Source organism: Citrobacter sp. Cpo032, assembly GCF_030332975.1.
GTDB lineage: Bacteria > Pseudomonadota > Gammaproteobacteria > Enterobacterales > Enterobacteriaceae > Citrobacter > Citrobacter portucalensis.
In genome coordinates this window covers 283,924-340,297 of sequence record NZ_JAOWGU010000045.1, presented here as the reverse complement: position 1 = coordinate 340,297, position 56,374 = coordinate 283,924, and the positions used below count along the sequence as shown (strand labels likewise).

At 52.7% G+C, this 56,374-nt stretch carries 58 protein-coding genes (2 of these 58 running past the window's edge); 33 read left to right on the top strand and 25 right to left on the bottom strand.

The window, feature by feature from the left end; all coding sequences use genetic code 11:
- Both aaeB and OGY33_RS15170 read left to right on the top strand, forming a co-directional pair.
- Positions 1 to 289: the final stretch of a p-hydroxybenzoic acid efflux pump subunit AaeB gene (aaeB, locus tag OGY33_RS15175; protein WP_048225741.1), read on the top strand. 1,679 nt of this gene lie to the left of the window's left edge; 289 of the gene's 1,968 nt are visible here — the last part of the coding sequence; its start codon lies beyond the left edge, outside the window; its stop codon occupies positions 287 to 289.
- A gap of 119 nt (positions 290 to 408) precedes the next feature.
- A complete protein-coding gene (locus OGY33_RS15170; protein WP_003025168.1) occupies positions 409 to 687 on the top strand; it encodes a barstar family protein in 279 nt (92 codons plus the stop codon).
- 57 nt (positions 688 to 744) lie between these two features.
- Here OGY33_RS15170 and yhcN read toward each other — a convergent pair whose 3' ends face one another.
- Complete coding sequence (yhcN, locus tag OGY33_RS15165; RefSeq protein ID WP_003828812.1) at positions 745 to 1,011, bottom strand: peroxide/acid stress response protein YhcN; 267 nt, start codon at positions 1,009 to 1,011, stop codon at positions 745 to 747.
- Positions 1,012 to 1,388: 377 nt separating this feature from the next.
- Positions 1,389 to 1,859: a transcriptional regulator ArgR gene (argR, locus tag OGY33_RS15160; RefSeq protein WP_003025162.1), complete on the bottom strand. Its 471-nt coding sequence runs from the start codon at positions 1,857 to 1,859 to the stop codon at positions 1,389 to 1,391.
- Positions 1,860 to 2,295: 436 nt separating this feature from the next.
- Between argR and mdh the strand changes: the two genes are divergently transcribed.
- On the top strand, positions 2,296 to 3,231 hold the full coding sequence (mdh, locus tag OGY33_RS15155; protein WP_008785953.1) for a malate dehydrogenase: 936 nt from the start codon (positions 2,296 to 2,298) through the stop codon (positions 3,229 to 3,231).
- 146 nt (positions 3,232 to 3,377) lie between these two features.
- Here mdh and degS read toward each other — a convergent pair whose 3' ends face one another.
- The 3 genes from degS to zapG all read right to left on the bottom strand — a co-directional run bounded on the left by degS (position 3,378) and on the right by zapG (position 6,469).
- Positions 3,378 to 4,445, bottom strand: a complete 1,068-nt coding sequence (gene degS / locus OGY33_RS15150) for an outer membrane-stress sensor serine endopeptidase DegS (protein ID WP_032945146.1) — start codon at positions 4,443 to 4,445, stop codon at positions 3,378 to 3,380.
- An 89-nt stretch (positions 4,446 to 4,534) separates the two neighbouring features.
- Positions 4,535 to 5,902 carry a serine endoprotease DegQ gene (degQ, locus tag OGY33_RS15145; RefSeq protein WP_191238079.1) on the bottom strand — a complete coding sequence of 456 codons (1,368 nt, stop codon included), beginning with the start codon at positions 5,900 to 5,902 and terminating at the stop codon, positions 4,535 to 4,537.
- A 168-nt stretch (positions 5,903 to 6,070) separates the two neighbouring features.
- Complete coding sequence (zapG, locus tag OGY33_RS15140) at positions 6,071 to 6,469, bottom strand: Z-ring associated protein ZapG (RefSeq protein ID WP_003025147.1); 399 nt, start codon at positions 6,467 to 6,469, stop codon at positions 6,071 to 6,073.
- Between the two features lie 192 nt (positions 6,470 to 6,661).
- Between zapG and zapE the strand changes: the two genes are divergently transcribed.
- The 5 genes from zapE to sspB all read left to right on the top strand — a co-directional run bounded on the left by zapE (position 6,662) and on the right by sspB (position 10,308).
- Positions 6,662 to 7,789: a cell division protein ZapE gene (gene zapE / locus OGY33_RS15135; protein ID WP_149607298.1), complete on the top strand. Its 1,128-nt coding sequence runs from the start codon at positions 6,662 to 6,664 to the stop codon at positions 7,787 to 7,789.
- A gap of 218 nt (positions 7,790 to 8,007) precedes the next feature.
- Positions 8,008 to 8,436: a 50S ribosomal protein L13 gene (rplM, locus tag OGY33_RS15130; protein WP_003025141.1), complete on the top strand. Its 429-nt coding sequence runs from the start codon at positions 8,008 to 8,010 to the stop codon at positions 8,434 to 8,436.
- A gap of 15 nt (positions 8,437 to 8,451) precedes the next feature.
- Positions 8,452 to 8,844, top strand: a complete 393-nt coding sequence (gene rpsI, locus OGY33_RS15125; RefSeq protein WP_003025138.1) for a 30S ribosomal protein S9 — start codon at positions 8,452 to 8,454, stop codon at positions 8,842 to 8,844.
- Positions 8,845 to 9,160: 316 nt separating this feature from the next.
- Positions 9,161 to 9,799, top strand: coding sequence for a stringent starvation protein SspA (sspA, locus tag OGY33_RS15120; protein ID WP_003025132.1), 639 nt, complete (start codon positions 9,161 to 9,163; stop codon positions 9,797 to 9,799).
- A gap of 5 nt (positions 9,800 to 9,804) precedes the next feature.
- The gene (gene sspB / locus OGY33_RS15115; RefSeq protein WP_003025130.1) at positions 9,805 to 10,308 is read left to right on the top strand and encodes a ClpXP protease specificity-enhancing factor; all 504 of its coding nucleotides are present in this window, start codon (positions 9,805 to 9,807) and stop codon (positions 10,306 to 10,308) included.
- 56 nt (positions 10,309 to 10,364) lie between these two features.
- Here sspB and dcuC read toward each other — a convergent pair whose 3' ends face one another.
- On the bottom strand, positions 10,365 to 11,732 hold the full coding sequence (dcuC, locus tag OGY33_RS15110) for an anaerobic C4-dicarboxylate transporter DcuC (protein WP_167820734.1): 1,368 nt from the start codon (positions 11,730 to 11,732) through the stop codon (positions 10,365 to 10,367).
- Between the two features lie 359 nt (positions 11,733 to 12,091).
- On the opposite strand from dcuC, the gene nanR reads away from it, so the two are divergent.
- The 5 genes from nanR (at position 12,092) to nanQ (ending at position 17,072) form a co-directional block, all read left to right on the top strand.
- Complete coding sequence (gene nanR, locus OGY33_RS15105) at positions 12,092 to 12,883, top strand: transcriptional regulator NanR (protein ID WP_103014941.1); 792 nt, start codon at positions 12,092 to 12,094, stop codon at positions 12,881 to 12,883.
- A gap of 259 nt (positions 12,884 to 13,142) precedes the next feature.
- Positions 13,143 to 14,036 carry an N-acetylneuraminate lyase gene (gene nanA, locus OGY33_RS15100; protein ID WP_048215450.1) on the top strand — a complete coding sequence of 298 codons (894 nt, stop codon included), beginning with the start codon at positions 13,143 to 13,145 and terminating at the stop codon, positions 14,034 to 14,036.
- A gap of 109 nt (positions 14,037 to 14,145) precedes the next feature.
- Positions 14,146 to 15,636, top strand: a complete 1,491-nt coding sequence (nanT, locus tag OGY33_RS15095) for a sialic acid transporter NanT (protein ID WP_003828791.1) — start codon at positions 14,146 to 14,148, stop codon at positions 15,634 to 15,636.
- Between the two features lie 96 nt (positions 15,637 to 15,732).
- The gene (gene nanK, locus OGY33_RS15090; protein ID WP_149607301.1) at positions 15,733 to 16,602 is read left to right on the top strand and encodes an N-acetylmannosamine kinase; all 870 of its coding nucleotides are present in this window, start codon (positions 15,733 to 15,735) and stop codon (positions 16,600 to 16,602) included.
- A gap of 2 nt (positions 16,603 to 16,604) precedes the next feature.
- Entirely contained in the window at positions 16,605 to 17,072 is a 468-nt protein-coding gene (nanQ, locus tag OGY33_RS15085) for an N-acetylneuraminate anomerase (protein ID WP_048216381.1), read from the top strand.
- Positions 17,073 to 17,130: 58 nt separating this feature from the next.
- On the opposite strand, the gene OGY33_RS15080 is transcribed toward nanQ, so the two are convergent.
- The 4 genes from OGY33_RS15080 to gltB form a co-directional block, all read right to left on the bottom strand.
- On the bottom strand, positions 17,131 to 18,411 hold the full coding sequence (locus tag OGY33_RS15080; RefSeq protein WP_008785942.1) for a cytosine deaminase: 1,281 nt from the start codon (positions 18,409 to 18,411) through the stop codon (positions 17,131 to 17,133).
- Entirely contained in the window at positions 18,401 to 19,651 is a 1,251-nt protein-coding gene (gene codB, locus OGY33_RS15075; protein WP_048225726.1) for a cytosine permease, read from the bottom strand. Before codB ends, OGY33_RS15080 begins: the two co-directional genes overlap by 11 nt.
- A gap of 247 nt (positions 19,652 to 19,898) precedes the next feature.
- Positions 19,899 to 21,317: a glutamate synthase small subunit gene (locus OGY33_RS15070; protein ID WP_008785940.1), complete on the bottom strand. Its 1,419-nt coding sequence runs from the start codon at positions 21,315 to 21,317 to the stop codon at positions 19,899 to 19,901.
- A 12-nt stretch (positions 21,318 to 21,329) separates the two neighbouring features.
- Positions 21,330 to 25,790, bottom strand: a complete 4,461-nt coding sequence (gene gltB / locus OGY33_RS15065; protein ID WP_123969743.1) for a glutamate synthase large subunit — start codon at positions 25,788 to 25,790, stop codon at positions 21,330 to 21,332.
- Between the two features lie 684 nt (positions 25,791 to 26,474).
- Between gltB and mnmL the strand changes: the two genes are divergently transcribed.
- The 4 genes from mnmL to mtgA all read left to right on the top strand — a co-directional run bounded on the left by mnmL (position 26,475) and on the right by mtgA (position 31,535).
- Entirely contained in the window at positions 26,475 to 27,404 is a 930-nt protein-coding gene (gene mnmL / locus OGY33_RS15060) for a tRNA modification radical SAM protein MnmL/YtqA (protein ID WP_156174804.1), read from the top strand.
- A gap of 195 nt (positions 27,405 to 27,599) precedes the next feature.
- Positions 27,600 to 29,936, top strand: coding sequence for an aerobic respiration two-component sensor histidine kinase ArcB (arcB, locus tag OGY33_RS15055; RefSeq protein WP_020996355.1), 2,337 nt, complete (start codon positions 27,600 to 27,602; stop codon positions 29,934 to 29,936).
- Between the two features lie 229 nt (positions 29,937 to 30,165).
- Positions 30,166 to 30,819, top strand: a complete 654-nt coding sequence (gene elbB / locus OGY33_RS15050; protein WP_003828774.1) for an isoprenoid biosynthesis glyoxalase ElbB — start codon at positions 30,166 to 30,168, stop codon at positions 30,817 to 30,819.
- Positions 30,816 to 31,535, top strand: coding sequence for a monofunctional biosynthetic peptidoglycan transglycosylase (gene mtgA, locus OGY33_RS15045; RefSeq protein ID WP_003828772.1), 720 nt, complete (start codon positions 30,816 to 30,818; stop codon positions 31,533 to 31,535). The genes elbB and mtgA overlap by 4 nt, the downstream gene beginning before the upstream one ends.
- A 66-nt stretch (positions 31,536 to 31,601) precedes the next feature.
- Here the strand turns inward: mtgA and npr are convergent, their stop codons facing one another.
- From npr to OGY33_RS14990, 11 genes are all read right to left on the bottom strand, one after another.
- Positions 31,602 to 31,874, bottom strand: a complete 273-nt coding sequence (gene npr / locus OGY33_RS15040) for a PTS phosphocarrier protein NPr (RefSeq protein ID WP_003828770.1) — start codon at positions 31,872 to 31,874, stop codon at positions 31,602 to 31,604.
- Complete coding sequence (gene rapZ, locus OGY33_RS15035; protein WP_003025085.1) at positions 31,871 to 32,725, bottom strand: RNase adapter RapZ; 855 nt, start codon at positions 32,723 to 32,725, stop codon at positions 31,871 to 31,873. The genes npr and rapZ overlap by 4 nt, the downstream gene beginning before the upstream one ends.
- A gap of 45 nt (positions 32,726 to 32,770) precedes the next feature.
- Positions 32,771 to 33,262: a PTS IIA-like nitrogen regulatory protein PtsN gene (gene ptsN / locus OGY33_RS15030; protein WP_032945121.1), complete on the bottom strand. Its 492-nt coding sequence runs from the start codon at positions 33,260 to 33,262 to the stop codon at positions 32,771 to 32,773.
- An 83-nt stretch (positions 33,263 to 33,345) separates the two neighbouring features.
- On the bottom strand, positions 33,346 to 33,633 hold the full coding sequence (hpf, locus tag OGY33_RS15025; RefSeq protein WP_003025078.1) for a ribosome hibernation promoting factor: 288 nt from the start codon (positions 33,631 to 33,633) through the stop codon (positions 33,346 to 33,348).
- Between the two features lie 22 nt (positions 33,634 to 33,655).
- On the bottom strand, positions 33,656 to 35,089 hold the full coding sequence (gene rpoN, locus OGY33_RS15020; protein ID WP_032945120.1) for an RNA polymerase factor sigma-54: 1,434 nt from the start codon (positions 35,087 to 35,089) through the stop codon (positions 33,656 to 33,658).
- A gap of 46 nt (positions 35,090 to 35,135) precedes the next feature.
- Positions 35,136 to 35,861 (bottom strand): LPS export ABC transporter ATP-binding protein, encoded by a 726-nt coding sequence (gene lptB / locus OGY33_RS15015; protein ID WP_003828761.1) that lies wholly within the window; start codon positions 35,859 to 35,861, stop codon positions 35,136 to 35,138.
- Between the two features lie 6 nt (positions 35,862 to 35,867).
- A complete protein-coding gene (lptA, locus tag OGY33_RS15010) occupies positions 35,868 to 36,416 on the bottom strand; it encodes a lipopolysaccharide ABC transporter substrate-binding protein LptA (RefSeq protein WP_042311295.1) in 549 nt (182 codons plus the stop codon).
- A complete protein-coding gene (gene lptC, locus OGY33_RS15005; protein WP_003828757.1) occupies positions 36,385 to 36,960 on the bottom strand; it encodes an LPS export ABC transporter periplasmic protein LptC in 576 nt (191 codons plus the stop codon). Before lptC ends, lptA begins: the two co-directional genes overlap by 32 nt.
- Positions 36,957 to 37,523 carry a 3-deoxy-manno-octulosonate-8-phosphatase KdsC gene (gene kdsC / locus OGY33_RS15000; RefSeq protein WP_032945113.1) on the bottom strand — a complete coding sequence of 189 codons (567 nt, stop codon included), beginning with the start codon at positions 37,521 to 37,523 and terminating at the stop codon, positions 36,957 to 36,959. The genes lptC and kdsC overlap by 4 nt, the downstream gene beginning before the upstream one ends.
- A 20-nt stretch (positions 37,524 to 37,543) precedes the next feature.
- Positions 37,544 to 38,530, bottom strand: coding sequence for an arabinose-5-phosphate isomerase KdsD (kdsD, locus tag OGY33_RS14995; protein WP_048215459.1), 987 nt, complete (start codon positions 38,528 to 38,530; stop codon positions 37,544 to 37,546).
- Positions 38,531 to 38,543: 13 nt separating this feature from the next.
- Positions 38,544 to 39,521, bottom strand: a complete 978-nt coding sequence (locus OGY33_RS14990) for a calcium/sodium antiporter (RefSeq protein WP_048215460.1) — start codon at positions 39,519 to 39,521, stop codon at positions 38,544 to 38,546.
- Positions 39,522 to 39,736: 215 nt separating this feature from the next.
- Between OGY33_RS14990 and mlaF the strand changes: the two genes are divergently transcribed.
- From mlaF to murA, 7 genes are all read left to right on the top strand, one after another.
- Positions 39,737 to 40,549 carry a phospholipid ABC transporter ATP-binding protein MlaF gene (gene mlaF / locus OGY33_RS14985; protein ID WP_003828749.1) on the top strand — a complete coding sequence of 271 codons (813 nt, stop codon included), beginning with the start codon at positions 39,737 to 39,739 and terminating at the stop codon, positions 40,547 to 40,549.
- A 7-nt stretch (positions 40,550 to 40,556) separates the two neighbouring features.
- Positions 40,557 to 41,339, top strand: a complete 783-nt coding sequence (gene mlaE, locus OGY33_RS14980) for a lipid asymmetry maintenance ABC transporter permease subunit MlaE (protein ID WP_003025053.1) — start codon at positions 40,557 to 40,559, stop codon at positions 41,337 to 41,339.
- A 4-nt stretch (positions 41,340 to 41,343) separates the two neighbouring features.
- Positions 41,344 to 41,901, top strand: a complete 558-nt coding sequence (gene mlaD, locus OGY33_RS14975) for an outer membrane lipid asymmetry maintenance protein MlaD (protein ID WP_003828747.1) — start codon at positions 41,344 to 41,346, stop codon at positions 41,899 to 41,901.
- Positions 41,902 to 41,919: 18 nt separating this feature from the next.
- On the top strand, positions 41,920 to 42,555 hold the full coding sequence (gene mlaC, locus OGY33_RS14970) for a phospholipid-binding protein MlaC (protein ID WP_008785928.1): 636 nt from the start codon (positions 41,920 to 41,922) through the stop codon (positions 42,553 to 42,555).
- Positions 42,555 to 42,848, top strand: a complete 294-nt coding sequence (gene mlaB / locus OGY33_RS14965) for a lipid asymmetry maintenance protein MlaB (protein ID WP_003025045.1) — start codon at positions 42,555 to 42,557, stop codon at positions 42,846 to 42,848. The genes mlaC and mlaB overlap by 1 nt, the downstream gene beginning before the upstream one ends.
- A gap of 169 nt (positions 42,849 to 43,017) precedes the next feature.
- Entirely contained in the window at positions 43,018 to 43,272 is a 255-nt protein-coding gene (gene ibaG / locus OGY33_RS14960; RefSeq protein ID WP_003025040.1) for a BolA family iron metabolism protein IbaG, read from the top strand.
- Positions 43,273 to 43,325: 53 nt separating this feature from the next.
- The gene (murA, locus tag OGY33_RS14955) at positions 43,326 to 44,585 is read left to right on the top strand and encodes a UDP-N-acetylglucosamine 1-carboxyvinyltransferase (RefSeq protein WP_003839949.1); all 1,260 of its coding nucleotides are present in this window, start codon (positions 43,326 to 43,328) and stop codon (positions 44,583 to 44,585) included.
- A 56-nt stretch (positions 44,586 to 44,641) separates the two neighbouring features.
- On the opposite strand, the gene sfsB is transcribed toward murA, so the two are convergent.
- Both sfsB and ispB read right to left on the bottom strand, forming a co-directional pair.
- Positions 44,642 to 44,926 (bottom strand): DNA-binding transcriptional regulator SfsB, encoded by a 285-nt coding sequence (sfsB, locus tag OGY33_RS14950; protein WP_003025035.1) that lies wholly within the window; start codon positions 44,924 to 44,926, stop codon positions 44,642 to 44,644.
- A gap of 220 nt (positions 44,927 to 45,146) precedes the next feature.
- Positions 45,147 to 46,118 (bottom strand): octaprenyl diphosphate synthase, encoded by a 972-nt coding sequence (gene ispB / locus OGY33_RS14945; RefSeq protein WP_191238080.1) that lies wholly within the window; start codon positions 46,116 to 46,118, stop codon positions 45,147 to 45,149.
- Positions 46,119 to 46,376: 258 nt separating this feature from the next.
- Here ispB and rplU point away from each other — a divergent pair, with 258 nt between their 5' ends.
- The 4 genes from rplU to cgtA all read left to right on the top strand — a co-directional run bounded on the left by rplU (position 46,377) and on the right by cgtA (position 49,246).
- Positions 46,377 to 46,688 (top strand): 50S ribosomal protein L21, encoded by a 312-nt coding sequence (gene rplU / locus OGY33_RS14940; RefSeq protein ID WP_003025032.1) that lies wholly within the window; start codon positions 46,377 to 46,379, stop codon positions 46,686 to 46,688.
- A 19-nt stretch (positions 46,689 to 46,707) separates the two neighbouring features.
- Positions 46,708 to 46,965, top strand: a complete 258-nt coding sequence (gene rpmA, locus OGY33_RS14935) for a 50S ribosomal protein L27 (protein ID WP_003025030.1) — start codon at positions 46,708 to 46,710, stop codon at positions 46,963 to 46,965.
- 127 nt (positions 46,966 to 47,092) lie between these two features.
- Positions 47,093 to 48,058, top strand: coding sequence for a DMT family transporter (locus tag OGY33_RS14930; protein WP_008785922.1), 966 nt, complete (start codon positions 47,093 to 47,095; stop codon positions 48,056 to 48,058).
- A gap of 15 nt (positions 48,059 to 48,073) precedes the next feature.
- On the top strand, positions 48,074 to 49,246 hold the full coding sequence (gene cgtA / locus OGY33_RS14925; protein ID WP_003828732.1) for an Obg family GTPase CgtA: 1,173 nt from the start codon (positions 48,074 to 48,076) through the stop codon (positions 49,244 to 49,246).
- A gap of 105 nt (positions 49,247 to 49,351) precedes the next feature.
- Here cgtA and dacB read toward each other — a convergent pair whose 3' ends face one another.
- A complete protein-coding gene (gene dacB, locus OGY33_RS14920) occupies positions 49,352 to 50,785 on the bottom strand; it encodes a serine-type D-Ala-D-Ala carboxypeptidase (RefSeq protein ID WP_032945109.1) in 1,434 nt (477 codons plus the stop codon).
- Between the two features lie 248 nt (positions 50,786 to 51,033).
- Between dacB and greA the strand changes: the two genes are divergently transcribed.
- Positions 51,034 to 51,510: a transcription elongation factor GreA gene (gene greA / locus OGY33_RS14915; protein WP_003025019.1), complete on the top strand. Its 477-nt coding sequence runs from the start codon at positions 51,034 to 51,036 to the stop codon at positions 51,508 to 51,510.
- Positions 51,511 to 51,663: 153 nt separating this feature from the next.
- Here greA and yhbY read toward each other — a convergent pair whose 3' ends face one another.
- A complete protein-coding gene (gene yhbY, locus OGY33_RS14910) occupies positions 51,664 to 51,957 on the bottom strand; it encodes a ribosome assembly RNA-binding protein YhbY (protein WP_003025016.1) in 294 nt (97 codons plus the stop codon).
- A gap of 125 nt (positions 51,958 to 52,082) precedes the next feature.
- Between yhbY and rlmE the strand changes: the two genes are divergently transcribed.
- From rlmE to glmM, 4 genes are all read left to right on the top strand, one after another.
- A complete protein-coding gene (rlmE, locus tag OGY33_RS14905) occupies positions 52,083 to 52,712 on the top strand; it encodes a 23S rRNA (uridine(2552)-2'-O)-methyltransferase RlmE (protein WP_003025015.1) in 630 nt (209 codons plus the stop codon).
- A 99-nt stretch (positions 52,713 to 52,811) separates the two neighbouring features.
- Positions 52,812 to 54,746, top strand: coding sequence for an ATP-dependent zinc metalloprotease FtsH (ftsH, locus tag OGY33_RS14900; RefSeq protein WP_003025013.1), 1,935 nt, complete (start codon positions 52,812 to 52,814; stop codon positions 54,744 to 54,746).
- Between the two features lie 98 nt (positions 54,747 to 54,844).
- Positions 54,845 to 55,693 (top strand): dihydropteroate synthase, encoded by an 849-nt coding sequence (folP, locus tag OGY33_RS14895; protein ID WP_048225717.1) that lies wholly within the window; start codon positions 54,845 to 54,847, stop codon positions 55,691 to 55,693.
- Positions 55,686 to 56,374, top strand: the 5' portion of a protein-coding gene (glmM, locus tag OGY33_RS14890) for a phosphoglucosamine mutase (RefSeq protein ID WP_008785919.1). 649 nt of this gene lie beyond the right edge of the window; 689 of the gene's 1,338 nt are visible here — the first part of the coding sequence; the start codon lies at positions 55,686 to 55,688; its stop codon lies off the right edge, out of view. Before folP ends, glmM begins: the two co-directional genes overlap by 8 nt.

Sequence of the window (56,374 nt, the reverse complement as noted above, 5' to 3'; positions counted from 1 at the left end):
TCGCCTGGCGCTGACGATGATTATCGCGCATCAGCGCCTGCGTGATGCACCGGTACCGGTAAACGAGGATCTATCCGCATTCCATCGTCAGCTTCGTCGTACTGCCGATCACGTAATTTCAGCAGGAAATGACGACAAGCGCCGACGCTACTTTAGCCAGTTACTGGAGGAGCTCGAGGTCTACCAGGAGAAATTAATCATCTGGCAAGCACCGCCGCAGGTGACCGAGCCGGTAAAACGACTCAGTGGGATGCTGCACAAATACCAGCATGCGCTGGTCAGTAATTAAGAGTTGAAAACCGACGCTAAAAGCGTCGGTTTTTTTATGGCTATACTTACCTGAAAATGCGAGAGACCCCTGGATATTGGCGGTCTGTAGAGTAGCTGGCGTCGGGATGGTGGCTATAGATGAACATCTATACATTTGATTTTGACGAGATAGAAGATCAGGGCGATTTCTACCGCGAGTTCACGCGCACATTCGGTCTGGCCCGGGAAAAGGTGGTTGATTTGGATTCTCTGTGGGAGGTGGTGATCGGGGAAGTCTTGCCGCTGCCGCTGGAGATTGAATTTGTCCATTTACCGGACAAGCTGCGCAGGCGATACGGCGCGTTGATTTTACTGTTCGATGAAGCGGAAGAAGAGCTGGAAGGGCAGTTGCGTTTTAACGTTCGTCACTCAATGTAAGACATAAAAAAGCCCCCGGCAGGCGGGGGCAAGTCGTCGGACTTAGACGACGAGGGTTTATTTGTAGAGTTCTGCAGTAGCGTGCCAGTGAGCACCTTCACGGAGTTCGGTGACGCGATAGCTGCTGGCGCCTGCTTTTTCAGCTTTAGCGGCGATGGCCTGACGCATGTCCATTGGTGAACTACCGATCTGAGAGACGGAGACGCTACCGATGGATTGCAGATTCTGTGCTTCTTGTGAGTTCACCTGAGTAACCGCGGCGCTTGCACCGAAGGAGAGAACAGAAAGAAGGCTTAAGGTTGCAATAGTAGTTTTGATTTTCATGATATTTACCTCGTCGAATTCTTTTATTGGGGGTCTGTGTTTCGTGACCCTCATCACAAAATCAAGTATACACTAATCACTCAATAAATTAATACCACGCTAATTGTTTCACTGGGTTTTGAGTGTTAAGAAAATGATTTTTTATAACTCAATGGAATTAAAAAGAGCATTTCAAACAGCTTATACAAAATAAATTTAATTAAATCATGTAGATGCTTTGTTTTGCAAAATGTGCGTTTTTAAGGCTGCATATTCACCATGTGAATGTGTTTTGATGGTTAAACGCACCATTTGTTAAATCAATAGCAGTGGAAAAGAGAAGGAGGGGGATGAAAAGAGAGTGTTTTCCCCCGCCGCGAGGCGACGGGGAGGCGGTATTACAGTTCTTGTTCGAACAGTTCCAGAATGGCTTCGTACAGATCTTTTACCGTAAAACCCTTAGCTGGGGTGGTGAAGATGGTATCGTCACCTGCAATCGTACCCAGGATACCTTCCGCTTTCCCCAATGAGTCCAGCAGACGTGCAATCAACTGAGCAGCGCCAGGGCTGGTATGAATAACCACGACCGCATCGTTATAGTCGATATCCAACACCAGATTTTTCAGCGGGCTGGAGGTCGTGGGTACGCCCAGCTCCGCCGGAAGACAGTACACCATTTCCATTTTCGCATTGCGGGTACGCACGGCGCCAAATTTGGTCAGCATGCGTGAAACCTTGGACTGATTGATATTATCAAAGCCCTGATCCTGCAACGCGAGGACGATTTCGCCTTGAGAGCTGAACTTTTCTTCTTTAAGCAGCGCTTTAAACGCCTTTACTAATTCTTCTTGTTTTGCCGAGCTTCGCATAAGTCACCCGTAATATGGCGGTAGAAACAACATTATTGTGCATACAGATGAATTTTTATGCAAACAGTCTGCCTTGTTCAAGGCTGAAATAATGTTATGAAAGAGCGGAATTTTATCAAATTTCGTTATCAAGAAACATGCCTGTGTCACGGCTCGCAAATAAGGTTAAAAGTAAATTAAATGTTATCAAATTGATGTTGTTTTGAGAGGCGGGTAGGGTATATTGTCAGCACCTGTTGGAAAGTTGCTCTACTGTGTGGGTGGTTTTGAATTACGTAACTTAGGTTTTATTTTACGTAAGTTAAATGCATAAAAGCCAAATTTGCGTGACTACGCATTCTTGACGCGTGGTTGTTGTATTCATTGGATTTGTGAATTAAGGTCGCCGCCGCGGAGCAATAGACATTTTGCTTATCAATATAATAAGGAGTTTAGGATGAAAGTTGCAGTCCTCGGCGCTGCTGGTGGTATCGGTCAGGCGCTAGCATTACTGTTAAAAACCCAACTGCCTTCAGGTTCAGAACTCTCCCTGTACGACATCGCTCCAGTAACACCTGGTGTGGCCGTTGATTTGAGCCATATCCCTACTGCTGTGAAAATCAAAGGCTTCAGCGGCGAAGATGCTACCCCTGCACTGGAAGGTGCTGATGTGGTACTGATCTCTGCGGGTGTCGCACGTAAACCGGGTATGGATCGTTCCGACCTGTTCAACGTCAACGCCGGAATCGTGAAGAACCTGGTGCAGCAAGTTGCTAAAACCTGCCCGAAAGCGTGTATCGGTATCATCACCAACCCGGTGAATACTACCGTTGCTATCGCTGCAGAAGTGCTGAAAAAAGCAGGCGTATACGATAAGAACAAACTGTTTGGCGTGACCACGCTGGACATCATCCGCTCCAACACCTTTGTTGCGGAACTGAAAGGCAAACAACCAGGCGACGTTGAAGTTCCGGTTATTGGCGGCCATTCTGGCGTGACCATCCTGCCACTGCTGTCACAAATTCCTGGCGTAAGCTTCACCGAACAAGAAGCAGCTGACCTGACTAAACGTATCCAGAATGCGGGTACTGAAGTTGTGGAAGCCAAAGCCGGTGGCGGTTCTGCAACCCTGTCTATGGGTCAGGCTGCTGCACGTTTCGGCCTGTCCCTGGTTCGCGCATTGAGCGGCGAAAAAGGTGTGGTTGAATGTGCTTACGTTGAAGGCGACGGCCAGTATGCTCGTTTCTTCTCTCAGCCGCTGCTGCTGGGTAAAAACGGCGTAGAAGAGCGTCAGTCTATCGGCAAGCTGAGCGCGTTTGAACAAAGCTCGCTGGAAGGCATGCTGGATACGCTGAAAAAAGATATTACTCTGGGCGAAGAGTTCGTTAAGTAACGCGAGAGAGGCCTGCGTGTATTTGTAGGCCTGATAAGCGTAGCGCCATCAGGCATTACGTACTAACTCTCTACGATATCGCCTAATAAAAACCGGAGCCAACATGCTCCGGTTTTTTTATGGTCAGTAGGCCGCCAGACGTGACGTTAATTGGTGGCTGGGTATTCCTGGATCGTTACCTGCAGCGTCAACTGTTTGTCATCACGCATCACGACAACGGAGATAACTGAACCTGGTCGAATCTCTGCCACCTGGTCCATCGTTTCCAGCGCAGACACCGCCGGTTTGTTATTGACCGAGATAATCAGATCGTTAACCTGAATGCCTGCCTGTGCTGCCGGACCATCCGGGGAAACTTCGTTAACCACAATCCCCTGAATTTGATCCATCCCGCCGCCCTGAGCGTGCAGTGGTGCAATTTCGCGACCGCTGATACCGATGTAGCCACGAATCACGCGCCCGTCACGAATCAGCTTATCCATGATTTTAGTCGCCAACTGAAACGGAATGGCAAAACCGATCCCTTCCGGGGTTTCGCCATCGTTGCTCTTATCAAATGACAGCGTGTTAATCCCCATCAATTCACCCAGTGAGTTGACCAGCGCACCGCCGGAGTTTCCGTGGTTGATGGAAGCATCTGTTTGCAGGAAGTTTTGCCGTCCTGTCGGGTTCAGGCCAATTCGACCGGTGGCGCTGATGATCCCCTGAGTGATGGTTTGCCCAAGGTTGTACGGGTTACCGATGGCGAGTACTACGTCACCAATGTGCGGCACGCGTTTGTTATTAATTGGGATTGTTGGCAGCCCGCCAGTGGCGTTGATTTTCAGCACCGCAAGGTCGGTTAACGTATCAGACCCCACAAGCAGCGCTTCAAATACGCGGCCGTCCTGCAATGCGACGATGATTTGGTCGGCATCGTTAATGACGTGCTTATTGGTAATGATATAGCCGCGCTGATCCATGATAACGCCTGAGCCGAGCGTGCGGATCTCAAGCTGGTTGTGCGCGGTACTGTTCATACTGCGGTTATAAACGTTCACAACGGCAGGCGCTGCGCGGCGAACCGCCGAGTTATAGCTGGCAGGCGTTTCATCTGCACTGTCGAACTGCGGTGCGGTAAGCGTATTAATTTTTCGCAGAGAGGGCATCGCGGCCAGCAGGATGGCGCCGACGATTAAACCAATCGCGACCGAACGTAAAAGCTTCACAAACATGATGGCGGCGTCATTAATAAAGGGAACGGCAGCAGCATATCACGAGTTTGCCGGACATCACACGAGGGGCTGATGTCCGGTTGCATGCGTTAACGCAGGAGCAGGTAAATACTCTCGTTACCGCGCACCACCTGCAGAGCAATGATCGACGGTTTCGCTTCCAGCACTTTTCGCATTTCGGCGATTGAGTTTACGCGATCGCGGTTAACGCCAATGATAACGTCATCTTTATGCAGACCGGCCTGTGCGGCAGGGCTGCTTTTTTCTACGTTATCAATTCTGATGCCTTTGGTGCCGTCTTTTAACTGACCGTCGCTGAGCGTGGCCCCTTGCAACGCAGGCGCAATCATCTCTGCGCTGGCGGACGATGATGTGCTGGTATCGAGGGTGACTTCAACCTCGAGCGGTTTACCGTTACGCAGCAGGCCCAGTTTGACCTTGGTCCCAGGTTCAGTTGTCGCAATGCGTGAACGCAGTTCGGCGAAGCTGTTGAGCGGTTTACCGTTGAGGCTGGTAATGACGTCACCTGATTTCACCCCTGCTTTTGCGGAGCCGGAGTTAGGCAGAACCTCACTGACAAACGCGCCACGCTGTACGTCCAGTTTGAACGCTTTGGCGATATCCGAGGTCATTTCGGTGCCTTTGATACCCAACAGACCGCGTTTGATTTCACCAAACTGCATCAGCTGCTGTGCCAGCGTGCGCGCCATGTTGCTCGGGATTGCAAAACCAATCCCGATGCTGCCGCCGCCGGGGGCCAGAATCGCGGTGTTAATACCGATCAGCTCACCGTTCAGGTTGAGCAATGCGCCGCCGGAGTTACCGCGGTTGATAGAGGCGTCAGTCTGAATAAAGTTTTCCAGACCTTCCAGGTTCAACCCACTGCGACCCAAGGCAGATACAATGCCGGAGGTGGCTGTTTGACCCAAACCGAACGGGTTACCCACAGCCACCGCGAAATCACCCACGCGGAGTTTATCGGAGTCAGCAATGGCAATTTGCGTCAGGTTGCTGGGGTGCTGAATTTGTAGCAGTGCGATATCGCTCTGATCGTCGCTGCCGATAAGCTTAGCGTCGAACTCACGGCCATCATTAAGCTGAACGCTGATTTTTTGCGCCTGATTAATAACGTGGTTATTGGTCAGAACATAGCCTTTGGCTGCGTCAATGATGACCCCTGAGCCCAGCCCTTCAAAGGGTTGTGACGGTTGATCGGGAAGTTCATCACCAAAAAACTTTTTGAACTCTTCCGGGACTTTCTGCCCCTGAGTGGCAGTACCTTCAACCCTTACGCTCACCACTGCAGGTAACACTTTCTCCAGCATCGGAGCGAGGCTGGGAAGCGCAACCTGACCGGGAACCTGGCCGGGGATAGACGCTGCGGCCGGGAATGGCGCCGAGAGAGTTAACCCGACACTTAACGCTAATGCACTCAACAGCTGGGTTTGTTTTTTCATGGATCCTGCTCTCGTACCTTGAGTAAACGGAAGATGATTCAAAACAGGTTGATGTTATTGAATTTTCGGTTAGGTCACAATGCGGCTAACGACTAAATAATAGCTGGGACAGGAAGAGAAGCGGAGGGCGCAATTGCTGCGCCCAATAAATTTCTTAACGATGTGCGGTTAGTCGCGCTTTGCGCCGCTACGCAGCAGGCCGGATGCCCCTTCAGAATAGTCACGTGGCATCTGAACCGGCGCCTGATCGTTGCCTGCTTCAGACTCTGCCAGACGGTTACGGAACGGGTTGTTTTCCGGCGACATACCCGGCAGCAGGTTGCTGGAGCTTTTCGCCATGTGCTGGTAAATCTGACGATAATCATCCGCCATGTTATCCAGCAATTCAGCGCTGCGGGCAAAGTGGCTCACCAGCTCTTCGCGGTACTCTTCCAGCTCAGCTTTATTTTTTTCCAGTTCGTACTGCAATGCCTGCTGTTGGCGTAATTTACGATTACCAAAACGCATGGCTACAGCACCAATAATGATACCGACGACTAACCCAATTAGCGCATATTCCCAGGTCATGAACATCTCCCGTTGTCTTGTGTTTCCGTAGGGTGTTGGCTTTAGGCTCCATGCCTGCGCCTGATTATGCCACTATAACCGCTAATCCCGTAGAAGTGGAATCCCGTGTTTATATCACGTAATGTAGAACGGCCTTTTTTTCGTCAACCGTGAGCGACGGCACATCGATTCTCAAGGAATAACAATAACATCATGCAAAGCCTTTCCCCGACATCGCGTTACCAGCAAGCCCTCAACGACGGCAGTCATCAACCCGACAACGTACAACTCGAAGCCGTGAATCGACTGGAAACAATTTTCCAGGCGCTTACAACGCTAGCACGTCCTGCGCCGCAGGAGAGTGGACTGATGGCGCGTTTTGGTAAATTGCTGGGCAAGCGTGAGTCACCGATCAACGCACCGGTGCGTGGTTTATATATGTGGGGCGGAGTTGGGCGCGGAAAAACCTGGCTGATGGATCTGTTCTACCATAGCCTGCCGGGCGAACGTAAACAGCGTTTGCACTTTCACCGTTTTATGCTGCGCGTGCATGAAGAGCTTACTGCCTTACAGGGGCAGAGCGATCCGCTGGAAATCATCGCCGACCGCTTTAAGGCCGAAACGGACGTGCTGTGCTTCGACGAATTTTTTGTTTCTGATATCACCGATGCCATGCTGCTTGGCGGCCTGATGAAGGCGCTGTTTGCCCGCGGTATTACGCTGGTGGCGACCTCCAATATTCCGCCAGATGAGCTGTATCGCAACGGTTTGCAACGCACGCGTTTTCTTCCTGCCATTGATGCCATCAAACAGCATTGTGACATCATGAATGTCGATGCCGGCGTCGATTATCGTCTGCGTACCTTAACGCAGGCGCATTTGTGGTTGTCGCCATTGAATGAGGAAACCCGCCAGCAGATGGATAAGCTTTGGCTGGCATTAGCGGGAACCAAAGGTGAACATGCGCCAACGCTGGAGATCAATCATCGTCCGATGCAAACCCTGGCCGTCGAAAACCAAACGCTGGCGGTGTCGTTTACCACGCTCTGCGTCGATGCCCGGAGTCAGCATGACTATATTGCGCTGTCGCGTCTGTTTCACACGGTGCTGTTGTCTGATGTGCCGGTCATGACCCCGCTGATGGAGAGTGAAGCGCGACGCTTTATCGCATTGGTGGATGAGTTCTACGAACGCCACGTCAAGTTGGTGGTCAGTGCGGCATCACCCCTCTATGAAATTTATCAGGGCGAGCGTCTGAAGTTTGAATTTCAGCGTTGTTTGTCGCGTTTGCAGGAGATGCAAAGCGAAGAGTATCTGAAGCGGGAACATTTAGCCGGTTAAACCTGCCGCAAATCACATAAAGGGGTCGATCTTTGACCCTGACTTCTCTATAATCTTGCGACCCCACGTTACGAGAGAGTTTTTTTCCCAAAACTTTCTATGCGCCGGCATAGGCTATTCGAAGGGGTAGGTTTGCTGGACAATGTCGTGTGAACCTCAACTGACAAAACGTTTGGGTGTTCACCAACGTGTAACTTATTTATTTGGGTAAGCTTTTAATGAAAACTTTTACAGCTAAACCAGAAACCGTAAAACGCGACTGGTATGTTGTTGACGCGACCGGTAAAACTCTGGGCCGTCTGGCTTCCGAACTGGCTCTGCGCCTGCGCGGTAAGCACAAAGCGGAATACACTCCGCACGTAGATACCGGTGATTACATCATCGTTCTGAACGCTGACAAAGTTGCTGTAACCGGCAACAAGCGTACTGACAAAGTGTACTATCACCACACCGGCCACATCGGTGGTATCAAACAAGCGACCTTTGAAGAGATGATTGCTCGCCGTCCTGAGCGTGTGCTTGAAATCGCGGTTAAAGGCATGCTGCCAAAAGGCCCGCTGGGTCGTGCTATGTTCCGTAAACTGAAAGTTTACGCTGGCAACGAGCACAACCACGCGGCACAGCAACCGCAAGTTCTTGACATCTAATCGGGATTATAGGCAATGGCTGAAAATCAATACTACGGCACTGGTCGCCGCAAAAGTTCCGCAGCTCGCGTTTTCATCAAACCGGGCAGTGGTAAAATCGTAATCAACCAACGTTCTCTGGAACAGTACTTCGGTCGTGAAACTGCCCGCATGGTAGTTCGTCAGCCGCTGGAACTGGTCGACATGGTTGAGAAACTGGATCTGTACATCACTGTTAAAGGTGGTGGTATCTCTGGTCAGGCTGGTGCGATCCGTCACGGTATCACCCGCGCTCTGATGGAGTACGACGAATCCCTGCGTGGCGAACTGCGTAAAGCTGGCTTCGTTACCCGTGATGCTCGTCAGGTTGAACGTAAGAAAGTCGGTCTGCGTAAAGCACGTCGTCGTCCTCAGTTCTCCAAACGTTAATTGTACTCTGCTTCGGCAGACGACAATTTGCGAAAAAACCCGCTTCGGCGGGTTTTTTTATCGTTATTTCTCGCCTCAGATCCACGGTAATCCGCTGATTGCCACCTCTTTTTCCCCATTTCAAGAATCGACTCACCACAAAGGTCACAAAATCTGGTAAACTATCATCCAATTTTCTGCCCAAATGTCCGGTATCGTTCATTTTTTGTTTGTATTTTGAACAGTAATGACTTTCCCGAGTCTGGGTGACATCACTTCTGGCTGGCCACTGAGTGGCTGGTAGCAGTAAAAATTCTGAATATACCTGGAGGTTTTCATGGCTGTCGCTGCCAACAAACGTTCGGTAATGACGCTGTTTTCTGGTCCTACTGACATCTATAGCCATCAGGTCCGCATTGTGCTGGCTGAGAAAGGTGTTAGTTTCGAGATTGAGCATGTGGAGAAGGACAATCCACCTCAGGATCTGATCGACCTCAACCCGAATCAGAGCGTACCGACACTGGTGGATCGTGAGCTGACCCTGTGGGAATCTCGCATCATTATGGAATACCTGGATGAGCGCTTCCCGCATCCGCCGCTGATGCCGGTTTACCCGGTTGCGCGTGGTGAAAGCCGCCTGTACATGCAGCGTATTGAAAAAGACTGGTACACGCTGATGAACGTCATCGTGAACGGTTCTGCATCTGAAGCCGAAGTCGCGCGTAAGCGTCTGCGCGAAGAACTGCTGGCGATCGCGCCAGTATTTGGCCAGAAACCTTACTTCCTGAGCGATGAGTTCAGCCTGGTAGACTGCTATCTGGCGCCGCTGCTGTGGCGTTTACCGCAGCTGGGTATTGAATTCAACGGTGCAGGTTCGAAAGAACTGAAAGGGTACATGACTCGCGTCTTCGAACGAGACTCTTTCCTGGCTTCTCTGACTGAGCCTGAACGTGAAATGCGTCTGGGCCGGGGTTAACCTGTATGGATTTGCCACAGCTAACACCACGCCGTCCGTATCTGCTGCGCGCGTTCTATGAGTGGTTGCTGGACAACCAGCTCACGCCGCATCTGGTGGTGGATGTGACGCTCCAGGACGTGCAGGTTCCAATGGAATATGCGCGTGACGGGCAAATTGTTCTGAATATTGCACCGCGTGCGGTGGGCAACCTGGAACTGGCTAACGATGAAGTGCGCTTTAACGCGCGCTTCGGTGGTGTGCCGCGTCAGGTGTCTGTGCCGTTGGCTGCCGTTCTGGCAATTTATGCACGTGAAAATGGCGCCGGTACGATGTTCGAACCGGAAGCCGCCTACGACGAAGATGTTGCCAGCTTAAATGATGACGACAACGACGCGTCTGGTTTTGAGAGTGAAACGGTCATGTCGGTCATTGATGGCGATAAACCTGATAATGGCGACGACAACGATCCGGATGATACTCCGCCACCGCCTCGCGGTGGGCGTCCAGCGCTGCGCGTAGTGAAATAAATAGTGAAATAAGAAAACAGGCCCTTTCGGGCCTGTTCTGTTTTCTGGCTTTGGTATCAATAAAACAGCGCGATGGTGGCTACCATATTCACCACAAATCCTACTGCCATCGGGATTGCTGTACGTTTTACCACTTCAAAGGGCGATACGCCGGCAATACCCGATGTCACGACAATTACAGCGGTTATGGGTGACACTGCGCGGGCAAGCGTAGTGGCAAAATGCATCGGCATAATCATTACTACGGCAGGAATATGCAGCCCGGCGGCAATATCCGGAATGAGGCTGGCAAAAGACATAAACGGCGCGTTGCCTGACCCCATGACGATCGCGCAGGCGGCGATGACCACCGCCATGATGATCATCACGCCGATACCGCCAAGACCGGAATGCTCTGCGCCTTTTATTACGGCGTCGACAGTCCCGATAGTCGTCAACCCTTTCGCAAAGATTTCACCGGCGACCACCAGGGTGACAACGTTGGCAAACTGCGTCCCCATGCCGTCAAAAAAAGCCTGCACATCATCCATCGTTTCGCGCAGATTATGTTTATGCAGGAATTCAACAAACATAGTCAGCGTCATGCTCATTAACATCACCACCACCAGATTCAACTCAGCTTTCATTAGCCCCATTTGTGCAAGAGCAAGCGAGCCCAGCATCAGGATCAGCGGCATCACCGGCAAAATGGCGTAATAGAGCGGGGGTACGTTTTCCAGCGTCTTTTGTTCCGCAAATCCGTTACTTTCCGGTGCGGCTTTTTTATCAAATTGACGCTGAACGAAAAAATGCGCAATGGCGACGGCGACAATGACACACGACGCGACGGGCAACTGGTATTGAAAGAAATAGGTGGCGATTTTCATGCCCGCGACCTGCGCGGCAAAAATAGAGTTGGTTTCCAGAATGCCCCATTCAATCGACATCGAAGTGGCAATGACCGCAACAGCGGATAAACGGCTCACGCCAAGACTAACCAGCGTTGGGAACAGCGTCACCATCAGCAACATACCTAACCCGGATGCGCTGGTAATGAACTGCGCCATGATCTGACCAATCACATAGGTGGCGGCAAGAACTACATAGGGGGAACGGATTAGCTTGAGCGGGCGACTTAACAGGCTAACCATCGCTCTGCTGGCCCCCATCCTGTCCATATAACGGGCATAACCGCCCACCGCCATGATTGATAACCCCAGTCCGGCCGCGCGGTTGGAGAGCATACGCAAAATTTCATTGTAAATATCGACCAGTAGATAGCCACTGCTTTTGTCGTTAGTGACCAATGCGCCGTAGCCCAGCCAGACGCCGCAGATCATCAGGAAGATCCCGGCGGCGGCCAACACGACCTGCGGTTTGTAGTTTTTGAGGATCAGGTAACCCATCGTTAATAAAACGATGACAGAGATAATGATGCCGAACATTGTTTCACTCCATGTCAGAGAAGAAGATAAATCCGGTAATAACGCTGCTGTCAAAACGGATGTTATATTTTTCTGGGCATTTTTTATGGAGTGAATATCTTATTTTTAATTCGATGGTGTGATTATTTATCGTTATAAAATAGATGGTTATGATAAATTATCACGTTCATATTCATAATTTTCATGAAGGTGTTTAACTCGATTCAATTAAAATGAGGCAGAAGATACTCGCTTAAAATAATATTGCTGTTACGTATATTATCAATAGGCCAGCCGGATCAGATCGTCCATCATTTCACCCTGCTTTCGATCCTGTGTTAGGATAAACCCGCTGTTGTTTGTCACCACGACTTAGCTGAATGGACCCTATGAACGCATTTGATTCGCAAGCTGAAGACTCTCCATCCACCATTGGCCGCAGCTTACGCAGCCGCCCGCTGGCGCGTAAAAAACTGTCTGAAATGGTTGAAGAAGAACTGGAGCAGATGATTCGTCGTCGGGAGTTTGGCGAGGGCGAACAGTTGCCGTCTGAGCGGGAGCTGATGGCCTTCTTTAACGTGGGCCGTCCTTCTGTACGAGAAGCGCTGGCCGCGTTAAAACGCAAAGGTCTGGTACAAATCAACAACGGCGAGCGCGCCCGCGTTTCGCGTCCTTCAGCTGATACCATCATCAGCGAGCTGTCTGGTATGGCGAAAGATTTCCTCGCACATCCCGGCGGCATTGCCCACTTCGAGCAGTTGCGACTGTTCTTTGAATCCAGCCTGGTACGATACGCCGCCGAACATGCGACAGATGAGCAAATCGACAGACTGGCTAAAGCACTGGAGATCAACAGCCAGTCGCTCGATGACAATACGTTGTTCATCCGCTCGGACGTTGATTTTCACCGTGTACTGGCTGAGATCCCGGGCAATCCTATCTTTATGGCTATCCATGTTGCGCTGTTAGACTGGCTGATTGCCGCCCGTCCGACCGTCGCCGATCAAGAGTTGTATGAGCACAACAACGTGAGTTATCAGCAGCATATCGCGATTGTCGACGCAATTCGCCAGCGCGATCCTGAAGAAGCTGACCGCGCACTGCAAGAACACCTCAATAGCGTTTCCGCGACCTGGCATGCCTTCAGCAAAAGTAAAAAGTTGCGTAAGTGATCGCGATCCCGACGATCGTTTAAACACAAAATCATTCAAGTTGCATCAAGGCGGCAAGAGAGCGAGTTCCCTGGAGCATAGATAACTATGTGACAGGGGTGAGCGAACGCAGCTAACGCAGAGGCGGCTCGAAGGATGAAGTGTTTAGTGAAGTAGATCGCACTATAAGCGTTCTGTATTGTATTGCTGCTTATTTGATCTGGTATAACAGGTATAAAGGTATGTAGTCAGATAACACTAATCATCGTCAGAGGTCGTTATGGCAAGAGATTTAAAAGGCGTAATGCCAGCGTTGTTAACCCCATTCGATAACCAACAGAGACTGGACATCGAGAGTCTGCGCCGCCTGGTGCGTTTCAACATTGGTCAGGGTGTCGATGGGCTCTATGTCGGTGGCTCAACGGGTGAGGCCTTTGTCCAAAACCGCGTTGAAAGAGAGCAGGTGCTGGAAATTGTGGCCGAAGAAGCGAAAGGCAAGGTGACGCTGATCGCTCATGTTGGCACGGTGAGCACCGAAGAAAGCCAACAGCTGGCGAGCGCCGCGCATCGTTACGGCTTTGATGCAGTTTCGGCCGTCACGCCGTTTTACTATCCGTTCAGCTTTGAAGAGCATTGCGACCACTACCGCGCAATTATTGATTCAGCTAATGGATTGCCGATGGTGGTCTATAACATCCCGGCGCTGAGCGGCGTAAAACTGACTCTGGATCAGATCAACACGCTGGTGACGCTACCTGGCGTTGGCGCGCTGAAACAAACTTCCGGCGATCTCTATCAGATGGAACAGATCCGCCGCGCTCATCCCGATCTGGTGCTTTATAACGGTTATGACGAGATCTTTGCTTCTGGTTTGCTGGCGGGTGCAGATGGCGGTATCGGTAGCACTTACAACATCATGGGGTGGCGCTATCAGGGAATTGTGAAAGCGCTCAAAGAAGGCGACATCCGCACGGCGCAAAAGCTGCAAACTGAGTGCAATAAGGTTATCGATCTGCTCATTAAGGTTGGCGTGTTCCGCGGCCTGAAAACGGTACTGCACTATATGGATGTGGTTTCTGTCCCACTGTGCCGTAAACCCTTTGCCCCGGTAGATGAACAATATCTGCCGGAACTGAAAGCGCTGGCAAACCAACTGCTGGCGGAAAAGGCGTAATCACGGGTCGCCGGGGGCGCTTCGCTTGCCCGGCCTGGATTTTCGACCGTAGGCCGGGTAGGGCAAAGCCAGTACCCGGCACAACAACAAAAATCGTCGGGAGAGTAAAATGAGTACTTCTACCCAGAACATCCCGTGGTATCGCCATCTCAATCGGGCACAATGGCGGGCATTTTCCGCCGCCTGGCTGGGATATTTGCTTGATGGTTTCGATTTTGTGTTAATCGCCCTGGTGCTGACAGAAGTGCAGGGCGAATTCGGACTGACGACGGTGCAGGCTGCCAGTCTGATCTCGGCCGCCTTTATCTCCCGTTGGTTTGGCGGATTAATGTTGGGGGCCATGGGCGATCGTTACGGACGCCGCCTGGCGATGGTCACCAGCATCATTCTGTTCTCCGTGGGGACGCTGGCCTGCGGCTTTGCGCCGGGCTACACCACCATGTTTATCGCCCGACTGGTTATCGGTATGGGAATGGCCGGTGAGTATGGTTCCAGCGCAACCTATGTTATTGAAAGTTGGCCTAAACATCTGCGAAACAAAGCCAGTGGTTTCCTGATTTCCGGCTTTTCCGTTGGTGCCGTGATCGCCGCCCAGGTCTACAGTCTGGTGGTCCCGGTCTGGGGATGGCGCGCGCTGTTCTTCATCGGCATCCTGCCAATTATCTTCGCCCTCTGGCTGCGTAAAAATATTCCGGAAGCGGAAGACTGGAAAGAAAAACACGAAGGCAAAGCGCCAGTGCGCACGATGGTGGACATTCTCTACCGGGGCGAGCATCGGGTAATTAATATTCTGATGACGCTCGCCGCTGCAACTGCGCTGTGGTTCTGCTTTGCTGGCAACCTGCAAAATGCGGCTATCGTGGCGGTCCTGGGACTGATATGCGCCTTTATCTTCATTAGCTTTATGGTGCAAAGCAGCGGGAAACGCTGGCCGACGGGCGTGATGCTGATGGTGGTCGTGCTATTTGCCTTCCTGTACTCGTGGCCGATTCAGGCGCTGTTGCCAACCTATCTGAAAACGGAACTGCTGTACGATCCTTCCACGGTGGCCAGAGTGCTCTTCTTTAGTGGCTTTGGTGCGGCGGTCGGTTGTTGCGTCGGCGGTTTTCTTGGTGACTGGCTGGGCACGCGTAAAGCCTATGTCTGCAGTCTGCTGGCCTCGCAGTTGCTGATTATTCCGGTGTTTGCAATAGGCGGTTCAAACGTCTGGGTACTGGGTTTGCTGCTGTTTTTCCAACAAATGCTCGGCCAGGGGATCTCCGGGATCTTACCAAAACTGATTGGCGGCTATTTCGATACCGATCAGCGTGCGGCGGGATTGGGCTTCACCTATAACGTGGGCGCACTGGGCGGGGCTTTGGCACCGATCATCGGCGCGCTGATTGCCCAACGTCTGGATCTGGGCACCGCGCTGGGATCGCTCTCCTTCGGCCTGACATTTGTGGTGATCCTGCTGATTGGTCTCGATATGCCGTCCCGCGTACAGCGCTGGCTGCGTCCTGAAGCGTTACGTACGCATGACGCCATCGATGGTCGACCGTTTAGCGGGGCCGTGCCGTTCGGCGGTGACAAAAGCACCATGGTGAAATCCAAAAGTTAATCCAATTGCCCGGTGCTGAACCGGGCAATAGCCGTAAGGGAAGAATATGTCGTTCTTTGAGCTACAGAGCGCCACTACGATGCATGAGGCGGCGTCATGACCACACTGGCGATTGATATTGGCGGCACCAAATTGGCTGCCGCGCTGGTAGCGAACAATCAGCAAGTCCGCGAGCGGCGTGAACTGCCGACGCCTGCCAGTAAAACGCCGCAAGCGCTGCGCGCCGCGTTACAAACACTGGTTGCACCGCTACAGGGGCGTGCTAATCGGGTGGCGATCGCCTCGACGGGGATTATCCGTGAGGGGGCTTTACTGGCGCTGAATCCGCATAACCTCGGCGGGTTGATGCATTTTCCGCTGACACAAACGCTGGAGCAAATCACCGACCTGCCGACGCTGGCCGTCAATGACGCACAGGCAGCGGCGTGGGCTGAGTACCATGCGCTTGGTGGTGAGTACCGCGATCTGGTGTTTATTACCGTCTCCACAGGCGTGGGCGGGGGAATCGTCAGCGGTGGGAAACTGCTGACCGGAGTCGGCGGTCTGGCTGGGCATCTGGGACATACGCTGGCCGATCCTCATGGACCCATGTGCGGCTGCGGGCGTGTGGGCTGCGTTGAGGCGATCGCATCCGGTCGTGGAATAGCGGCGGCTGCCGAAGGCGCGCTTGCCGGATGCGACGCCAAAACTATTTTTAGCCGTGCCGGGCAGGGGGATGAGCAGGCAAGCCGGTTGATCCATCGCTCGGCGCGTACTTTGGCAAGGCTTGTTGCCGATGTGAAGGCCACGACCGATTGCCAGTGCGTGGTCATTGGCGGCAGCGTTGGGCTGGCTGAAGGGTATCTGGCGCTGGTGGAACATTATCTGGCACAAGAGCCTTTGGCCTATCACGTGGAATTGCTGGCGGCGCATTACCGTCATGACGCTGGATTACTGGGGGCCGCGCTGTTGGCCCAGGGAGAATGATGATGATATCAGATGCGTTGAATTCACTGCCTTCTGCCGGATTACATCCGGTCTTGCAGCAGGCGTTAACGCTTGCCATTGCGGCGAATCCGCAGGAGAAGACGCCTGGGCGCTACACGTTGCAGGGCGAGAATATTTTTATGAATGTCATGCAATTTACAACGCAGAGCCCAGAGCATAAGAAAGCGGAGCTGCATCAGCAGTACATTGATATTCAGATGCTGTTGTCCGGCGAAGAACGGATTCTGTTCGGGATGACCGATTCTGCTCGTCACTGTGAAGAGATGCACATCGAGGATGATTATCAGCTGTGCAGCCAGATTGCCGATGAACAGGCTATGGTACTGAAGCCGGGAAAATTTGTGATTTTTATGCCGGGCGAGCCGCATAAACCGGGTTGTGTGGTGCAGGCCCCGATGGACATCAAAAAAGTGGTGATCAAAGTCCGCGCCAGCTTATTACAAGCTTGAGAATGAGAGACTGTGTCGGATGGCAAGGCTTACGCCATCCGACATGGAATGTAACGACCTAGCGCTTAAACGTCACCGTTTCTGGCTGCGTCAGATGCAGTGTGGTTTGGCTTGGGACCGTCTCGGCAATGACTCGACCATGACGAATGGAATAACGGGCAGGCGTCTGGCGACGAACCGCGTCAAACCCATTTTCTGCAGGCAAAATCACCAGATTCGCAGAATTCCCCACGTTCAGACCGTAGTCCTGCAGGTGCAGGGTTTTCGCGCTGTGGCTGGTGACCAGGTTCAACCCATCGTTAATTTGTCCGTATCCCATCAGTTGGCACACGTGTAATCCCATATGCAGCACCTGCAGCATATTCGCAGTGCCCAGCGGGTACCACGGATCGAAGACGTCATCATGACCGAAGCAGACGTTGATCTCCGCTTCCAGCATCTCTTTGACGCGCGTAACACCACGACGCTTAGGATAAGTGTCAAAGCGTCCTTGCAGGTGAATATTCACCAGTGGATTTGCGACAAAGTTAATGCCGGACATTTTCAACAGACGGAAAAGACGGGAAGCATACGCGCCGTTGTAGGAATGCATCGCCGTGGTATGGCTGGCGGTCACGCGCTCGCCCATATTGTAGCGATGTGCCAGTGCCGCAACGGTTTCAACAAAGCGGGATTGCTCATCATCGATTTCGTCACAGTGCACGTCGATAAGTTTGTCGTATTTTTGCGCCAGAGCGAAAATCTTATGCAGCGACTCTACGCCATATTCACGCGTGAATTCAAAGTGCGGGATCGCGCCAATGACGTCGGCGCCCAGACGCACGGCTTCCTCCAGGAGCGCTTCACCATTGGGATAAGAAAGAATGCCTTCTTGCGGGAACGCGACAATCTGTAGCTCTACCCACGGAGCGACTTCTTGCTTCACCTCCAGCATGGCTTTTAGCGCCGTCAACGTAGGGTCGGAAACGTCAACGTGAGTACGGACATACTGGATGCCGTTGGCCATCTGCCACTTCAGGGTCTGCATGGCGCGCGCTTTGACGTCTTCGTGAGTGAGCATTGCCTTACGTTCAGCCCAGCGTTCAATGCCCTCAAACAACGTACCAGACTGATTCCAGCTCGGCTCGCCCGCGGTTTGTGTAGTGTCCAGATGGATATGTGGCTCAACGAACGGTGGGATAGCCAGACCGCCTTCAGCATCAAGCACTTCACCCTGTGGTAACGTCGCTGCGTCTTGAGGCTCAATACGGCTAAAGCGTCCGTTTTCAATCGTGATTTGCCATAATCCTTCACGTCCCTGTAAACGTGCCTGATGAATGGTGATGTTATTATTCTGCATGGCTGACCTCCGGGGATTTAGCAAGGCTGCGATTGAAAAGTGGATTCAGCAGGATATAGCTGAATACGCCGCCAAGTACGGCATTGACGGGCACGATGCCGGGAATATAGTGACCTGCGGCAATGCCCAGTGCAACGGACAGGATCGCTATCCAGTTTACGGAAATAAATTGCGCTTTGCTGAAGTCGGCATAGCGGCGATGGTTCAGCAGATAGTCGGCGATGATCACCCCGCCAATCGGGGGAATCGCTGCCGACAGAAATGTCAGCCAGCCGACAAAGTTATTGTAAAGCCACAGTGCGCACAGTGTGCCAATAATACCGTTAGCCACTGACAGCGTACGGCTGGAAAGGCCGGTAATATTGGCAAATCCCAGGCCCGATGCGTACAGCGCATTATCGTTGGTGGTCCAGATATTCAGGCCGAGAACGATGATCGCGGGCAGCAGCAGTCCCTGGGCAATCATCACGTCAGAGATATCCGCCTGTCCAACCGCAGCCGCGCCCGCAGCGCCGAAGATGAACATAAGCGAATTGCCAAGGAAAAACGCCACCATGGCGATTAGCACCGCGCCTTTGGCGTTGCGGCCAAAACGGACGAAGTCAGCGGTTAACGTCCCTGCGCTGACAAACGAGCCGACTACCAGCGCCAGTGCGGTGGAGAAATCCAGCGGCGTTTGCGGCACTATCGCTTTTAAATGCTCCAAACCGCCGACATCGCTCACTGCCAGCCAGACGGAGTAGCTGCCAAGTACGACGATGGCAGGCACGGCGATGATAGATAAAACGGTCAGCGCTGAGATGCCAAAAAAGATGGTCAGGGTCATCAACAGACCGGAAATCGCAATCAGGATATTGACGTCAATTCCCGTCGCTTTGCCAACCGGGATAGCAAACATGGCCACACCAACGCCAAACCAGCCTACCTGTGTGCCGCCTAACAGCAGAGAGGGAAGCCATGAACCTTTCACACCAAATGAGTAACGTGCCAGAAGGTGGGTTGAGAGCCCTGTTTTTGCGCCGATAAAACCGAGAAATGCAGTGTAAATACCGAGGAGAAGATTACCGAAGAGAACTGCCAGGAAGAAATCATTATAAGAAAGACCGGTACCGAGTGTGCCACCGGTCCACATACTGGCGGAAAAGAATGTGAGTCCCAACATGACAAATGTTAGTGGAACTACGCCTTTTCGCGCCGCCAGAGGGACGGGGCCCTGGCTATAATTGTTGTCTTGCGACACAACGCCTCCATGAATTTTGCCCAAAAAATCCGCCGCATAATATACAGTTCTCAACGTAAAGCAAACGTTTTCGTCTGATTTTTACATGGTTATTATTCATGATGTCGATCTGTTTGGGGTGTTAAGGTTAATTGCCCTGTTTACTAAACGTGTTGTCAGACTGGCTTAATCGGCAGGTTTGGCGGTATTGCGGCAGGAATTTGGCATCTCACCCACCAGGGCAGATGAGATGCCTTAAGAGGCTGTATTACACTTCCAGGTAGTTCAGGATACCGTCTGCCGCTTTACGACCTTCGGCAATCGCGGTGACCACCAGATCCGAACCGCGCACGATGTCGCCACCGGCGAAGATTTTCGGGTTGCTGGTCTGGAAGGCGTTGTCGCTGCGCTCTGGAGCAATAATGCGGCCCTGAGAATCCAGTTCGACGCTGTGTTTTGCCAGCCACTCCATACTGTGCGGACGGAAGCCAAATGCCAGTACCACCGCATCTGCCGGAACAACGTGTTCGGAACCGGCGACGATCTCCGCACGGCGACGGCCCTTCGCATCCGGTTCACCCATTTCGGTACGCGCCATTTTCACACCGCATACCTTACCGTTGGCATTCACTTCCACGCCTAAAGGCTGGACGTTGAACTGGAATTCGACGCCTTCTTCACGCGCATTTTTCACTTCGCGTTTGGAACCCGGCATGTTCTCTTCGTCACGACGATAAGCGCAGATGACATGTGCTGCGTTCTGGCGAACCGAGGTCCGCACGCAGTCCATCGCGGTATCGCCGCCGCCGAGAACGACGACGCGTTTGCCTTCCATGCTGATGTACGGCTCGTCGCTGCTTTCGCCAAAGCCCATCAACTGTTTGGTATTGGCGATCAGGAACGGCAGGGCATCAAACACACCGGAAGCGTCTTCGTTTTCCAGCCCACCGCGCATCGACTGATAGGTACCTACGCCAAGGAACACGGCGTCATAATCTTTCAGCAGATCGTCAAGCTGTACATCGCGGCCCACTTCCACGTTCAATTTGAACTCAATGCCCATACCGGTGAAGATTTCACGACGGCGGGTCATGACCTCTTTCTCCAGTTTGAAGGCCGGGATACCGAAGGTCAGCAGACCGCCGATTTCCGGGTGGCGGTCAAATACCACCGCCTTCACGCCGTTACGGGTCAGCACATCAGCACAGGCCAGGCCTGCCGGACCGGCACCGATGATCGCCACGCGCTTGTCGGTTTGACGCACGCCGGTCATATCCGGGCGCCAGCCCATTTCGAATGCTTTATCGTTGATATAGCGCTCGATGTTACCGATAGTCACTGCGCCGAACTCATCGTTCAGCGTACAGGATCCTTCACACAGACGATCCTGCGGGCACACGCGGCCACAGACTTCCGGCAGAGTGTTGGTCTGGTGCGACAGTTCTGCTGCTTCAAAAATACGCCCCTCGTTCGCCAGTTTCAGCCAGTTCGGGATGTAGTTATGCACCGGGCACTTCCACTCGCAGTACGGGTTACCGCAGGACAGGCAGCGGTCTGCCTGTGCTTTGGCCTGACCTTCGGAAAACGGCTCGTAGATCTCGATAAACTCGATCTTACGGATCTTCAGCGGCTTCTTAGGTGGATCAACGCGCTGCAGGTCGATAAATTGGTATACGTTCTGACTCATTGCTGCTACCCCTTACTGCGCCTGCACACGCAGCTCTGCTGCGCTACGACTACGGTGACCCAACAGTGCTTTCACATCACTGGATTTTGGTTTTACCAGCGCGAATTTCGCCGAGAATGCTGGCCAGTTAGCCAGGATCTCTTCGCCGTGTGAAGAGCCGGTATGCTGTACGTGCTCGGTAATCAAACCGCGTAGGTGTTCCTCGTGGATAGCCAGCGAGTCCACGCTCAGCACTTCTACCAGTTCCGGGTTCACGCGTTTGCGGAACTCACCGTCTTCATCGAGCACGTAGGCGAATCCGCCCGTCATACCCGCTCCGAAGTTGACGCCCGTTTTTCCGAGAATACAGACGATGCCGCCGGTCATATATTCGCAGCCGTTGTCGCCAATACCTTCAACCACGGTGATTGCGCCGGAGTTACGTACTGCAAAGCGCTCACCCGCACGACCCGCGGCAAACAGGCGGCCACCGGTGGCACCATACAGACAGGTGTTACCAATGATGCTCGCCTCATGGCTACGGAAAGCAGAGCCAACCGGAGGACGCACTGCAAGCAGACCGCCCGCCATACCTTTACCGACATAGTCGTTGGCATCACCGGTCAGATACAACTCCACGCCGCCCGCGTTCCACACGCCGAAGCTCTGGCCTGCGGTACCGCTGAAGTGCGCTTTGATTGGGTCAGACGCCAGCCCCTGATCGCCATGCGTTTGCGCGATATAGCCCGACAGCGACGCGCCAACAGAACGGTCGGTGTTGCGGATATCGAACCAGAAGGTTTTGCTCTGGCGCTCGTCGACAAACGGTTTCGCTTGCTGTAACAACTGAGCGTTCAGCACGCCGTTATCAAACGGCGGGTTGTTCTCGGTGCAATGCAGCGCTTTACCCGGATGCGGTTCGGCGGTTTCCAGCAGACGAGACAGCTCCAGTTTCTGTTGCTTAGCGGTAAACCCTTCCAGCTCTTTGAGCAGGTCGGTACGACCAATCAGATCCACCAGACGCTTCACTCCCAGTTGCGCCATCAGCTCACGGACTTCGCGGGCGATAAATTCAAAGTAGTTAGTCACTTTGAACGGCAGGCCGTGATAGTGGTTCTTACGCAGTTTGTCATCCTGAGTCGCCACGCCGGTTGCGCAGTTGTTCAGGTGGCAAATACGCAGGTATTTACAGCCCAGCGCCACCATTGGACCGGTACCGAAGCCGAAGCTTTCCGCACCCAGAATCGCCGCTTTAATGATATCGACACCGGTTTTCAGACCGCCATCAACCTGCAGACGAATCTTGTGACGCAGACCGTTAGCGACCAGCGCCTGCTGGGTTTCCACCAGACCGAGTTCCCACGGGCAGCCCGCATATTTCACCGAGGAGAGCGGGCTTGCGCCGGTACCGCCATCGTAGCCAGCAATGGTGATCAGATCCGCATAGGCTTTCGCCACGCCTGTGGCGATGGTGCCAACGCCTGGTTCGGAAACCAGCTTCACGGAGATCATCGCTTTCGGGTTGACCTGTTTGAGGTCGAAAATCAGCTGCGCTAAGTCTTCGATAGAGTAAATATCGTGGTGCGGCGGCGGGGAGATCAGCGTCACGCCCGGCACCGAATAGCGCAGTTTGGCGATGTACGGGGTGACTTTATCACCCGGTAACTGACCGCCTTCGCCAGGTTTCGCGCCCTGAGCGACTTTAATCTGGATGACATCGGCGTTGACCAGATACGCCGGAGTTACGCCAAAGCGACCGGAAGCAACCTGCTTAATGCGCGACACTTTATTGGTGCCATAGCGCGCCGGGTCTTCACCGCCTTCACCGGAGTTCGAGTTGCCGCCGATGCTGTTCATGGCTTCGGCCAGCGCTTCGTGTGCTTCGGGGCTTAATGCGCCGATGGACATAGCTGCGGTATCGAAGCGTTTAAACAGTTCGGTTGCGGGTTCTACTTCGCTAATGCTTACGGCTTCATCGCCAGGCGTAATCGCCAGCAGATCGCGCAGCGTGGCCGCCGGACGCTCATTGACCAGCTTGGCATATTCCTGATAGTCGCTGTACTCGCCGCTTTGTACCGCCTGTTGCAGCGTGCGCACCACGTCCGGGTTGTAGGCATGGTATTCGCCGCCGTGGACGTATTTGAGCAAACCGCCCTGGCTGATAGGTTTACGTGCCAGCCATGCATGTTTGGAGAGGTTCAGCAGATCCTGCTGGAAGTCGCTAAACCCTGCGCCGCTAATACGGCTGACCACGCCCTGGAAGCACAGCGCCACGACATCATCGTGCAGACCAACGGCTTCAAACAGCTTCGAGCAGCGGTAAGAGGCGATGGTCGAAATGCCCATTTTGGACATGATTTTGTACAGACCTTTGTTGATGCCGTTACGGTAGTTCAGCATCACGGTCCGGTAATCTTTGGCAATCGCCTGAGTGTCGATCAGCCGTCCCAGCGTTTCATACGCGAGATACGGGTAAATGGCCGTCGCGCCAAAGCCGAGCAGGACAGCAAAATGGTGCGGGTCGCGGGCGCTGGCGGTTTCAACGATGATGTTGGCGTCGCAACGCAGGCTTTGTTCTACAAGGCGCGTTTGCACTGCGCCCACGGCCATCGGTGCCGGAACCGGCAGGCGGTTTTTCGCGATGTTACGGTCAGAGAGCACCAGCAGCACCGTACCGTTACGCACCATCTGTTCCGCCTTATCGCACAATGCTTTGACGGTCTCTTCGAGCGTGGTTTCGGTCACGTCGAAGGTGATATCCAGGCGGTCGGCGCGGTAATGCTCCTCTTTCATGGTGGTGAGCTGGGTAAAATCGGAGTACAGCAGGATCGGCGATTTAAAGCTCAGGCGGTGTGCCTGACCTTCGGCTTCGCAGAAGACGTTCATCTCACGACCGATGCTGGTGGCCAGCGACATAACGTGCGCTTCACGCAGCGGGTCGATCGGCGGGTTAGTCACCTGCGCGAACTGCTGGCGGAAGTAGTCATAAATGATGCGCGGCTGGCTGGACAGCACGGCAAACGGGGTATCATCACCCATTGAGCCGACCGCTTCCTGACCGTTTTCACCTAGCACGCGGATCACGGAATCCAGCTCTTCGGCGCTGTAGTTAAACTGTTTCTGATAGCTGGCGAGCGTGTCATCGTCCAGTTCGCGGCTGCCGACCTGATCGTCTGCGAGGTCTTCGAACGGCACCAGACGGCGGACGTTCTTCTCCATCCACTCTTTGTACGGATGGCGGCTTTTCAGATCGTCATCGGTTTCGGCGGAGTGCAGAATGCGCCCGCTGCGGGTATCGATAACCATCAGCTCGCCAGGGCCGACGCGACCTTTCTCAACCACTTCATCCGGCTGATAATCCCAGATCCCGACTTCAGAAGCGCAGGTAATCAGCTTGTCTTTGGTGATGACGTAGCGCGCCGGACGCAGGCCGTTACGGTCAAGGTTACAGGCGGCAAAGCGGCCGTCGGACATAACAATGCCCGCCGGGCCATCCCACGGCTCCATGTGCATGGAGTTAAAGTCAAAGAACGCGCGCAGCTCCGGGTCCATATCCGGGTTGTTCTGCCAGGCCGGCGGCACCAGTAAACGCATGGCGCGAATAATGTCCATCCCGCCAGCCAGCAGCAGTTCCAGCATGTTATCCATTGAGCTGGAGTCGGAGCCGGTTTCGTTAACGAACGGTGCGGCGTCGTGCAGGTCAGGGATCAGCGGTGTCTGGAATTTATAGGTACGTGCGCGTGCCCACTGGCGGTTGCCGGTGATGGTGTTGATTTCACCGTTATGCGCTAGGTAGCGGAACGGTTGCGCCAGCGGCCAGCGCGGTACGGTATTGGTGGAGAAGCGCTGGTGGAACAGGCAGATGGCCGATTCCAGACGCAGGTCCGCCAGGTCCAGGTAAAAGCGCGGCAGATCCGCCGGCATACACAGACCTTTATAGATATTGACCAGGTTCGACAAGCTACACACGTAGAAGTCTTTATCGTCCTGGAGGCGTTTTTCGATGCGACGGCGCGCGATGAACAGGCGGCGCTCCATATCACGCGGACGCCAGCCCGCAGGGGCGTTGACAAAAATTTGCTCGATACGAGGCAGGGAGGAGAGGGCGATTTCACCGAGAACACCTTCGTTGGTCGGCACGTCGCGCCAGCCGACAATCGACAGGGTCTCCTGCTGTAATTCTTCTTCGACAATGCGACGAGAAGCCGCAGCCAGTTCAGCGTCTTTATTTAAAAAGATCATGCCGACGGCATAGTTTTTAGCTAAACGCCAGCCGCGCTCTTGCGCCACGATGCGGAAAAAGCGGTCAGGTTTTTGTAACAGCAAACCGCAACCATCGCCGGTTTTACCATCGGCTAGAATTGCGCCACGGTGCTGCATGCGGGCCAGTGCGTGTATGGCGGTACGCACTACCTTGTGGCTAGGTTCGCCTTCTATGTGGGCGATCAGGCCGAAACCACAGTTATCCCTCTCAAGGGATTTATCGTACAACATATCAGTGAACCTCCCCAGGCTCTGCGGGATTCCCATCTGGACCGTTGCGCACGGGCACACCAAGAGCATGGCGACGGGGTTTGCGTGTCATACGCTTACCTCGCATTCGCCCTCTTTATCCTTTTCGCATAGGTCAAACAAGTTTGAGGACTTGCTTCAGAGGGAATCTCAATTACTGCATAAATATGATGAGCAGGCTGCTCATCCAGAAAGCTTCCAGCGGATTTCCACGTTATCGGGAATCCACACACAGGTCAAATGGCAATCTTATTTATGCAAAAATGTGCTATAGGGCGATTAACTTTATGAATATGTTGAAATTTAAGGCTTTTTTACATTGATTTAACGCAAGGGGGATGGGGAGCGAAGTGTGATCTGTCTCACTGTCAGAAAGGCTGTATATCCCCCGTCCTCCCTTTGTTTATCGCTATGCTTGGCATTTTATGCTGGTTTTTGGAGTTTTGGCGTCTTAAAGATACTGTTTTTATGCTGAGAGTATAAGAAGATAAAAAAAACAGTCGGATATAAGGAAAAGTAATTTCATTTTGAATGAATGAAATTTCGATTATTTTGATTTGTTATGCAATGAATAAAAGCACGCCAGGGCGATTGATCCAGGTCATCGCCGACTGGGGCAAAAAATGGCAGGCTTTGGCCTCTTTTCAAGGCGCGGTCTACCAGATTATGCAGTTACAGAAATTAGTCAATATGTTTGGTGGGGATCTTTCTCGCCGTTACGGGCAAAAGGTTCATAAACTCACGCTTCACGGCGGCTTTAGCTGTCCAAATCGTGATGGCACCATCGGACGTGGCGGGTGTACTTTCTGCAATGTTGCCTCGTTTGCCGATGAAGCACAGCAGCACCATTCTATTGCCGAGCAGCTTGAGCATCAGGCGCATCTGGTCAATCGCGCGAAACGCTATCTGGCCTATTTCCAGGCCTATACCAGCACCTTTGCTGAAGTGCAGGTGCTGCGTTCGATGTATCAGCAGGCGGTTAGCCAGGCCAGTATCGTCGGGTTATGCGTTGGGACGCGCCCCGACTGCGTGCCGGATGCGGTACTCGATCTGCTTTGCGAGTATAAAGACCTCGGCTATGAGGTATGGCTGGAACTCGGTTTGCAAACCGCGCATGACAAAACCCTGCATCGTATTAACCGCGGCCATGATTTTGCCTGCTACCAACGCACTACGCGACTGGCACGCGAGCGTGGGCTGAAAGTGTGCTCGCACCTGATTGTCGGTCTGCCGGGAGAAGGGCATGCAGAATGCCTGCAAACCATGGAACGTGTAGTGGAGACGGGTGTTGACGGTATTAAGCTGCACCCGCTGCATATTGTGAAAGGCAGTACGATGGCGAAAGCCTGGGAAGCCGGGCGGCTGAACGGAATTGAACTGGACGACTATACGGTTACCGCCGGGGAGATGATCCGTCATACGCCGCCAGAGGTGATTTATCATCGAATTTCCGCCAGCGCGCGCCGCCCAACGCTGTTGGCACCGCTATGGTGTGAAAACCGCTGGACCGGCATGGTCGAACTGGATAAGTACCTTAACAAGTACGGTGTGCAAGGCTCGGCGCTCGGTACGCCATGGGCGCAGCCTGAGAACTAACTCTCCGTAGGCCGGATAAAGCAAAGCCGACATCCGGCAATCTGCGCCTGCTTGCCTGATGGCGCTTTGCTTATCAGGCCTACGATGGCCTCTCCGCGGTCATTTCACCGATAACCTCCGCATTTCTTGCACAATCTTCAACGTCACGCTGAGAATTGAGTATTATTGTGCCAAGTTGTCGTGAAGGAACCCTCTATGAAGCAAATCCGTATGCTGGCGCAATATTACGTCGACCTGATGATGAAGTTAGGTCTGGTGCGCTTTTCGCTGCTGTTGGCGCTGGCTCTGGTCGTGTTGGCAATTGTGGTGCAGATGGCTGTCACCATGGTGCTGCATGGCCAGGTAGAAAGCATTGATGTCATCCGTTCTATCTTTTTTGGTCTGTTAATTACCCCCTGGGCCGTCTATTTCTTGTCTGTGGTGGTGGAGCAACTTGAGGAGTCCCGGCAACGCCTGTCACGACTGGTACAAAAGCTGGAAGAGATGCGCGAGCGAGATCTCAAGCTCAATGTGCAGTTGAAAGATAATATTGCCCAGCTCAATCAGGAAATTGTTGAGCGTGAAAAAGCCGAAGCAGAGCGCCAGGAAACATTCGAGCAACTGAAGGTTGAAATCAAAGAGCGCGAAGAGGCGCAGATCCAGCTTGAGCAACAGTCTTCCTTTTTACGCTCTTTCCTTGATGCCTCGCCGGATCTGGTTTTTTATCGCAATGAAGATAAGGAGTTTTCCGGCTGTAACCGTGCCATGGAGCTGCTGACCGGCAAAAGCGAAAAGCAGCTGGTGAACTTAAAACCGGCTGACGTTTACTCTCCTGAAGCGGCTGAAAAGGTGATTGAGACCGACGAGAAGGTGTTCCGCCATAATGTTTCGCTCACCTACGAACAGTGGCTGGACTACCCGGACGGGCGCAAAGCCTGCTTTGAAATTCGCAAAGTGCCTTACTATGACCGCGTAGGTAAGCGACATGGTCTGATGGGCTTTGGGCGCGATATTACCGAGCGTAAGCGTTATCAGGATGCGCTTGAGCGCGCCAGCCGCGATAAGACCACCTTTATTTCTACCATCAGCCACGAGTTGCGCACCCCGCTTAACGGCATTGTCGGCTTAAGCCGGATCCTGCTGGATACGGATCTGACCGCGGAGCAGGAAAAATACCTTAAAACAATCCACGTCTCTGCTGTGACGCTGGGGAATATTTTCAACGATATTATCGACATGGATAAGATGGAGCGACGTAAAGTCCAGCTCGATAACCAGCCAATCGATTTCACCAGCTTTATGGCGGATCTGGAAAACCTCTCCGGCCTACAGGCGCAGCAAAAAGGGCTGCGCTTTGTGCTTGAGCCGACGTTACCGCTGCCGCATAAGGTCATTACCGACGGAACGCGTCTGCGTCAGATCCTGTGGAATCTGATCAGCAACGCCGTGAAGTTTACCCAGCAGGGGCAGGTGACCGTGCGGGCGCGCTATGACCAGGGGAATATGCTGCATTTCGAAGTTGAAGATTCTGGCATCGGCATTCCGCAGGATGAGCAGGATAAAATCTTCGCTATGTATTATCAGGTGAAGGACAGTAACGGCGGTAAACCGGCAACGGGGACAGGGATTGGTTTGGCCGTGTCGAAGCGTCTGGCGAAAAACATGGGCGGTGATATTACGGTTTCCAGCCAGGCAGGAAAAGGGTCCATCTTTACGCTAACCGTGCATGCCCCTGCGGTAGCGGAAGAGATTGAAGATGCTTTTGAAGACGATGAAATGCCGCTGCCAGCCCTGAATGTGCTGCTGGTAGAAGACATTGAGCTGAACGTTATTGTTGCGCGCTCCGTGCTGGAAAAATTAGGCAACAGCGTGGATGTCGCGATGACCGGGAAAGCCGCGCTGGAAATGTTTACGCCGGGTGAATATGACCTGGTGCTGTTGGATATTCAGCTACCGGATATGACCGGTCTGGATATCTCGCGGGAGCTCACGCAAAAATACGCCCGTGAAGATCTGCCACCGCTGGTTGCACTCACCGCCAACGTACTGAAAGATAAAAAAGAGTATCTGGACGCAGGCATGGACGACGTGCTGAGTAAGCCGCTGTCGGTTCCGGCGCTAACCGCCATGATCAAAAAATACTGGGATACCCGAAACGAAGAGGAGAGCACTGTGACATCTGAAGAAAGCAGTAAATCGCAAGCGCTGTTAGATATTCCTATGTTGGAACAATACCTCGAGCTGGTGGGACCGAAGTTAATTACCGACGGGCTGGCGGTGTTTGAGAAGATGATGCCGGGATATTTGAGCGTGCTGGAGTCCAACCTGACGGCACGGGATAAAAAAGGTGTTGTTGAGGAAGGCCATAAAATTAAAGGCGCAGCAGGTTCAGTGGGGCTGCGTCACCTGCAACAGCTAGGTCAGCAAATCCAGTCGCCGGATCTTCCTGCTTGGGAAGATAACGTTGCTGAATGGATTGAAGAGATGAAGCAGGAGTGGCAGCACGACGTGGCAGTATTAAAAGCCTGGGTGGCGAGCGTGGAAAAAAAATGACCCCGGCTTGACCGGGGTGCGCGAATACTGCGCCAACACCAGGGAAATCGTGGCTGCGCCGTAAATTATTATCATTGTTTACAAGGGCGCAGCCCTAATTTTCAGGCCGCACGCAGTTAAGATAGCAAATCTTAAATAATTTGTTACATGAATCAGTTAAATGTGTGAAGCGTAGCATTTAAATCATAATAACTAATATGTTTCAGCCAGTTGAGAAAGGAGTATTGCGATGAAAAAAGTGGGTGTAGTGCTCAGCGGATGCGGCGTGTATGACGGTGCAGAGATCCATGAAACTGTTCTCACGCTTCTGGCCATTGCCCGCAACGGCGCTCAGGCTGTCTGTTTCGCACCAGATAAACAACAAGCGGATGTGATTAATCATCTGACCGGCGAGCCGATGCTGGAAACTCGCAATGTGCTGATTGAAGCCGCGCGTATCACACGTGGCGATATTCGCCCACTTGCGCAGGCAGTCTCATCGGAACTGGATGCGTTGATCGTGCCGGGTGGGTTTGGTGCGGCCAAAAATCTGAGCAATTTTGCCAGTCAGGGCAGCGAATGCCGGGTTGACAGCGATTTAGCCGCGCTGGCGGTGGCCATGCATCAGGCGGGTAAGCCGTTGGGGTTTATGTGCATTGCGCCTGCCATGTTACCTAAAATTTTTGACTTCCCGCTGCGTCTGACCATCGGCACTGATATCGACACGGCAGAGGTGCTGGAAGAGATGGGCGCTGAGCATGTTCCTTGTCCGGTTGATGACATTGTCGTCGATGAAGACAACAAAATCGTCACCACGCCTGCCTATATGCTGGCGCAGGACATCGCTCAGGCTGCGAGTGGCATCGATAAACTGGTATCGCGTGTGCTGGTGCTGACTGAATGAGAAAAGGAGTAACCGCCTTTCTGCGACGTATTTTTCTGCGGGTGGTGGTTGTCCTCGCCGTATTCTGGGGCGGGGGCATCGCACTTTTCAGCGTGATGCCTGTGCCTTTCTCGGCGGTAATGGTCGAGCGACAGCTGGGCGCATGGCTGTCCGGTGATTTCGGCTATGTGGCGCACTCGGACTGGGTGAGCATGGATGAGATCTCACCGTGGATGGGACTGGCGGTGATTGCTGCGGAGGACCAGAAGTTTCCAGACCACTGGGGGTTTGACGTCACCGCCATAGAGAAAGCGCTGGCGCACAATGAACGCAATGAAAACCGCATTCGCGGGGCGTCGACGTTATCGCAACAGACGGCGAAAAACCTCTTTTTGTGGGATGGACGTAGCTGGGTGCGTAAAGGTCTCGAAGCCGGGCTAACGCTGGGTATGGAAACCGTCTGGAGTAAGAAACGTATTCTGACCGTCTATTTGAATATCGCCGAGTTTGGCGATGGGATATTTGGCGTGGAGGCGGCGGCGCAACGGTATTTTCATAAACCGGCCAGTCGGTTGAGCCTGTCTGAAGCGGCCTTGCTGGCGGCAGTATTGCCCAATCCTTTGCGTTTTAAGGCGAATGCGCCTTCTGGTTATGTGCGTAACCGCCAGGCCTGGATTATGCGCCAAATGCGCCAGTTAGGTGGTGAGTCGTTTATGCGGGAAAATAAGCTGTATTAGCGTAGTTATTGCCGGATGCGGCGTAAACGCCTTATCCGGCCTACTGGCTACGTTCTGTGTACTCGATTAATCTTCATCAAACCCTGAATTAAACAGGGCAATCACTGCGGCCAGGGCTTCTACTTCCTGTGGTCCCGTGGCTTCGACTTCTATCTGACGCCCTTTGGCTGAATCCAGCATCAGCAGAGCGATAACGCTGTTGGCCTCGGCTTCCGTTCCTTCATCATTACGCAGCAAAACTTCTGCTTCGAAACCCTGCATCAATTCAAACAGTTTCATCGCTGGGCGGGCATGCATGCCCAGCTTATTGGTGATTTCAACGGTTTGCTTCACGGTCATGATTTACGTTTTTCCAGCGTACGATGGCGTGACTGCACGTTTTTACCGCGTGAGCGGAAGTAGTCTGCCAGCTGCTCTGCAATATACACCGAACGGTGTTTCCCGCCGGTACAGCCGATGGCTACGGTAAGGTAGCTACGGTTGTTGGTCTCCAGCATGGGTAACCATAGCTCAAGATAGCTGCGAGTCTGGTAGATAAAATTGTGTACTTCTGTGTGCCTGTCGAGGAATGCGGCGACAGGGCGGTCAAGACCGGTCATTGGGCGCAGCTTCGGATCCCAGTGTGGGTTAGGCAGGAAGCGCACGTCAAAGACGTAATCCGCATCAATCGGGATACCGTGTTTGAAACCAAAGGATTCGAATACCATCGTCAATTCACGTTCACGTTTACCCAGCAGTCGGGTACGTAACATTTCTGCCAGTTCGTGTACGGACATTTCGGAGGTATCAACGATCAGGTCAGCGCGAGAGCGTAGAGGCTCCAGCAAATCGCTTTCCTTATCGATAGCGCTTTCCAGAGACAAGTTCTTGCTGGAGAGCGGGTGTAAACGGCGCGTGTCGCTGTAGCGACGAATCAACGTGTTACGGTCTGCATCAAGGAACAGCAGCTGTGGTGAGAAACCCTCGGGCAGATTATTCATTGCCTGCTCGAAAATTTCCGGGGACTCAGGCATGTTGCGCACATCAATGCTGACGGCCGCAGAAATCTGGCGATCGGCCAGTGTACGAGCCAGATCGGGCAACAGCACTACGGGAAGGTTATCCACGCAGTAAAAACCCATATCTTCCAGCGCACGCAGGGCGACAGATTTACCTGACCCTGAACGGCCGCTGACGATCATCAGTACCATGTACTGTTTCTCCTCACAACGACAAAAAAGGATGCCATTGGGTTGTTATGCTTCATCCTGTCCACCTTCGGTGTCCGTGATGATTTGATACAACTCCTGGTCACTCTGCGCGGCGCGCAGACGACGACAGATGGTTTTATCTGCCAGACGTTTTGCGACCAGTGACAACGTATGCAAATGCGTCTTGGTTTGGTCTGCCGGGACCAGCAGGGCGAAAAGCAGATCGACAGGTTGATTATCAATGGCGTCGAAGGCGATGGGTGTTTCGAGTTGAACAAACACACCAACCGCGCGCATCGTGTCTTCTTCCAGCTTTCCGTGCGGGATAGCAATACCATTACCGATGCCGGTACTGCCCATTTTTTCACGCGTCAGAATGGCTTCAAATACCACCTGAGCAGGCAAGCTAAGCTGTTTTGCCGCAAGTTCGCTGATGATTTCCAGTGCGCGTTTCTTGCTTTGGCAGTGAACGCCTGCGCGTGTACATTCCTGGTTAAGAACAGTGCTCAGTTGTAGAGTCGTATCGTTATTTGTCATAATTTCACCTAAGCGCTAACTGTACAAATGGCCCGTTGTGCTACACAACAGGCCGTCCTGCACCCGCTAACTGCCCGGACAAGTTAGTGCTGTTTCAGTTTATCTTTATGTTTTGTTAACTGCCGAGCCAGTTTATCAATTAAACCGTCAATGGCGGCGTACATATCCTGACCTTCCGCGCTGGCATGAATTTCGCCACCGTTCACATGCAGTGTTGCATCCGAGATATGTGTAACCTTCTCCACTTTCAACACAATATAGACCTGATTAATCCGGTCGAAATATTGTTCGAGCTTGGCAAATTTTGTATTCACAAAATCGCGCAGGGCTTCGGTGATTTCGACGTTGTTTCCAGTGATGTTGAGCTGCATAGTGTCTTCCTTATCGGTTGGGTCACACCAGCTGTTTGCGCTGGTTAGACGGCGGAATGGATAAAGACTCTCGGTACTTCGCAACGGTGCGGCGTGCCACCATGATACCCTGTTCTGACAGCATAGAGGTTAACTTGCTGTCACTCAGCGGTTTCGCGGGGTTTTCCGCAGCAATTAATTTCTTCACCAGCGCACGGATAGCTGTGGATGAGGCTTCACCTCCGCCTTCAGTGTTAACGTGACTGGAAAAGAAATACTTCAATTCAAAAATGCCGCGCGGACTGTGCAGATACTTTTGCGTGGTCACACGGGAAATGGTCGATTCGTGCATCTCGACGGCCTGGGCGATATCCGCCAGCACCATCGGTTTCATAAACTCTTCGCCTTGCTCAAAGAAAGCTTGCTGCTGCTCAACGATGCAGCGGCTGACGCGCAGCAACGTATCATTGCGGCTTTCCAGGCTTTTAATCAGCCACTTCGCATCTTGCAGATTGCTACGAATAAACTGGCTGTCGGCATCGTTGCGCGCGCTATTGCACATGGCGGCGTAGTGCTGGTTAATCTGTAAGCGCGGAATGCTGTCGCCGTTGAGTTCGACCACCCAGCGATCGTTATGCTTACGCACCAGCACATCCGGAATGACGTACTCCGGCTCGCCGGTCTGGATCGATTGCCCTGGGCGGGGATCAAGCGACTGGATGAGGTTGACGGCTTCTTTCAGCACGTCTTCTTTCAGCCGGGTCACGCGCATCAGGGTGCGGAAGTCATGGTTGGCTAACAGATCGAGGTGATCGCTGATGATCAGACGCGCTTCTTCCAGCCACGGCGTGGCTTTATCAAACTGCGAAAGTTGGATCAGTAAGCAGTCACGGAGATCTTTGGCGGCCACGCCAACGGGATCAAAGCGCTGAACGCGTTTAAGCACGGCTTCGATTTCGTCCATACCGACGTCGTCATCGCCCATGCTTTCGAGAATATCGTCCAGGGTCACGGTGAGATAACCGGTTTCGTCTACCGCATCCACAATGGATGTCGCAATGGCGCGATCGGTATCCGAGAACGGGGTCAGTTCCACTTGCCACATCAGGTAATCCTGTAGTGATTGCGTGGTCTCACCCTGATACACAGGCAGTTCGTCGTCGATGTAATCTCCGCTGGTGCCCGAAGGCGTCCCGGCGGTGTAAATTTCATCCCAACTGGCGTCAAGCGGTAACTCCTCAGGCATCTCTTTTTGTTCGAGTGCATCTGCGGTGTCGAGGGTTTCGCTGTCCTGTTTTTCCTGGGTATCAATTTCGTCGTGAAGATCGGTTTGCTCGAGCAGTGGGTTACTTTCCAGCGCTTGCTGAAGTTCTTGCTGAAGTTCCAGCGTGGACAGCTGCAACAGACGGATAGCCTGTTGTAGCTGAGGCGTCATCGCCAGTTGTTGGCTAAGCCTGAGTTGCAAACCTTGCTTCATGTTCAGAGTTGTTTTCTCCTGCAGTGACGTGAAGTCTTCTACCCTATCAGAGTCTGAAGTCTTCCCCAAGGTATACGCGCTTAACGTGCTCATCCTGCAGTATTTCTGTTGGCGTGCCGTGCGCGATCAGGTGTCCCTGACTTACGATATAGGCGCGCTCACACACTGCCAGCGTTTCGCGGACGTTGTGGTCGGTAATCAGCACGCCAAGGCCGCTGTCGCGAAGGTGTTCGATGATCCGTTTAATATCAATAACAGAAATCGGGTCAACACCGGCAAACGGTTCATCCAGCAGGATAAATTTCGGATTAGCGGCCAGTGCGCGAGCGATCTCCACGCGGCGTCGTTCACCACCGGAGAGCGACTGACCTAAGCTGTCGCGCAGGTGCTCGATGTGGAATTCTTCCATCAGCTCGTTGGCCCGATCTTCCCGCTGCTCGCTGGTCAGATCGTCACGAATTTGCAGTACCGCCATCAGGTTATCAAACACGCTCAGGCGACGGAAAATCGATGCTTCCTGCGGTAAGTAGCCGATGCCGCGACGCGCGCGCGCATGCAGAGGCAGCAGACTGATGTCTTCGTCATCAATGATAATGTTACCCGCATCGCGCGGGACAATGCCGACTACCATGTAAAAGGTTGTTGTCTTGCCTGCACCGTTAGGACCGAGCAGACCGACGATCTCCCCGGAGTTGACGGTCAGACTGACATCTTCAACCACACGACGGCCTTTATAGGCTTTTGCAAGGTTCTTTGCAGTTAATGTTGCCATAACGAATCAGTTACCTTTTTTCTCTGCCGGAGCCTTGTTTTTGTCCTGCAACTGCGACGGAACCAGAACGGTGGTGACGCGTTTGCCTTTATCGCTGAAGGCCTGCATTTTCTGCTCTTTTACCAGATAGGTGATCTTATCGCCTGTGATGTTGCTATCAAGCTGTTCCAGGTAAGCCTTACCGGTGAGAACGACGAAGTCTTTCGCCAGTTCATAGTGCATGTGTGAGGCGCGGCCTTTCACTGGCTTACCGTTGTCCTGCATCTGGTAAAACGTGGCCGGATCACCGTAACCATCAATCACTTCTTTACCGTCTTCACCGCCCGGGCGGGTCACAACGACTTTATCGGCGTTAATTTTGATGGTGCCCTGGGTCACAATCACGTTGCCAGTAAACGTCACCACGTTGCCCTGCATATCCAGGGACTGCTGGTCCGATTCAATGTGAATCGGCTGCTCGGTATCGCCGGTGACAGCAAATGCCGGAATGCTGGCGGCCAGAAGTGAGCTGGCAAGTACAAGATTAAGGCTGAGTTTGTTTGTTTTGGATTTCATATGAGGTTCTAACCTTTTCAATCAGCTCGGCGTTCTTGCTGCGTAAGTTGCCGCGCATCTTCAGTCCGCTGGAGTTAAATGTTGTGCCATACAACGTCACCAGATCATCGGAAGTGACGTCTTGTGTCACCAGGTTAATCTGCGCGTTATCGGTCGTAATTCTGCGTAGTTGAGAGTCAGGCACCAGGGCGTTAACCTCAACATGGCCGTACAGATACAGCATCCGATCGTTGGTCAATTTGGCTTTATCGGCCTTGATCGTCCAGGTCGGTACTTTATCCTTATCAAACGTGGTTAATACCGGTTGAGTAAACCACGAAACCGCTTGTTCCGAATAATATTCAACGTGTTGTGCGATCAAGTGATAGCTCAGCGCGCCTTCCGGACTATACACGACGGTATCAGTATGTTCGCTCTTATAGGTTGGCTCGTTGTTATTGACGACGACCTGAGCGGTGTCATCTTTGTCTGCCAGATTAATACCAATCATCACAAGGACAGCCAGCGACAGTAGAATGATAACCCAACGTCTGGTTTTGCTCATATCGATTGCCCTTTGGCCTCGTCCAGTTTGCCCTGCGCCAGGAGTAATAAATCGCAGACTTCACGCACAGCGCCACGTCCCCCATCAATGTGGGTGACATAATCGGCTCGCGGGATCAGCAGAGGGTGGGCATCTGCCACCGCGACGCTCAATCCTACTTTAGCCATCACCGGCCAGTCGATCAGGTCATCGCCAACGTAGGCGACATTCTCCGGCGCGATCGCCAGTTTGCTAAGGAGATCGCCAAAGGCAACCAGTTTGTCTGACTGCCCCTGATACAGGTGGGTGATCCCCAAAGTGGCACAGCGATCTTCTACAAGTTTAGCCTTTCGTCCGGTAATAATGGCAACCTCAATACCGGAAGTGAGCGCACAGCGAATTCCGTAACCATCACGGACGTTAAAAGCCTTCAGCTCTTCACCGTTGTTGCCCATATAAATCAGACCATCAGACAGTACGCCATCCACATCCAGGATCAGCAAACGGATGTTTTCTGCCCGGGTGATAACGTCTGCGCTGACGGGTCCATAACAGGTCGCAAGCGACGCACCTGCTTTACTCATTTTCGTTATCCTTGAGTTTCTTACACTACACCTGCACGCAGCAGATCATGCATATGTAACACACCGAGTAACTGGTCGCCATCAGCAACCATTACCGAGGTGATATGGCGGGACTGCATTAAGTTCAGGGCATCGACGGCAAGAATACCCGGACGCACGCGAATGCCTCCAGGGGTCATCACATCGGCAATGCCTAACTGGCGTACATCAACGCCCATATCGAAGACACGACGTAAATCGCCATCGGTGAAAATACCGTCAATCTTCATGGCATCATCGCAAATGACGGTCATGCCGAGATTTTTACGCGTGATCTCAATTAAGGCGTCACGCAGGCTGGCGTTTTTGCTCACATGCGGGATCTCGTCGCCCGTATGCATAATATCGTTAACGCGCAGTAAAAGCTTACGGCCCAGTGCGCCACCGGGATGAGACAACGCAAAATCTTCCGCGGTAAAGCCGCGCGCTTTTAATAATGCCACCGCTAGGGCATCGCCCATCACCAGTGTTGCTGTCGTACTGCTGGTCGGCGCCAGGCCTAACGGACAAGCTTCCTTGGGCACTTTAACACACAGATGCACATCTGCCGCACGCGCCATACTGCTTTCAGGACGACCGGTCATGCAGATAAGCGGTACATGAAGACGTTTTAATACCGGGATCAGCGCCGCTATCTCATTGGATTCACCGGAGTTAGAGATGGCAATGACCACATCCTGCGGCGAGACCATACCCAGATCGCCATGTGCGGCTTCGCCTGGGTGTACAAAAAATGAGGGGGTGCCGGTGCTGGCAAATGTGGCTGCCATTTTCCGCCCGATATGGCCGGATTTCCCCATTCCCATCACCACCACTTTGCCCGGGCAGCTGAATATTTTCTCGCATGCGAGGGTAAAATTTTGGTTGATGTACTGATCAAGCTCCGCCAGGCCTTCACGTTCAATTGCCAGGACTTCCTTGCCTGCTTGCTGAAAGTCAAAACCCGGTTGCAACTCTAAGTGCGACATAATGCGTTTCCAGTTATCCAACGAGAAGTGGCGATAACCAATACAGCATCGCCAGCCATATGATAAAACCGCCGGTCAGCAGCGCACCTGCGCCGCGACCAATCTGGCGCGGACGTCGCCAGCAGAGTAGTGCAAAAATCACGCTCACCAGCAGCATGACGCTATAGTCACGGGTGAAGGCCATTGGATTGACTTCACCTGGCGTAATCAACGCCGGTAGCCCGAGGACGATAGCGATATTAAAAATGTTTGCGCCGATAATGTTACCGACGGCAATATCGTTTTCACCTTTACGCAGACCTGCAATCGCTGTTGCCAGCTCCGGCAGGCTGGTACCAATGGCGACCACTGTCAGCCCGATAGTAAGTTCGCTCATGGCGAAATAGTTCGCCAGCACGGTAGCGTTATCCACCACCATACGTGTTGCCATTGGCATGATAATCAGCGCAATGCCCAACCACAAAAATGCGACCGGTAATCCGCCTTCGCGCGGCAGCTCAGCTATCTGCTCACGCGTCAGGCTGTCATTGCCTTGTCGCTCGGCCAGACGGGCGATTTTAACAATGAATAGCAGCCATAGCACGGCCAGAAGCAGAAGAAAGAAACCGTCGCTGCGGCTTAACTGCCCGTCATACAGGACGGATGCAGCTAAAATACTTACCAGCAACATTAGCGGTAATTCACGACGCAGAACATCAGAATGCACGGTAAAAGGATGAATCAGCGCCGACAGGCCTAAAATAAGCAGAATGTTGGTGATGTTAGAACCTATGGCGGTCCCGACAGCCAGATCGAGTTGCCCATTCATCGATGCGGCAACGGAGACAATGATCTCGGGTAACGACGTACCCATGCTGACCACGGTCATTCCGATGATAATGGGAGGAATACCGAAATTTCGACATAAAATGGATGCGGCAAATACCAGACGGTCGGCACCGTAGACCACCAGAAGTAAACCAATTATTAACAGCGCCGTCGCTAAAAGCATCTAAAGTCCTTTCTTCAGGTATACTCGCCGGTCCACTTGAAGGATCTTCTGGAAGCCGTAACGAAGTCTTAATTTTGACTTTATGCGGCTAAAAAGTAAAACAAATGCCAGCTTTCGCTAACCAGGACAGGCAATAATCTGTAAATATGTTGAGTTCATGGCTAAATTGAGCGCCAAACTCTTCGATCAACGAGGCAATAGTAAAGGATGAATCAATGGGGCAGTCTGTGGCGAATCTAGTCGATATGCGCGATGTCAGCTTTTCCCGGGGTGACCGCTGCATCTTTGATAATATTTCCCTGACGGTACCGCGCGGTAAGGTGACGGCGATCATGGGGCCATCAGGCATCGGCAAAACGACGCTGTTGCGTCTGATTGGCGGACAGATCCCCCCGGATAAGGGCGAGATCCTGTTTGACGGTGAGAACGTCCCGGCCATGTCCCGTTCGCGTTTATTTACCGTGCGTAAGCGCATGAGTATGCTGTTTCAGTCTGGTGCGCTATTTACCGACATGAATGTGTTTGACAACGTCGCGTACCCTCTGCGCGAGCATACGACGTTGCCAGCGCCGTTGCTGAAGAGCACGGTGATGATGAAGCTCGAGGCCGTCGGCCTGCGGGGTGCGGCCAAATTAATGCCTTCTGAATTATCCGGTGGGATGGCGCGTCGCGCCGCGTTAGCACGTGCTATCGCGCTGGAGCCAGACCTCATCATGTTTGATGAGCCGTTCGTCGGCCAGGATCCCATCACCATGGGCGTTCTGGTGAAGCTGATTTCAGAACTCAACAGCGCGCTGGGCGTCACCTGTGTGGTGGTATCCCATGATGTGCCTGAGGTACTGAGTATTGCGGATTACGCCTATATAATGGCGGACAAAAAAATAGTGGCCTACGGTAGTGCTCAGGCACTACAAGAAAATGCCGATCCGCGCGTACGCCAGTTCCTTGACGGCATTGCCGATGGACCGGTTCCGTTCCGTTACCCGGCGGGCGACTACCACATCGATTTACTCAAAACAGGGAGTTAAGCCACCCATGTTGTTAAATGCGCTGGCATCACTCGGACATCGGGGAATAAAAACCCTCAGGACGTTCGGGCGAGCCGGATTAATGTTGTTCAATGCGGTTGTCGGCAAGCCGGAGTTTCGCAAACATGCGCCGCTGCTGATACGCCAGCTCTATAATGTCGGTGTCTTATCGATGCTGATCATTATTGTTTCTGGCGTGTTCATCGGTATGGTGCTGGGGTTGCAGGGATACCTGGTGCTGACCACCTACAGCGCGGAAACCAGCCTCGGTATGCTGGTGGCACTGTCATTGTTACGTGAGTTGGGACCGGTTGTTGCGGCGCTGCTGTTTGCCGGGCGGGCCGGGTCGGCCTTAACCGCAGAAATTGGCCTGATGCGGGCGACCGAACAGCTTTCCAGTCTGGAGATGATGGCCGTCGATCCACTGCGCCGGGTGATTTCCCCACGTTTTTGGGCTGGTGTCATTTCATTGCCGCTGCTGACGATTATTTTTGTCGCAGTGGGTATCTGGGGTGGTTCACTGGTTGGCGTAAGTTGGAAGGGTATTGATGCAGGCTTCTTCTGGTCGGCTATGCAAAATGCCGTCGACTGGCGTCTGGACCTGGTTAACTGTCTGATTAAGAGCGTGGTGTTCGCCATTACGGTCACCTGGATTGCATTGTTCAATGGTTATGATGCGATCCCGACCTCTGCCGGGATTAGCCGGGCAACGACACGCACCGTTGTGCACGCCTCTCTTGCCGTTCTGGGGCTGGATTTTGTGCTGACCGCACTGATGTTTGGGAATTGAGTTCATGCAAACGAAAAAAAATGAAATTTGGGTCGGGTTATTCCTGCTGGTTGCGCTGCTGGCAGCGCTGTTTGTTTGCCTGAAGGCGGCGAACGTTACCTCAATGCGTACTGAGCCGACTTACACGATTTATGCGACCTTTGATAATATCGGCGGCCTGAGAGAGCGTTCTCCGGTACGGATTGGCGGGGTGGTAGTTGGACGCGTATCGGACATCTCGTTAGATCCGAAAACGTACCTGCCGCGCGTGACGCTGGAAATCGAATCGCGTTTTAACCATATTCCTGACACCAGTTCTCTGAGCATCCGTACTTCCGGTCTGCTGGGCGAACAGTATCTGGCATTGAACGTGGGTTTTGAAGATCCTGAGCTGGGAACGTCTATCCTCAAAGATGGCGGTACGATTCAGGACACGAAATCCGCGATGGTGCTGGAAGATATGATTGGTCAGTTCCTTTACAACAGCAACAGTAAAGGTGATGACAATAAGAATTCTGGCGATGCGCCAGCCGCAACTGACGGCAATAATGAAGCCACTACGCCTGCGGGCGCAACGAAATAATCTCAGGAGAATCGACGTATGTTTAAACGATTGATGATGGTGGCTATGCTGGTGATTGCCCCGCTTAGCGCAGCAACTGCAGCCGACCAAACGAACCCGTACAAACAGATGAATGAGGCGGCGCAGAAGACATTTGACCGTCTGAAGAATGAACAACCTAAAATCCGCGCAAACCCGGATTACCTGCGCCAGGTTGTCGATCAGGAACTGTTGCCATACGTGCAGGTTAAATATGCGGGTGCGCTGGTACTGGGTCGCTACTACAAAGATGCGACCCCTGCTCAGCGTGAAGCCTATTTTGCCGCATTTCGTGAATATCTGAAGCAGGCCTACGGCCAGGCTCTGGCGATGTACCATGGCCAGACTTATGAAATTGCACCAGAGCAACCGCTGGGTGATGCGACCATCGTGCCTATCCGCGTAACCATCATCGATCCAAACGGTCGTCCTCCGGTACGTTTGGATTTCCAGTGGCGTAAAAACTCCCAGACCGGTAACTGGCAGGCTTATGACATGATTGCTGAAGGCGTAAGTATGATCACCACCAAACAAAATGAGTGGAGCGATCTGCTGCGTACCAAAGGTATTGATGGCCTGACGGCGCAGCTGAAATCTATTGCTCAGCAGAAAATCACTCTGGAAGAGAAAAAATAATGACGCAGTCACTCACCTGGACGCGTGAAGGCGACAAGCTGGTGCTGGTGGGGGAGCTGGATCAGGACGTGTTAAACCCATTATGGGATGCGCGAATTGAGGCGATGAAAGGGGTATCCTGCATCGACCTGAACCAGGTATCCCGGGTAGATACCGGCGGTCTGGCGTTACTGTTGCATCTGATTAATCAGGGCAAGCAGCAGGGAAACAGCGTTTCACTCACTGGTGTTAACGATAAAGTGTACACGCTGGCGCAGCTTTACAATCTGCCTGACGACGTCCTTCCGCGTTAATTTTTCCAAGCCGGATAAGGTCTTGTGCCGCTATCCGGCAAAACCCCTGAGGGGGATCTGCCACTAAAGCCTTGTCTGATTTATCAGCGAGGCTTTTTGCTTATTTATGACAGCGCCACTTTGCTCTAAGATGTTGGGCTGTTTTCACTATCTGACGAATGAAGAGCCCATGGAAAATAATGAAATTCAGAGCGTGCTGATGAATGCACTCTCCCTCCAGGAAGTCCACGTTTCTGGCGACGGCAGTCACTTTCAGGTTATTGCCGTGGGTGAGATGTTTGAAGGCATGAGCCGGGTCAAGAAGCAGCAATCGGTCTATGGCCCGTTGATGGAGTACATTGCGGACAACCGCATTCATGCCGTGTCGATTAAGGCGTTTACCCCAGCGGAATGGGCGCGCGATCGCAAACTTAACGGTTTTTGAGCTACGGGTGATGTGCCGGTAGCGAAGATAAATTCTTAACAGAGAACAGAATAATGGATAAATTTCGTGTTCAGGGGCCAACTAAGCTCCAGGGCGAAGTCACAATTTCAGGCGCTAAAAACGCCGCACTGCCGATCCTGTTTGCGGCGCTGCTGGCTGAAGAACCTGTAGAGATCCAAAACGTCCCGAAACTGAAGGACGTTGACACATCAATGAAGCTGCTGAGCCAGCTGGGTGCGAAAGTTGAGCGTAATGGTTCTGTGCACATCGATGCGCGTGATGTGAACGTCTTCTGTGCGCCGTACGATCTGGTGAAAACCATGCGTGCATCCATTTGGGCGCTCGGGCCGCTGGTTGCCCGCTTTGGTCAGGGTCAGGTTTCACTGCCTGGCGGCTGCACTATCGGCGCACGTCCGGTTGACCTGCACATTACCGGCCTGGAGCAGTTAGGCGCGACTATTAAGCTGGAAGAAGGCTATGTGAAGGCGTCCGTTGATGGCCGTCTGAAAGGCGCGCATATCGTCATGGACAAAGTGAGCGTCGGCGCGACGGTCACCATCATGTGCGCAGCAACGCTTGCCGAAGGCACCACCATCATCGAAAACGCTGCGCGCGAGCCGGAGATTGTGGATACCGCGAACTTCCTGATTGCGCTGGGCGCGAAGATCACGGGTCAGGGCACCGATCGTATTACCATCGAAGGCGTTGAGCGTCTTGGCGGTGGTGTTTATCGCGTTCTGCCAGATCGTATCGAAACCGGTACCTTCCTGGTGGCGGCGGCAATTTCTCGCGGCAAAATTATCTGCCGTAATGCACAGCCGGACACGCTGGATGCCGTTCTGGCGAAGCTGCGTGATGCGGGTGCGGATATTGAAGTGGGTGATGATTGGATCAGCCTTGATATGCACGGTAAACGTCCGAAAGCGGTCAATGTGCGTACTGCACCGCATCCGGCGTTCCCTACCGACATGCAGGCCCAGTTTACATTGCTGAACCTGGTGGCAGAAGGGACCGGCTTCATCACGGAAACTGTGTTTGAGAACCGCTTTATGCACGTGCCTGAGCTGAGCCGTATGGGCGCTCACGCAGAAATCGAAAGCAATACCGTGATTTGCCACGGCGTGGAAACGCTCTCTGGCGCACAGGTTATGGCGACCGATCTGCGCGCATCTGCAAGCCTGGTGCTGGCAGGGTGTATTGCTGAAGGTACGACGGTAGTCGACCGTATTTATCACATCGATCGCGGCTATGAGCGCATCGAAGATAAACTGCGTGCGCTGGGCGCAAACATTGAGCGCGTGAAAGGCGAGTAATCGTCAACGTCTCTTGTAACCCCCAGTTCAGTTGGCCGGGGGTTACAGCTCAATGTTCATTCCGGATTCTTTTTCTCTCTGCGACTCCTCATCATCCGCGTTCTGTCGATGAACTCATGCGTTTTGGCATCGTGATAGCGTGACGGCCAAATCACCCAGGGGTCAGTTCCCAGTGCCCGGGCGATAATCAACTCACCTTTTGGCCATGGTCTCGTTAACGCATTGGCCAGCGTTGATGAACTCAATCCATTTTTACGTGATTCAGCGGCCATTGAGGTCCCTTTCTTGCGCAGTCCGGCGATGATGTCGGCCGGATGCCAGTCAATCAGCTTGCTTTCCATCAATTCATCTCTCCTTTGGTTAACGGCTTACGGTTTCACGATCGGTTGTGCCGACACTATAACGCCCGAAGAACGAATGTTCTAAAATGTTCATGTAAAGTGTGTGTATATTCAGAATATGCCAAGGTTCTGCGTGATTATCTGGAAGGGGAAAATGATTACTGGAACTTATAAGAAAATCCCGTGCAGGACACGGGATGAGGGAAGATGCTGTAGGGAATTAACGGTCGCGCTGTACGGCAATATGTGCCAGACCAATCAGCGCTTCTCTCCACGGCGTATCGGGCAGCACCTGAAGCGCAGCGATGGCTTTATCAGCCTCTTCTTCTGCCCGCTGACGGGTCCATTCCAGAGAACCACAGGCGTTCATCGCTTCCAGAACCGGCTCCAGAAGGTGACGACCATTACCTTGCTCAATGGCCTGGCGAATCATTAGCGCTTGTTCTGGGGTGCCGTGGTGCATGGCATGCAACAGTGGCAGCGTTGGTTTACCCTCGTTGAGGTCATCACCGACGTTTTTACCCAGCTGCTCGCCATCTGCGCTGTAATCCAGCAAATCGTCAATTAACTGGAAAGCGGTACCGAGATAACGGCCATAATCCTGCAACCCTTTTTCTTGTTCTTCGCTACAGCCAGCCAGAATACCTGAACATTGGGCTGCCGCTTCAAACAAACGCGCGGTCTTACTGTAGATGACGCGCATATAGTTTTCTTCGGTGATGTCCGGGTCGTTGACGTTCATCAACTGCAAGACTTCACCTTCGGCAATGACGTTGACTGCTTTCGACATGACTTCCAGCACTTTCAACGAGCCAAGGCTGGTCATCATCTGAAATGCACGGGTATAGATAAAATCGCCAACCAGCACGCTGGCCGCATTACCAAACGCCGCATTTGCCGTAGCTTTCCCACGGCGCATGTCTGACTCATCCACAACATCGTCGTGCAGCAGGGTCGCTGTGTGGATAAACTCGATGAGGGCCGCAATCGTAACGTGCGCATTTTCCTGGTAACCAACGGCCCGCGCGGCGAGGACGGCGATCATTGGGCGAATGCGTTTTCCACCGCCGCTAACGATGTAGTACCCCAGTTGATTGATCAACTGAACGTCGGAATTGAGCTGTTCAAGGATTGTCGCATTGACCCCCGCCATATCTTGCGCGGTTAACTCATTGATTTTTTCTAAATTCATCGCAAAAGCCGGGCTTCTCGCCCCGATTACCTTACTGTGTGGGAAGGTAACGTCGGGTTTAGGGTTATAAATATATGCTGATTGTACTGAAAAAACGCCGTAGATAAACGTTACCGTACGTGTTGTGTTTTTTTTCTTCATGTATTGACGGTAGCACTTGTCAAAGGCTCGCGTTTTGCGTAATATTCGCGCCCTATTGTGAATATTTATAGCGCACTCTGAATCATCAAAAAGGTGTGCGCGGAAGCGGAGTTTTTTATGTACGCGGTTTTCCAAAGTGGTGGTAAACAACACCGAGTAAGCGAAGGTCAGACCGTTCGCCTGGAAAAGCTGGACATCGCAACTGGCGAATCTGTTGAATTCGCAGAAGTTCTGATGATCGCAAACGGTGAAGAAGTCAAAATCGGCGTTCCTTTCGTTGATGGCGGCGTTATCAAAGCTGAAGTCGTTGCTCACGGTCGTGGCGAGAAAGTTAAAATTGTTAAGTTTCGTCGTCGTAAACACTACCGTAAGCAGCAGGGCCATCGTCAGTGGTTCACTGATGTGAAAATCACTGGCATCAGCGCTTAAGTTAAGGGGAGCAGATTAAATGGCACATAAAAAGGCTGGCGGCTCGACTCGTAACGGTCGCGATTCAGAAGCTAAACGTCTGGGCGTAAAACGCTTCGGCGGTGAAACAGTTCTGGCTGGTAGCATCATCGTTCGTCAACGTGGTACTAAATTCCACGCTGGCTCCAACGTTGGTTGCGGCAAAGACCACACTCTGTTTGCTAAAGCAGACGGTAAAGTGAAATTTGAAGTGAAAGGCCCGAAAAACCGTAAATTCATCAGCATCGTTGCTGAATAAGTTTTTCGCGTCCCGGTAACGGATAAAAGCCCCGCAACACGTTGCGGGGCTTTTTACATTCGACGGCCGGTAAATACGCTCGTCGCGCCGTGACAACCCGGAAACGAGCCCTTGCAGGGAATACGGCATGAAGCAGCAGGCAGGCATTGGTATTCTGTTAGCACTCACAACGGCGGTATGTTGGGGCGCTTTGCCAATAGCAATGAAGCAAGTGCTGGAGGTGATGGAGCCTCCTACCGTGGTGTTCTACCGTTTTTTAATGGCAAGCGTTGGCCTTGGCGCTATTCTTGCGGTTAAAAAAAAGCTCCCTCCGTTGCGTATTTTTCGCAAAGCGCGTTGGCTGGTGTTGCTGGCTATCGCAACCGGTGGGCTGTTCGGTAACTTCATTCTGTTTAGTTCATCCTTGCAGTATTTGAGCCCAACGGCTTCGCAGGTTATCGGTCAGCTGTCACCGGTTGGTATGATGATCGCCAGCGTCTTTATCCTGAAAGAAAAGATGCGCGGCACGCAGGTGATTGGCGCCATTATGCTTCTGAGCGGCCTGGTCCTGTTTTTTAATACCAGTCTGATCGAAATTTTTACCCGACTCACCGATTACACCTGGGGCGTTATCTTTGGTGTCGGTGCGGCGATGGTCTGGGTGAGCTATGGGGTCGCGCAAAAGGTGTTATTGCGCCGCCTGGCATCACCGCAGATCCTGTTTTTACTGTACACTTTATGTACGATCGCGTTGTTGCCGCTGGCTAAACCCGGTGTCATCACGCAGCTCAGCGACTGGCAGCTGGCATGCCTGATATTCTGCGGCCTGAATACGCTGGTAGGATATGGCGCTCTCGCGGAAGCAATGGCGCGTTGGCAGGCGGCGCAGGTGAGCGCTCTTATCACGCTCACACCGCTGTTTACGTTGTTATTTTCAGATTTATTATCACTGGCCTGGCCCGATTTCTTCGCCAGACCGATGCTAAACCTATTAGGTTATCTCGGTGCGTTTATCGTGGTTGCGGGCGCGATGTATTCCGCCATTGGTCATCGAATTTGGGGCGGTTTACGTAAGCATGAAACGGTGGTTTCGCAACCCCGCTCAGGCGAATGATTTACGGAGAGTAAAATGAAGTTTGTTGATGAAGCATCGATTCTGGTCGTTGCAGGTGATGGCGGTAATGGTTGCGTCAGCTTCCGCCGCGAAAAGTACATCCCAAAAGGCGGTCCGGACGGTGGTGATGGTGGTGACGGTGGTGACGTTTGGCTGGAAGCCGACGAAAACCTGAACACGCTGATCGATTACCGTTTTGAAAAATCATTCCGTGCGGAACGTGGTCAGAATGGCGCGAGCCGTGATTGCACCGGTAAGCGTGGCAAAGACGTTACCATTAAAGTACCTGTTGGTACGCGTGTTATCGATCAGGGCACGGGCGAAACCATGGGCGACATGACCAAACACGGTCAGCGTCTGATGGTCGCTAAAGGTGGCTGGCACGGTCTGGGCAACACCCGTTTCAAATCCTCGGTTAACCGTACTCCGCGTCAGAAAACAATGGGTACGCCGGGTGATAAGCGCGATCTGATGCTGGAGCTGATGCTGCTGGCGGACGTGGGTATGCTGGGCATGCCAAACGCTGGGAAATCGACGTTTATCCGTGCGGTGTCCGCGGCGAAGCCGAAAGTCGCTGATTATCCGTTTACCACCCTGGTGCCGAGCCTGGGCGTGGTGCGTATGGACAACGAAAAGAGCTTCGTGGTTGCCGACATTCCGGGACTGATTGAAGGCGCGGCTGAAGGCGCAGGCCTGGGTATCCGCTTCCTGAAACACCTGGAACGTTGCCGTGTACTGCTTCACCTCATCGATATCGATCCGATTGATGGCTCTGATCCAGTTGAAAACGCACGTATCATTATTGGCGAACTGGAAAAATACAGTCAGGATCTGGCATCTAAACCGCGCTGGTTAGTGTTCAACAAAATTGATTTGATGGACAAGGCTGAAGCGGAAGAGAAAGCGAAAGCTATCGCCGAAGCGTTGGGTTGGGAAGGTAAATATTACCTGATCTCTGCCGCCAGCCAACTGGGCGTGAAAGATCTCTGCTGGGATGTGATGACCTTTATCATCGAGAACCCGATTGTTCAGGCTGAAGAAGCGAAACAGCCAGAGAAAGTTGAGTTCATGTGGGATGATTATCACCGCCAGCAGCTCGCTGAAGTCGAAGACGAAGCGGAAGATGACTGGGATGACGATTGGGACGAAGACGACGAAGAAGGCGTTGAGTTCATCTACAAGCGTTAATCGCATTAAAAACCCCGGCCATGTTGCCGGGGTTTTTGTTTCCAGGTCTCACTGTAGGCCGGATAAGGCACGTTAATGCCGCCATCCGGCAATCAAATTACCCATTTAGTTGTTCTGATAAATATCCTTGTACAACCGGCTCTCGAAGCGCACCAACGGAATACGGCGATTACGCTGGTCAGCTGGCTCTACCGCATAACCAGATAAATACTGCACGAATGCCATGCGTTGGCCGCTTGCCGTGGTGATGAAACCTGCGAGGTTATAAACCCCCTGCAGCGAGCCTGTCTTCGCCGATACTTTGCCATCCACACCAGCCTGATGCAGACCCGCACGGTATTGCAGAGAGCCGTCGTGGCCCGCCAGCGGCAGCATAGTGATAAAGTTCAGCTCGTTATCGTGTTGAGCGATATATTGCAGCACCTGCATCATGGTCGCTGGGGCAATCAGGTTATGGCGGGAGAGGCCAGAACCGTCGGCAATAATAGTGTTGCCGATATCGACGCCTGCCTGCTGACGCAAAATCTGGCGCACGGCGTCAGAACCCGCCCGCCAGGTGCCCGGCACGTTAAATCGGGCATGACCAATCATACGGAAAACGGTATCGGCAATCATGTTGTCCGATTTTTTCAGCATAATCTTAAGCAGGTCGTGCAGCGGTGCCGACTGCTTACTGGCGACCACCGTTCCTGGTTCGTTGACCAACGTCTGGCGCAGCAGTGTACCGCTGTAGGTGATACCTGCTTGTTTTAGCTCATCTTTGATAATTGCCCCGGCATAGCTGGCACCGTCCTGAATGGCGAACGCCAGCGGCAGCGGATCGGCACGTTGTGGCAGGCATCCAGTCAGCGTATAGCGGTTGAGATCACCGGGAACCACATCCAGTTCACAATATTGCGCTTCCGCAGAACCTCGGGCGAGAGTTCGCACCTGACTGAACATGGTGACCGGGTAATAAGATGCCACGCGAATAAAGGCGAGATCGTTGGGTTTTTGCGCGCTGTAGAGTGAAACCGAGAAACAGTTTCTATCGACAATAGCCGCTGCGGGCGGTGCGCTAAAACACTGCGTCATGTCGTTCCAGGGCCAGCCGGGCGCTTTATCATGGCTGGCAAAAATAGAGGTGTCGATCAGGACATTCCCGGCAATTTGCGTCACACCTGATTTTTTCAGGGTTGCCACCATATTGCGAATATCCTGGCGTTTTAGCGTCGGATCGGCACCAAATCGTGCCACTAAGTCACCTTTCAATACGCCGCCTTCCACGCTGCCTTTGGTCTCGAGCGTGGTGGTAAAACGAAAGTCAGGCCCGAGCTGAATCAATGCCGCCAGCGCGGTGATTACTTTCTGGGTACTGGCGGGCAGCGCCATCTGCTGGCTATGAAAATCAATAGCGGGTGCAGGTGCGCCAACCTTCTGTACCATAAGGGCGAGGTTGGCCCCGGCAGGGAGCTGATTGATATACTCGTCGACGTTCGCAGCCTGAACGCTGAACGCTATACTGGCAGTCAATCCGATGGTAAATCTGGAAAATCGCATAATCTCGCGCTAACAACCTGGAAACAGGCCGTCATACTACGGCGCAACGCCCCAAAAAGTAAACGATGACCCATAAGGAACTCCAGGGTAAAATGATCATCAAATAGAGAATTGTAGCTGACCTGGGACCTTGAGCCCCGGGTCGGTATTTTTTTGCTTCTGACTCTGGCATGACACACGCCAGGGTGGGCTTAGCAGCCGGGGTGAGAGCAACTACCCCCTACAGGAATGTTCAAGAGGTATAACAAATGCAAGCTATCCCGATGACCTTACGTGGTGCTGAAAAACTGCGCGAAGAGCTGGATTTTCTGAAATCTGTGCGCCGTCCTGAAATTATTGCCGCTATCGCTGAAGCGCGTGAGCACGGTGACCTGAAAGAGAACGCGGAGTATCACGCGGCGCGCGAACAGCAGGGTTTCTGCGAAGGACGCATTAAAGATATCGAAGCTAAACTGTCCAACGCGCAGGTAATCGACGTTACTAAAATGCCGAACAATGGCCGCGTTGTTTTCGGTGCGACGGTTACCGTTCTGAATCTCGATAACGATGAAGAGCAGACCTGGCGTATTGTCGGCGATGATGAAGCCGATTTTAAACAGAACCTGATTTCAGTGAACTCGCCTATCGCTCGTGGCCTGATCGGTAAAGAGCAGGATGACGTCGTAGTTATCAAAACGCCGGGCGGCGAAGTGGAATATGAAGTGACGAAGGTAGAATACCTGTAATTCGCATCTTGGTTAAGATGTTGATACATTGTAAAGAAAGGAAAAAGGCCGCATAGCGGCCTTTTATCAACGAAGAGAGCGTGGCATTTTGCTCTCCTGCTAGCGGAAAACCCCGCGTTTTACACAAACTTCGTGTGCAACTTTGGGATATTCTTAGCGTGGCAGCGAGATTTTACGTTCTTTAGTCGGGCGATACAGTACCAGCGTTTTGCCGATGACCTGTACATTGCAGGCGCCGGTTTCGCGTACGATAGCTTCCACGATCAAGGTTTTAGTATCGCGATCTTCCGAGGCGATTTTCACCTTGATAAGTTCATGGTGCTCTAACGCTTGTTCAATCTCGGCCAGTACCCCTTCGGTCAAACCATTATTGCCAAGCATAACTACAGGCTTGAGCGGATGTGCCAGACCTTTCAGGTGCTGTTTTTGTTTAGTACTCAGATTCATCGTATATTTTTGCTTACGTTGGGATTGAAAACGGGTCATTCTACCGCCATCTCCCATATATCACCAAATAGCTGTGTAGAAATTTACACCATTGGTTACGATGAACTGCCCTTTGGGAATGTGAAATGACAGGTAAAAAGCGTTCTGCCAGCTCGAGTCGCTGGCTTCAGGAACACTTTAGCGATAAATATGTTCAACAGGCGCAGAAAAAGGGGTTACGTTCCCGTGCCTGGTTTAAACTTGATGAAATACAGCAAAGTGACAAAATTTTTAAACCGGGGATGACGATAGTTGATCTCGGTGCTGCACCCGGTGGCTGGTCGCAATATGCAGTTACGCAGATCGGTAACACCGGCCGCATTATCGCTTGCGATCTTTTACCTATGGATCCAATCGTTGGTGTGGACTTCCTTCAGGGCGACTTTCGTGATGAATTAGTCCTGAAAGCGTTACTTGAACGCGTAGGTGACAGTAAAGTACAAGTTGTCATGTCTGATATGGCGCCAAATATGTGTGGAACACCGGCGGTGGATATTCCCCGGGCCATGTATCTGGTAGAGCTGGCGCTTGGAATGGCTCGTGATGTATTAGCGCCAGGTGGTAGTTTTGTAGTGAAGGTGTTCCAGGGCGAAGGCTTCGATGAGTATCTAAGAGAGATTCGCTCCCTGTTTACGAAGGTCAAAGTTCGTAAGCCGGACTCTTCTCGCGCCCGTTCGCGTGAAGTGTATATTGTAGCGACCGGGCGTAAACCATAACCGGCAGATTTCAAACGAAAGTTTGAAAGAAACTGGATATAGAGTATCCTGACGCTGTTTTTAACACAGTTGTAATATGAGGTTAATCCCTTGAGTGACATGGCGAAAAACCTAATTCTCTGGCTGGTCATTGCCGTTGTGCTGATGTCAGTATTCCAGAGCTTTGGGCCCAGCGAGTCTAATGGCCGTAAGGTTGATTACTCTACCTTCCTGCAAGAGGTCAATCAGGACCAGGTTCGTGAAGCGAAGATCAACGGACGTGAGATTAACGTTACCAAGAAAGATAGTAACCGTTACACGACCTACATCCCGGTTAACGATCCGAAGCTGCTTGATAACCTGCTGACCAAAAACGTCAAGGTTGTTGGCGAACCACCTGAAGAGCCGAGCCTGCTGGCTTCTATCTTCATTTCCTGGTTCCCAATGCTGCTGCTGATTGGTGTCTGGATCTTCTTCATGCGTCAGATGCAGGGCGGTGGTGGCAAAGGTGCCATGTCGTTCGGCAAGAGCAAAGCGCGCATGCTGACGGAAGATCAGATCAAAACGACTTTTGCTGACGTTGCGGGTTGTGACGAAGCAAAAGAAGAAGTCGCTGAGCTGGTTGAGTATCTGCGCGAACCGAGCCGTTTCCAGAAACTGGGCGGTAAAATCCCGAAAGGCGTCCTGATGGTTGGTCCTCCGGGTACGGGTAAAACCCTGCTGGCGAAAGCTATCGCAGGTGAAGCGAAGGTTCCATTCTTCACAATTTCCGGTTCTGATTTCGTGGAAATGTTCGTGGGTGTCGGTGCATCTCGTGTGCGTGACATGTTCGAACAAGCCAAGAAAGCGGCACCGTGCATCATCTTCATCGATGAAATCGACGCCGTAGGTCGCCAGCGTGGCGCAGGTCTGGGCGGTGGTCACGATGAACGTGAACAGACGCTGAACCAGATGCTGGTTGAGATGGACGGCTTCGAAGGTAACGAAGGTATTATCGTTATCGCAGCAACTAACCGTCCGGACGTTCTTGACCCTGCGCTGCTGCGTCCAGGCCGTTTCGACCGTCAGGTTGTGGTTGGTCTGCCAGACGTTCGCGGTCGTGAACAGATCCTGAAAGTGCATATGCGTCGCGTACCGCTGTCTCCGGATATCGATGCGGCAATCATTGCACGTGGCACGCCTGGCTTCTCCGGTGCGGACCTCGCGAACCTGGTGAACGAAGCGGCGCTGTTTGCTGCTCGTGGCAACAAGCGCGTAGTGTCGATGGTTGAGTTCGAAAAAGCGAAAGACAAAATCATGATGGGTGCGGAACGTCGCTCCATGGTGATGACGGAAGCGCAGAAAGAATCTACCGCGTATCACGAAGCTGGCCACGCGATTATCGGTCGCCTGGTACCGGAACACGATCCGGTGCACAAAGTAACGATTATCCCGCGCGGTCGTGCGCTGGGTGTGACCTTCTTCCTGCCTGAAGGCGACGCAATCAGCGCCAGCCGTCAGAAACTGGAAAGTCAGATCTCCACACTGTACGGTGGCCGTCTGGCGGAAGAGATCATCTACGGTGCTGAACATGTTTCTACCGGTGCGTCGAACGACATTAAAGTCGCGACTAACCTGGCGCGTAACATGGTTACTCAGTGGGGCTTCTCCGATAAACTCGGTCCGTTGCTGTACGCTGAAGAAGAAGGCGAAGTTTTCCTGGGACGTTCTGTGGCGAAAGCGAAACACATGTCCGATGAAACCGCTCGCATTATCGATCAGGAAGTTAAGTTGCTGATTGAGCGTAACTATGACCGTGCTCGTCGTTTGCTGAACGAAAACATGGACATTCTGCACTCGATGAAAGATGCGCTCATGAAATATGAGACCATCGATGCGCCGCAGATTGACGATCTAATGGCTCGCCGCGACGTGCGTCCGCCAGCGGGTTGGGAAGAACCGGGTTCTTCTAACAACAACTCTGGCAGCACCGGCAAGCCGAGTGCACCGCGTCCGGTTGATGAACCGCGTGCGCCGGACTCTGGCACTATGTCAGAGCAACTGGGCGACAAATAAGTTATCGTTGATGATGACCGTGTTTTAATTGAAAACCCTGGGGCTTGCTCCGGGGTTTTTCTTATCTGCATATTCAAGATTTTACCAGGGATAAAACTATGAAACTCTTTGCTCAGGGTTCTTCACTGGATCTCAGCCATCCGCACGTCATGGGGATTTTGAACGTCACACCAGACTCATTTTCCGATGGTGGAGCGCACAACTCTTTGGTTGAAGCGGTAAAACACGCAAACCTGATGATTAACGCCGGGGCGACTATCATTGATGTGGGCGGTGAGTCCACGCGTCCGGGCGCGGCTGATGTGAGTGTAGAAGAAGAGTTGCAGCGAGTGATCCCAGTGGTCGAGGCAATTGCTCAGCGTTTTGAAGTGTGGATTTCGGTCGATACCTCAAAACCCGAAGTGATTCGCGAATGCGCCAGAGTTGGCGCGCATATCATCAATGATATTCGCTCTCTCTCGGAGCCTGGAGCGTTGGAAGCCGCAGCGGAGACCGGATTGCCGGTTTGCCTGATGCATATGCAGGGGCAGCCGAAAACCATGCAGGAAGCGCCAAAGTATGAGGATGTTTTTGCTGAGGTAAACCGCTACTTTGTTGAGCAAATAGCACGTTGCGAGCGGGCTGGAATCACAAAAGATAAATTGTTGCTCGACCCCGGATTCGGATTCGGTAAAAATCTCACTCACAACTACACATTACTGGCACGTTTGTCTGAGTTTCATCATTTTAATCTGCCATTGCTGGTTGGGATGTCACGAAAATCAATGGTTGGCCAGTTACTGAATGTGGGGCCATCTGAACGCCTGAGCGGTAGCCTTGCGTGCGCGGTGATTGCCGCAATGCAGGGGGCGCAGATCGTTCGTGTCCATGACGTCAAAGAAACCGTAGAAGCGATGCGTGTGGTGGAAGCCACATTGTCTGCAAAGGAAAAAAAACGCTATGAGTAATCGTAAATATTTTGGCACTGATGGGATCCGCGGTCGCGTAGGCGATGCCCCAATTACTCCTGACTTTGTGCTCAAGCTGGGCTGGGCAGCAGGGAAAGTGCTTGCTCGTCATGGTTCACGTAAAATTATTATCGGTAAAGATACGCGTATTTCCGGCTATATGCTGGAGTCTGCGCTGGAAGCGGGCCTGGCTGCCGCCGGACTCTCAGCCTCATTCACAGGGCCAATGCCAACACCCGCCGTTGCGTATCTGACGCGCGCCTTCCGTGCTGAGGCCGGGATTGTTATCTCCGCTTCGCACAACCCGTACTATGACAACGGGATTAAATTCTTCTCAACCGACGGGACTAAACTGCCGGATGCAGTGGAAGAAGCCATTGAAGCCGAGATGGAAAAAGCGATCACCTGCGTGGATTCCGCTGAACTGGGTAAAGCCACGCGTATCGTTGATGCTGCCGGTCGCTATATCGAGTTTTGCAAAGGCACCTTCCCGAACGAACTGAGTCTGAATGAGCTTAAAATTGTGGTGGATTGCGCTAACGGTGCGACGTACCACATTGCGCCAAATGTACTGCGTGAACTGGGTGCAAACGTGATTGCCATTGGCTGTGAGCCAAACGGTGTGAATATCAATGAAGAAGTCGGCGCCACCGACGTCCGTGCCCTGCAGGCGCGCGTGAT

Bases quoted from the DNA above. Each gene is read 5' to 3' on its own strand.
- OGY33_RS15170 (WP_003025168.1), top strand. From the start codon at position 409: ATGAACATCTATACATTTGATTTTGACGAGATAGAAGATCAGGGCGAT.
- yhcN (WP_003828812.1), bottom strand. From the start codon at position 1,011: ATGAAAATCAAAACTACTATTGCAACCTTAAGCCTTCTTTCTGTTCTC.
- argR (WP_003025162.1), bottom strand. From the start codon at position 1,859: ATGCGAAGCTCGGCAAAACAAGAAGAATTAGTAAAGGCGTTTAAAGCG.
- mdh (WP_008785953.1), top strand. From the start codon at position 2,296: ATGAAAGTTGCAGTCCTCGGCGCTGCTGGTGGTATCGGTCAGGCGCTA.
- degS (WP_032945146.1), bottom strand. From the start codon at position 4,445: ATGTTTGTGAAGCTTTTACGTTCGGTCGCGATTGGTTTAATCGTCGGC.
- degQ (WP_191238079.1), bottom strand. From the start codon at position 5,902: ATGAAAAAACAAACCCAGCTGTTGAGTGCATTAGCGTTAAGTGTCGGG.
- zapG (WP_003025147.1), bottom strand. From the start codon at position 6,469: ATGACCTGGGAATATGCGCTAATTGGGTTAGTCGTCGGTATCATTATT.
- zapE (WP_149607298.1), top strand. From the start codon at position 6,662: ATGCAAAGCCTTTCCCCGACATCGCGTTACCAGCAAGCCCTCAACGAC.
- rplM (WP_003025141.1), top strand. From the start codon at position 8,008: ATGAAAACTTTTACAGCTAAACCAGAAACCGTAAAACGCGACTGGTAT.
- rpsI (WP_003025138.1), top strand. From the start codon at position 8,452: ATGGCTGAAAATCAATACTACGGCACTGGTCGCCGCAAAAGTTCCGCA.
- sspA (WP_003025132.1), top strand. From the start codon at position 9,161: ATGGCTGTCGCTGCCAACAAACGTTCGGTAATGACGCTGTTTTCTGGT.
- sspB (WP_003025130.1), top strand. From the start codon at position 9,805: ATGGATTTGCCACAGCTAACACCACGCCGTCCGTATCTGCTGCGCGCG.
- dcuC (WP_167820734.1), bottom strand. From the start codon at position 11,732: ATGTTCGGCATCATTATCTCTGTCATCGTTTTATTAACGATGGGTTAC.
- nanR (WP_103014941.1), top strand. From the start codon at position 12,092: ATGGACCCTATGAACGCATTTGATTCGCAAGCTGAAGACTCTCCATCC.
- nanA (WP_048215450.1), top strand. From the start codon at position 13,143: ATGGCAAGAGATTTAAAAGGCGTAATGCCAGCGTTGTTAACCCCATTC.
- nanT (WP_003828791.1), top strand. From the start codon at position 14,146: ATGAGTACTTCTACCCAGAACATCCCGTGGTATCGCCATCTCAATCGG.
- nanK (WP_149607301.1), top strand. From the start codon at position 15,733: ATGACCACACTGGCGATTGATATTGGCGGCACCAAATTGGCTGCCGCG.
- nanQ (WP_048216381.1), top strand. From the start codon at position 16,605: ATGATATCAGATGCGTTGAATTCACTGCCTTCTGCCGGATTACATCCG.
- OGY33_RS15080 (WP_008785942.1), bottom strand. From the start codon at position 18,411: ATGCAGAATAATAACATCACCATTCATCAGGCACGTTTACAGGGACGT.
- OGY33_RS15070 (WP_008785940.1), bottom strand. From the start codon at position 21,317: ATGAGTCAGAACGTATACCAATTTATCGACCTGCAGCGCGTTGATCCA.
- gltB (WP_123969743.1), bottom strand. From the start codon at position 25,790: ATGTTGTACGATAAATCCCTTGAGAGGGATAACTGTGGTTTCGGCCTG.
- mnmL (WP_156174804.1), top strand. From the start codon at position 26,475: ATGCAGTTACAGAAATTAGTCAATATGTTTGGTGGGGATCTTTCTCGC.
- arcB (WP_020996355.1), top strand. From the start codon at position 27,600: ATGAAGCAAATCCGTATGCTGGCGCAATATTACGTCGACCTGATGATG.
- elbB (WP_003828774.1), top strand. From the start codon at position 30,166: ATGAAAAAAGTGGGTGTAGTGCTCAGCGGATGCGGCGTGTATGACGGT.
- mtgA (WP_003828772.1), top strand. From the start codon at position 30,816: ATGAGAAAAGGAGTAACCGCCTTTCTGCGACGTATTTTTCTGCGGGTG.
- npr (WP_003828770.1), bottom strand. From the start codon at position 31,874: ATGACCGTGAAGCAAACCGTTGAAATCACCAATAAGCTGGGCATGCAT.
- rapZ (WP_003025085.1), bottom strand. From the start codon at position 32,725: ATGGTACTGATGATCGTCAGCGGCCGTTCAGGGTCAGGTAAATCTGTC.
- ptsN (WP_032945121.1), bottom strand. From the start codon at position 33,262: ATGACAAATAACGATACGACTCTACAACTGAGCACTGTTCTTAACCAG.
- hpf (WP_003025078.1), bottom strand. From the start codon at position 33,633: ATGCAGCTCAACATCACTGGAAACAACGTCGAAATCACCGAAGCCCTG.
- rpoN (WP_032945120.1), bottom strand. From the start codon at position 35,089: ATGAAGCAAGGTTTGCAACTCAGGCTTAGCCAACAACTGGCGATGACG.
- lptB (WP_003828761.1), bottom strand. From the start codon at position 35,861: ATGGCAACATTAACTGCAAAGAACCTTGCAAAAGCCTATAAAGGCCGT.
- lptA (WP_042311295.1), bottom strand. From the start codon at position 36,416: ATGAAATCCAAAACAAACAAACTCAGCCTTAATCTTGTACTTGCCAGC.
- lptC (WP_003828757.1), bottom strand. From the start codon at position 36,960: ATGAGCAAAACCAGACGTTGGGTTATCATTCTACTGTCGCTGGCTGTC.
- kdsC (WP_032945113.1), bottom strand. From the start codon at position 37,523: ATGAGTAAAGCAGGTGCGTCGCTTGCGACCTGTTATGGACCCGTCAGC.
- kdsD (WP_048215459.1), bottom strand. From the start codon at position 38,530: ATGTCGCACTTAGAGTTGCAACCGGGTTTTGACTTTCAGCAAGCAGGC.
- OGY33_RS14990 (WP_048215460.1), bottom strand. From the start codon at position 39,521: ATGCTTTTAGCGACGGCGCTGTTAATAATTGGTTTACTTCTGGTGGTC.
- mlaF (WP_003828749.1), top strand. From the start codon at position 39,737: ATGGGGCAGTCTGTGGCGAATCTAGTCGATATGCGCGATGTCAGCTTT.
- mlaE (WP_003025053.1), top strand. From the start codon at position 40,557: ATGTTGTTAAATGCGCTGGCATCACTCGGACATCGGGGAATAAAAACC.
- mlaD (WP_003828747.1), top strand. From the start codon at position 41,344: ATGCAAACGAAAAAAAATGAAATTTGGGTCGGGTTATTCCTGCTGGTT.
- mlaC (WP_008785928.1), top strand. From the start codon at position 41,920: ATGTTTAAACGATTGATGATGGTGGCTATGCTGGTGATTGCCCCGCTT.
- mlaB (WP_003025045.1), top strand. From the start codon at position 42,555: ATGACGCAGTCACTCACCTGGACGCGTGAAGGCGACAAGCTGGTGCTG.
- ibaG (WP_003025040.1), top strand. From the start codon at position 43,018: ATGGAAAATAATGAAATTCAGAGCGTGCTGATGAATGCACTCTCCCTC.
- murA (WP_003839949.1), top strand. From the start codon at position 43,326: ATGGATAAATTTCGTGTTCAGGGGCCAACTAAGCTCCAGGGCGAAGTC.
- sfsB (WP_003025035.1), bottom strand. From the start codon at position 44,926: ATGGAAAGCAAGCTGATTGACTGGCATCCGGCCGACATCATCGCCGGA.
- ispB (WP_191238080.1), bottom strand. From the start codon at position 46,118: ATGAATTTAGAAAAAATCAATGAGTTAACCGCGCAAGATATGGCGGGG.
- rplU (WP_003025032.1), top strand. From the start codon at position 46,377: ATGTACGCGGTTTTCCAAAGTGGTGGTAAACAACACCGAGTAAGCGAA.
- rpmA (WP_003025030.1), top strand. From the start codon at position 46,708: ATGGCACATAAAAAGGCTGGCGGCTCGACTCGTAACGGTCGCGATTCA.
- OGY33_RS14930 (WP_008785922.1), top strand. From the start codon at position 47,093: ATGAAGCAGCAGGCAGGCATTGGTATTCTGTTAGCACTCACAACGGCG.
- cgtA (WP_003828732.1), top strand. From the start codon at position 48,074: ATGAAGTTTGTTGATGAAGCATCGATTCTGGTCGTTGCAGGTGATGGC.
- dacB (WP_032945109.1), bottom strand. From the start codon at position 50,785: ATGCGATTTTCCAGATTTACCATCGGATTGACTGCCAGTATAGCGTTC.
- greA (WP_003025019.1), top strand. From the start codon at position 51,034: ATGCAAGCTATCCCGATGACCTTACGTGGTGCTGAAAAACTGCGCGAA.
- yhbY (WP_003025016.1), bottom strand. From the start codon at position 51,957: ATGAATCTGAGTACTAAACAAAAACAGCACCTGAAAGGTCTGGCACAT.
- rlmE (WP_003025015.1), top strand. From the start codon at position 52,083: ATGACAGGTAAAAAGCGTTCTGCCAGCTCGAGTCGCTGGCTTCAGGAA.
- ftsH (WP_003025013.1), top strand. From the start codon at position 52,812: ATGGCGAAAAACCTAATTCTCTGGCTGGTCATTGCCGTTGTGCTGATG.
- folP (WP_048225717.1), top strand. From the start codon at position 54,845: ATGAAACTCTTTGCTCAGGGTTCTTCACTGGATCTCAGCCATCCGCAC.